Source organism: Nocardia sputi (assembly GCF_023501985.1).
On the sequence record NZ_JAMFLC010000020.1, the window covers coordinates 111,102 to 167,642 of the forward strand.

General features: G+C 68.1%; 50 protein-coding genes, 4 tRNA genes and 1 pseudogene (1 of these 55 cut by a window edge). 26 read left to right on the forward strand and 29 right to left on the reverse strand.

Annotated features, from left to right (window positions below; all coding sequences use genetic code 11):
• On the reverse strand, positions 1-386 hold the 5' portion of the coding sequence (locus tag M8859_RS25520) for a helix-turn-helix domain-containing protein (RefSeq protein ID WP_159924215.1). Its footprint begins 1 nt before the window's first position; only the first 386 of its 387 coding nucleotides appear in the window; it begins with the start codon at positions 384-386; its stop codon straddles the left edge of the window (only 2 of its three bases are visible, at positions 1-2).
• Between the two features lie 138 nt (positions 387-524).
• Here M8859_RS25520 and ilvD point away from each other — a divergent pair, with 138 nt between their 5' ends.
• From ilvD to M8859_RS25535, 3 genes are all read left to right on the forward strand, one after another.
• Positions 525-2,231 carry a dihydroxy-acid dehydratase gene (gene ilvD, locus M8859_RS25525; protein WP_159924214.1) on the forward strand — a complete coding sequence of 569 codons (1,707 nt, stop codon included), beginning with the start codon at positions 525-527 and terminating at the stop codon, positions 2,229-2,231.
• 208 nt (positions 2,232-2,439) lie between these two features.
• Positions 2,440-3,054, forward strand: coding sequence for a TetR/AcrR family transcriptional regulator (locus M8859_RS25530; RefSeq protein ID WP_159924435.1), 615 nt, complete (start codon positions 2,440-2,442; stop codon positions 3,052-3,054).
• Positions 3,051-4,490 (forward strand): hypothetical protein, encoded by a 1,440-nt coding sequence (locus tag M8859_RS25535; RefSeq protein ID WP_159924213.1) that lies wholly within the window; start codon positions 3,051-3,053, stop codon positions 4,488-4,490. Before M8859_RS25530 ends, M8859_RS25535 begins: the two co-directional genes overlap by 4 nt.
• 140 nt (positions 4,491-4,630) lie before the next feature.
• Here the strand turns inward: M8859_RS25535 and M8859_RS25540 are convergent, their stop codons facing one another.
• The 4 genes from M8859_RS25540 to M8859_RS25555 all read right to left on the reverse strand — a co-directional run bounded on the left by M8859_RS25540 (position 4,631) and on the right by M8859_RS25555 (position 8,242).
• Positions 4,631-5,362, reverse strand: coding sequence for an alpha/beta fold hydrolase (locus M8859_RS25540; protein WP_195071535.1), 732 nt, complete (start codon positions 5,360-5,362; stop codon positions 4,631-4,633).
• A 37-nt stretch (positions 5,363-5,399) separates the two neighbouring features.
• Positions 5,400-6,365, reverse strand: coding sequence for an alpha/beta hydrolase (locus M8859_RS25545; RefSeq protein ID WP_195071534.1), 966 nt, complete (start codon positions 6,363-6,365; stop codon positions 5,400-5,402).
• A gap of 35 nt (positions 6,366-6,400) precedes the next feature.
• Positions 6,401-7,123 carry an alpha/beta fold hydrolase gene (locus M8859_RS25550; protein ID WP_159924211.1) on the reverse strand — a complete coding sequence of 241 codons (723 nt, stop codon included), beginning with the start codon at positions 7,121-7,123 and terminating at the stop codon, positions 6,401-6,403.
• A 102-nt stretch (positions 7,124-7,225) separates the two neighbouring features.
• Entirely contained in the window at positions 7,226-8,242 is a 1,017-nt protein-coding gene (locus tag M8859_RS25555; RefSeq protein ID WP_195071533.1) for a GlxA family transcriptional regulator, read from the reverse strand.
• A 78-nt stretch (positions 8,243-8,320) separates the two neighbouring features.
• Here M8859_RS25555 and M8859_RS25560 point away from each other — a divergent pair, with 78 nt between their 5' ends.
• The gene (locus M8859_RS25560; protein WP_201295218.1) at positions 8,321-8,932 is read left to right on the forward strand and encodes a TetR/AcrR family transcriptional regulator; all 612 of its coding nucleotides are present in this window, start codon (positions 8,321-8,323) and stop codon (positions 8,930-8,932) included.
• A gap of 185 nt (positions 8,933-9,117) precedes the next feature.
• On the opposite strand, the gene M8859_RS25565 is transcribed toward M8859_RS25560, so the two are convergent.
• Positions 9,118-9,540 (reverse strand): hypothetical protein, encoded by a 423-nt coding sequence (locus M8859_RS25565; protein WP_249644919.1) that lies wholly within the window; start codon positions 9,538-9,540, stop codon positions 9,118-9,120.
• Positions 9,541-9,664: 124 nt separating this feature from the next.
• Positions 9,665-10,255: a TetR/AcrR family transcriptional regulator gene (locus M8859_RS25570; protein ID WP_159924208.1), complete on the reverse strand. Its 591-nt coding sequence runs from the start codon at positions 10,253-10,255 to the stop codon at positions 9,665-9,667.
• An 83-nt stretch (positions 10,256-10,338) separates the two neighbouring features.
• On the opposite strand from M8859_RS25570, the gene M8859_RS25575 reads away from it, so the two are divergent.
• On the forward strand, positions 10,339-11,340 hold the full coding sequence (locus tag M8859_RS25575) for a saccharopine dehydrogenase family protein (RefSeq protein ID WP_249644920.1): 1,002 nt from the start codon (positions 10,339-10,341) through the stop codon (positions 11,338-11,340).
• A gap of 99 nt (positions 11,341-11,439) precedes the next feature.
• Here M8859_RS25575 and M8859_RS25580 read toward each other — a convergent pair whose 3' ends face one another.
• A complete protein-coding gene (locus tag M8859_RS25580; protein WP_159924206.1) occupies positions 11,440-11,865 on the reverse strand; it encodes a hypothetical protein in 426 nt (141 codons plus the stop codon).
• Between the two features lie 91 nt (positions 11,866-11,956).
• Here M8859_RS25580 and M8859_RS36955 point away from each other — a divergent pair, with 91 nt between their 5' ends.
• On the forward strand, positions 11,957-12,091 hold the full coding sequence (locus tag M8859_RS36955) for a hypothetical protein (protein WP_283780040.1): 135 nt from the start codon (positions 11,957-11,959) through the stop codon (positions 12,089-12,091).
• Between the two features lie 373 nt (positions 12,092-12,464).
• Here the strand turns inward: M8859_RS36955 and M8859_RS25585 are convergent, their stop codons facing one another.
• A complete protein-coding gene (locus tag M8859_RS25585; RefSeq protein WP_249644921.1) occupies positions 12,465-13,016 on the reverse strand; it encodes a DUF6098 family protein in 552 nt (183 codons plus the stop codon).
• 176 nt (positions 13,017-13,192) lie between these two features.
• Here M8859_RS25585 and M8859_RS25590 point away from each other — a divergent pair, with 176 nt between their 5' ends.
• Positions 13,193-13,480, forward strand: coding sequence for a hypothetical protein (locus M8859_RS25590; protein ID WP_159924204.1), 288 nt, complete (start codon positions 13,193-13,195; stop codon positions 13,478-13,480).
• Positions 13,481-13,501: 21 nt separating this feature from the next.
• Complete coding sequence (locus M8859_RS25595) at positions 13,502-15,226, forward strand: RecQ family ATP-dependent DNA helicase (RefSeq protein ID WP_195071531.1); 1,725 nt, start codon at positions 13,502-13,504, stop codon at positions 15,224-15,226.
• Positions 15,227-15,327: 101 nt separating this feature from the next.
• Here M8859_RS25595 and M8859_RS25600 read toward each other — a convergent pair whose 3' ends face one another.
• The gene (locus M8859_RS25600) at positions 15,328-15,519 is read right to left on the reverse strand and encodes a DUF2795 domain-containing protein (RefSeq protein ID WP_195071530.1); all 192 of its coding nucleotides are present in this window, start codon (positions 15,517-15,519) and stop codon (positions 15,328-15,330) included.
• Positions 15,520-15,877: 358 nt separating this feature from the next.
• Positions 15,878-16,329 (reverse strand): annotated as a pseudogene (locus M8859_RS25605) (cytochrome bc1 complex cytochrome b subunit); the annotation flags it as partial.
• A 172-nt stretch (positions 16,330-16,501) separates the two neighbouring features.
• Here M8859_RS25605 and M8859_RS25610 point away from each other — a divergent pair.
• From M8859_RS25610 to M8859_RS25620, 3 genes are read left to right on the forward strand one after another with little or no spacing between them, the layout of a single operon-like run.
• Entirely contained in the window at positions 16,502-17,137 is a 636-nt protein-coding gene (locus tag M8859_RS25610) for a TetR/AcrR family transcriptional regulator (RefSeq protein WP_159924198.1), read from the forward strand.
• A gap of 11 nt (positions 17,138-17,148) precedes the next feature.
• On the forward strand, positions 17,149-17,796 hold the full coding sequence (locus tag M8859_RS25615) for an enoyl-CoA hydratase-related protein (protein WP_159924196.1): 648 nt from the start codon (positions 17,149-17,151) through the stop codon (positions 17,794-17,796).
• A 27-nt stretch (positions 17,797-17,823) separates the two neighbouring features.
• Positions 17,824-18,312 (forward strand): hotdog fold domain-containing protein, encoded by a 489-nt coding sequence (locus M8859_RS25620; protein ID WP_195071529.1) that lies wholly within the window; start codon positions 17,824-17,826, stop codon positions 18,310-18,312.
• A 509-nt stretch (positions 18,313-18,821) separates the two neighbouring features.
• Here the strand turns inward: M8859_RS25620 and M8859_RS25625 are convergent.
• Positions 18,822-18,903 (reverse strand) — tRNA-Leu (locus tag M8859_RS25625).
• Positions 18,904-19,289: 386 nt separating this feature from the next.
• Here M8859_RS25625 and M8859_RS25630 point away from each other — a divergent pair.
• Together M8859_RS25630 and acpS are read left to right on the forward strand one after the other, a co-directional pair.
• Complete coding sequence (locus tag M8859_RS25630) at positions 19,290-28,607, forward strand: type I polyketide synthase (protein WP_249644922.1); 9,318 nt, start codon at positions 19,290-19,292, stop codon at positions 28,605-28,607.
• 76 nt (positions 28,608-28,683) lie between these two features.
• Positions 28,684-29,121, forward strand: a complete 438-nt coding sequence (acpS, locus tag M8859_RS25635) for a holo-ACP synthase AcpS (protein WP_043721202.1) — start codon at positions 28,684-28,686, stop codon at positions 29,119-29,121.
• Positions 29,122-29,158: 37 nt separating this feature from the next.
• On the opposite strand, the gene M8859_RS25640 is transcribed toward acpS, so the two are convergent.
• Positions 29,159-29,779: a TetR/AcrR family transcriptional regulator gene (locus M8859_RS25640; protein WP_223522150.1), complete on the reverse strand. Its 621-nt coding sequence runs from the start codon at positions 29,777-29,779 to the stop codon at positions 29,159-29,161.
• A gap of 297 nt (positions 29,780-30,076) precedes the next feature.
• On the opposite strand from M8859_RS25640, the gene M8859_RS25645 reads away from it, so the two are divergent.
• Positions 30,077-31,333: a hypothetical protein gene (locus M8859_RS25645; protein WP_159924190.1), complete on the forward strand. Its 1,257-nt coding sequence runs from the start codon at positions 30,077-30,079 to the stop codon at positions 31,331-31,333.
• Between the two features lie 68 nt (positions 31,334-31,401).
• Here the strand turns inward: M8859_RS25645 and bcp are convergent, their stop codons facing one another.
• Positions 31,402-31,875 carry a thioredoxin-dependent thiol peroxidase gene (gene bcp, locus M8859_RS25650; RefSeq protein WP_159924188.1) on the reverse strand — a complete coding sequence of 158 codons (474 nt, stop codon included), beginning with the start codon at positions 31,873-31,875 and terminating at the stop codon, positions 31,402-31,404.
• A 166-nt stretch (positions 31,876-32,041) separates the two neighbouring features.
• Here bcp and M8859_RS25655 point away from each other — a divergent pair, with 166 nt between their 5' ends.
• A complete protein-coding gene (locus tag M8859_RS25655; RefSeq protein ID WP_159924186.1) occupies positions 32,042-32,263 on the forward strand; it encodes a DUF3618 domain-containing protein in 222 nt (73 codons plus the stop codon).
• Between the two features lie 63 nt (positions 32,264-32,326).
• Here the strand turns inward: M8859_RS25655 and M8859_RS25660 are convergent, their stop codons facing one another.
• A complete protein-coding gene (locus tag M8859_RS25660; protein ID WP_040865425.1) occupies positions 32,327-32,623 on the reverse strand; it encodes an excalibur calcium-binding domain-containing protein in 297 nt (98 codons plus the stop codon).
• A gap of 136 nt (positions 32,624-32,759) precedes the next feature.
• Positions 32,760-33,737 (reverse strand): pirin family protein, encoded by a 978-nt coding sequence (locus M8859_RS25665; RefSeq protein ID WP_159924184.1) that lies wholly within the window; start codon positions 33,735-33,737, stop codon positions 32,760-32,762.
• A 58-nt stretch (positions 33,738-33,795) separates the two neighbouring features.
• Here M8859_RS25665 and M8859_RS25670 point away from each other — a divergent pair, with 58 nt between their 5' ends.
• Complete coding sequence (locus M8859_RS25670) at positions 33,796-34,260, forward strand: MarR family winged helix-turn-helix transcriptional regulator (RefSeq protein WP_159924182.1); 465 nt, start codon at positions 33,796-33,798, stop codon at positions 34,258-34,260.
• A gap of 25 nt (positions 34,261-34,285) precedes the next feature.
• Here the strand turns inward: M8859_RS25670 and M8859_RS25675 are convergent, their stop codons facing one another.
• From M8859_RS25675 to M8859_RS25690, 4 genes are all read right to left on the reverse strand, one after another.
• Positions 34,286-34,819 carry a DnaJ family domain-containing protein gene (locus M8859_RS25675; protein ID WP_249644923.1) on the reverse strand — a complete coding sequence of 178 codons (534 nt, stop codon included), beginning with the start codon at positions 34,817-34,819 and terminating at the stop codon, positions 34,286-34,288.
• A gap of 93 nt (positions 34,820-34,912) precedes the next feature.
• Positions 34,913-35,227, reverse strand: a complete 315-nt coding sequence (locus M8859_RS25680; RefSeq protein WP_159924170.1) for a hypothetical protein — start codon at positions 35,225-35,227, stop codon at positions 34,913-34,915.
• Positions 35,228-35,324: 97 nt separating this feature from the next.
• A complete protein-coding gene (locus tag M8859_RS25685) occupies positions 35,325-35,951 on the reverse strand; it encodes a transglycosylase SLT domain-containing protein (RefSeq protein ID WP_159924168.1) in 627 nt (208 codons plus the stop codon).
• Between the two features lie 716 nt (positions 35,952-36,667).
• Positions 36,668-36,740 (reverse strand) — tRNA-Lys (locus M8859_RS25690).
• 313 nt (positions 36,741-37,053) lie between these two features.
• Here M8859_RS25690 and M8859_RS25695 point away from each other — a divergent pair.
• On the forward strand, positions 37,054-38,286 hold the full coding sequence (locus M8859_RS25695; RefSeq protein WP_159924166.1) for a L,D-transpeptidase: 1,233 nt from the start codon (positions 37,054-37,056) through the stop codon (positions 38,284-38,286).
• A 114-nt stretch (positions 38,287-38,400) separates the two neighbouring features.
• Here the strand turns inward: M8859_RS25695 and M8859_RS25700 are convergent.
• Positions 38,401-38,476: transfer RNA gene (locus M8859_RS25700), tRNA-His, on the reverse strand.
• Between the two features lie 55 nt (positions 38,477-38,531).
• Entirely contained in the window at positions 38,532-39,170 is a 639-nt protein-coding gene (gene orn / locus M8859_RS25705; RefSeq protein ID WP_283780061.1) for an oligoribonuclease, read from the reverse strand.
• Between the two features lie 203 nt (positions 39,171-39,373).
• Here orn and M8859_RS25710 point away from each other — a divergent pair, with 203 nt between their 5' ends.
• The gene (locus M8859_RS25710) at positions 39,374-41,071 is read left to right on the forward strand and encodes a helicase HerA-like domain-containing protein (RefSeq protein ID WP_249644924.1); all 1,698 of its coding nucleotides are present in this window, start codon (positions 39,374-39,376) and stop codon (positions 41,069-41,071) included.
• Positions 41,072-41,184: 113 nt separating this feature from the next.
• Here M8859_RS25710 and cmrA read toward each other — a convergent pair whose 3' ends face one another.
• From cmrA to M8859_RS25725, 3 genes are read right to left on the reverse strand one after another with little or no spacing between them, the layout of a single operon-like run.
• Positions 41,185-41,988, reverse strand: coding sequence for a mycolate reductase (cmrA, locus tag M8859_RS25715; RefSeq protein WP_159924160.1), 804 nt, complete (start codon positions 41,986-41,988; stop codon positions 41,185-41,187).
• A 58-nt stretch (positions 41,989-42,046) separates the two neighbouring features.
• Positions 42,047-44,077, reverse strand: a complete 2,031-nt coding sequence (locus M8859_RS25720; RefSeq protein WP_249644925.1) for an NADPH-dependent 2,4-dienoyl-CoA reductase — start codon at positions 44,075-44,077, stop codon at positions 42,047-42,049.
• 21 nt (positions 44,078-44,098) lie between these two features.
• Positions 44,099-44,656, reverse strand: coding sequence for a PadR family transcriptional regulator (locus tag M8859_RS25725; RefSeq protein ID WP_159924156.1), 558 nt, complete (start codon positions 44,654-44,656; stop codon positions 44,099-44,101).
• A gap of 169 nt (positions 44,657-44,825) precedes the next feature.
• Here M8859_RS25725 and M8859_RS25730 point away from each other — a divergent pair, with 169 nt between their 5' ends.
• Positions 44,826-46,190 carry an MFS transporter gene (locus M8859_RS25730; RefSeq protein WP_159924154.1) on the forward strand — a complete coding sequence of 455 codons (1,365 nt, stop codon included), beginning with the start codon at positions 44,826-44,828 and terminating at the stop codon, positions 46,188-46,190.
• 28 nt (positions 46,191-46,218) lie between these two features.
• Here M8859_RS25730 and M8859_RS25735 read toward each other — a convergent pair whose 3' ends face one another.
• Entirely contained in the window at positions 46,219-46,839 is a 621-nt protein-coding gene (locus M8859_RS25735; protein WP_223518018.1) for a TetR family transcriptional regulator, read from the reverse strand.
• 170 nt (positions 46,840-47,009) lie between these two features.
• Between M8859_RS25735 and M8859_RS25740 the strand changes: the two genes are divergently transcribed.
• Genes M8859_RS25740 through M8859_RS25750 form a run of 3 tightly spaced genes read left to right on the forward strand, consistent with a single transcriptional unit; the run spans position 47,010 to position 49,614 of the window.
• Positions 47,010-48,131 (forward strand): ferredoxin reductase, encoded by a 1,122-nt coding sequence (locus M8859_RS25740; RefSeq protein WP_195071521.1) that lies wholly within the window; start codon positions 47,010-47,012, stop codon positions 48,129-48,131.
• Between the two features lie 19 nt (positions 48,132-48,150).
• Positions 48,151-49,299 carry a fatty acid desaturase family protein gene (locus M8859_RS25745; RefSeq protein ID WP_159924148.1) on the forward strand — a complete coding sequence of 383 codons (1,149 nt, stop codon included), beginning with the start codon at positions 48,151-48,153 and terminating at the stop codon, positions 49,297-49,299.
• Positions 49,300-49,614 carry a hypothetical protein gene (locus M8859_RS25750; protein WP_159924146.1) on the forward strand — a complete coding sequence of 105 codons (315 nt, stop codon included), beginning with the start codon at positions 49,300-49,302 and terminating at the stop codon, positions 49,612-49,614.
• On the opposite strand, the gene M8859_RS25755 is transcribed toward M8859_RS25750, so the two are convergent.
• Positions 49,615-50,163, reverse strand: a complete 549-nt coding sequence (locus M8859_RS25755; protein WP_236565441.1) for a DUF4254 domain-containing protein — start codon at positions 50,161-50,163, stop codon at positions 49,615-49,617.
• A gap of 371 nt (positions 50,164-50,534) precedes the next feature.
• Between M8859_RS25755 and M8859_RS25760 the strand changes: the two genes are divergently transcribed.
• Both M8859_RS25760 and M8859_RS25765 read left to right on the forward strand, forming a co-directional pair.
• The gene (locus M8859_RS25760; protein ID WP_159924144.1) at positions 50,535-50,855 is read left to right on the forward strand and encodes a hypothetical protein; all 321 of its coding nucleotides are present in this window, start codon (positions 50,535-50,537) and stop codon (positions 50,853-50,855) included.
• A gap of 461 nt (positions 50,856-51,316) precedes the next feature.
• Positions 51,317-51,994: a DUF4389 domain-containing protein gene (locus M8859_RS25765; RefSeq protein ID WP_195071520.1), complete on the forward strand. Its 678-nt coding sequence runs from the start codon at positions 51,317-51,319 to the stop codon at positions 51,992-51,994.
• A gap of 85 nt (positions 51,995-52,079) precedes the next feature.
• Here the strand turns inward: M8859_RS25765 and M8859_RS25770 are convergent, their stop codons facing one another.
• Positions 52,080-52,898, reverse strand: coding sequence for a class II glutamine amidotransferase (locus M8859_RS25770; protein ID WP_195071519.1), 819 nt, complete (start codon positions 52,896-52,898; stop codon positions 52,080-52,082).
• 269 nt (positions 52,899-53,167) lie between these two features.
• Positions 53,168-53,241, reverse strand: a tRNA-Arg gene (locus tag M8859_RS25775).
• 202 nt (positions 53,242-53,443) lie between these two features.
• Between M8859_RS25775 and M8859_RS25780 the strand changes: the two genes are divergently transcribed.
• Together M8859_RS25780 and M8859_RS25785 are read left to right on the forward strand one after the other, a co-directional pair.
• Complete coding sequence (locus tag M8859_RS25780; RefSeq protein ID WP_195071518.1) at positions 53,444-55,477, forward strand: bifunctional copper resistance protein CopD/cytochrome c oxidase assembly protein; 2,034 nt, start codon at positions 53,444-53,446, stop codon at positions 55,475-55,477.
• A gap of 59 nt (positions 55,478-55,536) precedes the next feature.
• Positions 55,537-56,442, forward strand: a complete 906-nt coding sequence (locus M8859_RS25785) for a serine/threonine dehydratase (protein ID WP_249644926.1) — start codon at positions 55,537-55,539, stop codon at positions 56,440-56,442.
• Positions 56,443-56,541 lie beyond the last annotated feature (99 nt).

Below are 56,541 nucleotides of genomic sequence, written 5' to 3' on the forward strand. Positions count from 1 at the left end.
CAGGCCGCCGACGCCATGAGCGTGGGCCCGGTGCCGGAGCGCGGCGCCGACCGCCGCAGGAAGGCGACCCTGCGGCGGGCGCGGAGTTCGTCCGCCACCTGGCCGGTGAGCTCACCCAGCGTGGTCCCGAGTGATCCGGCCAGGGCGGCGATCATCTCGCTCGACGGCTCCTTGCGTCCCCGCTCCACCTCCGACAGGTACTGCGGGGAAATGCCCGCCCGCTTAGCGGTTTCCACCAGCGTCTCGCTCCGGTCCTGCCGCAGCGTGCGCAACTGTTCGCCGAGCACCTCGCGCCAGAGGGGTTCCGGGGGCGTCTGCGGTTCCGGCTGCCGAGGCCGGTCGTCGCGTCCACCGGGGATCGAGTGAAGTCTCGGGTGCTCGGTCATGGTCCGAGCGTACGGTTGCGGGTGACGGGTTCGCCCGGCATTACGCTCTGGGCGTACAGGGCCGTTCCAGTGGACGGAATTCGCGGATCCGGCGTGGTCGCCGCCGTAATCGGAGCGGACCGAGGATGATGGGGAACCGTGCCAGAGAATCCGAAGGTTCCCGATCTCAAGCCGCGCAGCCGCGACGTCACCGACGGCCTGGAGCGAACCGCCGCCCGCGGGATGCTGCGCGCAGTCGGTATGGGCGACGAGGACTGGGAGAAGCCGCAGATCGGAGTGGCCTCCTCGTGGAACGAGATCACTCCGTGCAATCTGTCCCTGGACCGGCTCGCCAGGGGTTGCAAGGACGGCGTCTTCTCCGGCGGCGGCTTTCCCATGCAGTTCGGCACCATCTCGGTGTCCGACGGCATCTCCATGGGGCACGAGGGGATGCACTTCTCCTTGGTCTCGCGTGAGGTGATCGCCGACAGCGTCGAGACGGTGATGCAGGCCGAGCGGCTCGACGGCTCGGTGCTGCTGGCCGGCTGCGACAAATCGCTGCCCGGGATGCTGATGGCCGCGGCCCGGCTGAACCTGGCGAGTGTGTTCCTGTACGCGGGGTCGATCCTGCCCGGCCTTGCCAAGCTCTCCGACGGCAGCGAGCGCGAGGTGACGATCATCGACGCGTTCGAGGCGGTCGGCGCGTGTGCCCGCGGGCTGATGAGCCGCGAGGACGTCGACGCCATCGAGCGGGCGATCTGTCCCGGCGAGGGCGCCTGCGGCGGCATGTACACCGCCAACACCATGGCGAGCGCGGCGGAGGCGCTGGGTATGTCGCTGCCCGGCAGCGCCGCGCCGCCCGCGACAGATCGTCGCCGTGACGGTTACGCCCGTCGTAGCGGCGAGGCCGTGGTCGAGTTGATCCGGCAGGGGATCACTCCCGCCGACATCCTCACCAAACCCGCGTTCGAGAACGCCATCGCGGTCGTCATGGCCTTCGGCGGGTCGACCAATGCCGTGCTGCACCTGCTGGCCATCGCGCACGAGGCGAACGTCGACCTGACGCTGGACGATTTCGCTCGGATCGGGCGCCGTGTCCCGCACCTCGCCGACGTCAAACCCTTCGGTAACCATGTGATGACCGACGTGGATCGCATCGGCGGCGTGCCGGTCATGATGAAGGCATTGCTCGACGCCGGGTTGCTGCACGGCGACTGCTTGACCGTGACGGGAAGGACGGTGGCCGAGAACCTGGCCGACATCGCCCCGCCGGATCCCGACGGCAAGGTGATCCGCGCGATGGCGTCGCCGATCCATCCGAGCGGTGGCATCACCATCCTCACCGGTTCTCTCGCGCCCGATGGCGCCGTGGTCAAGTCGGCGGGCTTCGACTCCGACGTGTTCACCGGCACCGCAAGGGTTTTCGATCGGGAACGACCGGCGATGGATGCCCTCGAAGACGGCACGATCGTGGCGGGCGACGTCGTCGTCATCCGGTACGAGGGGCCGAAAGGCGGCCCCGGGATGCGCGAGATGCTGGCCATCACCGCCGCCATCAAGGGCGCGGGCCTGGGCAAGGACGTGCTGCTGCTCACCGACGGACGGTTCTCCGGCGGCACCACTGGCCTGTGCGTCGGACACGTCGCACCGGAAGCCGTGGACGGCGGCCCGATCGCGTTCGTGCGCGACGGCGACCCGATCCGCCTCGACGTCGCCGCGGGCACTCTCGACTTGCTGGTCGACGCCGACGAACTCGCCCGCCGCCGCGAAGGCTGGGACCCCCTGCCGCTGCGCTACACCCGCGGCGTCCTGGCCAAATACACGAAGCTGGTGGGCTCGGCATCGATCGGTGCCGTCTGCGACTGAGCGTTCGTCCTCCTGCGTGATCTCCCGGCGATCTCATGGTCGTCTGGCTCGCTGCCACATGCTTCGAGCCGTTGCGTCGAAGTCTTCGGCGCACCGTTGAATTCGATTCCACGGCCTGGAGGCGAAGCGGTGCCAAAATTAAGCTACTAATTTGTAGCTACAGTTGCATAGCTACTTTTTCGTAGCTATATTGGCGATCGTGAATGCGATGAAGCCAGCGGAGAAGGGTCGCCGCACCAAGCACGAGTTACGTGCCGATTGTCATGCGGCCGTCATCGCGGAGGCTGCCGAGACCGGCCTGGGGCGGCTGGCGATGGAGGGGGTCGCGCGGCGCGCCGGCGTCGCCAAGACCTCGCTCTACCGGCACTGGTCGACGGTCGAGGAATTGCTGATCGAGGCGCTGGCACAGGCGTACCCGGTCGAAATGCCGTCCCCGGCGGGCGGGAACCTGCGCGGGGACCTGCTCCGGGCGCTGGAGCAGCTGACCGATTGGCTGTCCGGTCCGACCGGGTCGGCCACGGCCGCGATCCTCGGTGAACGGCAGCGACGGCCCGATCTGGTCGAGTCGTTGTACCGCAATGTCTTCGACCTGCGCGGCGGCCGGTTCACCCGAACGGTCCTCGACCACTACGCGGCGCTCGGCGAAATCGACGGCGCCCTGATCACGCCGATAGTCAGCGATATCGGCGAGGCGCTGGTGATCAAGCATCAGATCGACACCGGGCAGTGGCCCGACGAGCGCGTCCGAACGGCCATCGTGGACGAAGCCCTGCTGCCCGCGCTCGGTTTCCCACCTCCCACAGAGAAGAGAAAGACGAAATGACTGGCGCACCTGCCAACCCGATCCACGTCGACTGGGCCGCGACCACCGGCACTTCGCGCACCACGTTGACCACCCACCTGTGGACAGCACCGCCGCTGCGCCGGGGCTCACCGATCCACGACAAGGCCTTCGACGCACTGCGTGCGCTCGACGCCGAGCTCGTTCGATTCCTGCCCTGGTACTCCCATCCGCGCATCGCGGTCGCGGAGCTGGCCCCGCCCACCGCGACCGAGACGTCCTGGAATTTCGAGCTGCTCGATCCGCTGGTCGAGGACTTCATGGACGCCGCGGATGGGCGTCCGGTCGTCGCGAACTTCGCGACCATCCCGGCCTGGATGTTCCGCACCGAGGAGCCGGTGACCGTCGCGGAGGACCCCGACGAGATCCACTGGGACTACGAGCGAGGCACCGAATTCCGCGATCCGACATTCACCGAGGTCGCGGACTACTTCTACCGCGTCGCCAGCTGGTATATCGCCGGCGGGTTCACCGACGAACTGGGTCGCCGCCACGAGTCCGGACACCACTACCGTTTCGCCTATTGGGAAGTTCTGTGCGAACCCGACCTCGGGCACCGGATCGCGCCGGCGGACTACACGAGGCTGTACGACGCGATCGTCGAACGACTGCGTCCGCTCGACCCCGACATGAAATTCGTCGGCTTGTCGCTCAGTCACATGCACCGGGATCCGGAGTATTACTGGCAGTTCCTGGATCCGGCCGTACACCGTCCCGGCGTGCCGGTCGACGCGTTCTCCTATCACTTCTACGCGTCGTCGGACATCGTCAACCCGTTCGGCCCAGAGGGTAACGCGCCATACGAACACTGGCGCGACATCTTCTTCGCGCGAGCCGATGGGTTCCTGGAGCAGGCGCGGTTCATCGACGGGATCCGGCGCAGGCTCGCCCCGGCCGCCAAAACGTTCATCAACGAAATCGGCACGTACCCCGCTGATGTGATGAATCCGAACCCCGAGATCCCCGAGGAATATTGGGCGCTCAGCGCTGCGGTCCAGTCCTATCTCTGGGCCGAACTCGTGGCGCTGGGCGTCGACGTGGTCGGCATCGCGGAGTTCATGGACTACCCCGGGATGATTCCCGGCACATCGCTGATCGACTGGGAGACCGGCGCCCCGAACCTGCGCTACGAGGCGCTGGCATTGCTGCTGCGGCACTTCGGCCCTGGTGATCAGCTGGCCGCGACCAGCACCGCCTTTCCCGACCCACGGGTACACGCCCAAGCTTTCGTCACCGCCTCCGGCGAACGAAAACTCGTGGTGATCAACAAGACCGAGGCTGTGCTGACGATTCCCCTCGATTCCTCTTTCCTCCCGGTCGGCGTCGAGCAGGTCGGGTCCACGGGCCTGCGAGCCACACCGCTCACCGATCCCGTCCTGCTCCTCGACGGCTTCGCCACCGCCGTCGTCAGCTGCTGAGGGCACAGCGCGGACCGTCAGCAGTCGCGCGGCCCGAGCGCGGGTTCCGTCGGGAGTAGGAGGCCGTGCACCTTGGGTCCCGCGCTGCGAAAAACGCTGCTGCGCGGGACCTTCGGCTGTGCGACCTACCTGGACTCCGGCTACCTGCCCGCCGCGCGAGCGATCAGGTCACTGACCGCATCGGGCGCGGAGACCGAGACGGCGTGTGAAGCGGAGACCTCCACGACGTGCGCGCCGGCGCGTTCGGCCATGAATCGCTGCGCTTCCACCGGAATGTTCTTGTCCTCGCTGGTGACCAGCGCGAACGACGGGATGTTCCGCCAAGCCGTTGCGGTCGCGGGCTGTTGCAGGGCAGCAAGCGCGACCGGCCGCTGAGTCGCGGCCATCAGCTCCGCGGTGGCGGCGGGCACGTCGGCGGCGAACTGCCGGTGGAATTCCTCTTGCCGGATGTAGAGCTCGGTGCCCGCGCCCCCGTCGGGAAGCGGGTAGGAGGAGGGCCTGGTGGTCGGCCCGAGCGTCGATCCGGGGAACTTGTCGGTCAATTGCAGTGCGCTCTCACCTTCGTCGGGAATGAACGCGGCGATGTAGACCAGCGCTTCGACATCGGTTCTCCCCGCGGCGGCGACCGTGATGACGCTCCCGCCGTAGGAGTGACCAGCCAGGATGCACGGCCCCTCGACGGAGTCGAGAACCGAGGCCACATACGCGGCGTCACTGTCGAGGCCGCGCAGCGGATTGGCGGCCGCGATCACGGAATGCCCTTGTGCGCGCAGCCGTTCGATGACTCCGTTCCAGCTGGAGGAATCGGCGAACGCGCCATGGACCAGCACGATGGCCGGTGCGGGGGAAGAACTGGTGGACTCGGTGCTCACAGGTGCGGTTCCTTCGAATTCGGTCGTCGGGTACAGGTCAGGCGGTGTGCAGGGCGGACCGCAGCGTCGCGACGGCTTGCGCTACCGCGGCTTTGGCGGCTTGGGTGTCGTGCAGCGCGTTGACCATCACGAAGTCGTGGACGATCCCGCCGTAGCGCACCTGGGTGACCGGCACACCCGCGGCGCGCAACTTGCCCGCGAAGGCTTCGCCCTCGTCGCGCAGCACGTCGGCTTCGGCGGTGATGACCAGCGCGGGCGGCAGTCCGGCCAGCTGGTCGGTGCTCGCGCGCAGAGGAGAAACGGTGATCTGCGCGCGCTCCTGCGCACTGGTGGTGTACTGATCCCAGAACCACTTCATGCCCTCGCGCGTGAGGAAGTAGCCCTCGGCGAACTGCTCGTAGGAGCCGGTGTCGAAGTTGGCGTCGGTCACCGGATAGAACAGCACCTGCTGGAGGAACGAGACGTCGCCGCGCTCCTTGGCCATCAAGGTCAGCGCGATGGCCATGTTGCCGCCGACCGAGTCACCCGCGATCGCGATCCGGGACGAGTCGAGGCCCTTCTCGCCGCCCTCGGTGGTGACCCACTGGGCGACGCGATAGGACTGCTCGTTGGCCACCGGGTAGCGCACGTCCGGTGACCGGTCGTACTCGGGGAACACCACGGTCGCGTGCGCGCCGACTGCGAGATCGCGCACCAGGCGGTCGTGGGTGTGCGCGTCGCCGAACACCCAGCCCGCACCGTGGGTGTAGATGATCACCGGCAGCGTCTCGGTGACGCCTTGCGGCTTGACGATCCGGGCTCGCACCGAGCCGGTCGGCCCACCCTCGACGGTGACCCACTCCTCATCGATCTCGGGCTTGAAGATCGGCGAGTCCTGCACGGAGTCCACCGCTTTGCGGCCCTCCTCGGGCGGGAGCTGGTAGAGGAACGGCGGCTGCGAGGTCGCGTCGACGAACTCCTGCGCCGCCTGTTCGAGCGAGATGCCCAGCGGGTTTCCTGACATGATGGTGCCTTTCTCGTAGAGGGGACTGCCTTGACTCAGGACAATTGAGCGATCGCGTCGGTGATGACGGCCACGACTTCGTCGGGGTGGGTCTGCATCACCAGGTGTGGTCCATCGATCTCGACGATCGAGCGCAGTCCGGCTCGCTTGTAGCCGAACCGTTCGACGTCGGGATTGATGGTGCGATCGGCGCTGGAGACGATGCCCCACGCCGGTTTCGTCTTCCACGCGGCCGCCGAGGCGGGCTCGTTGAAGGCGATCGCCGACAACGGCCGTTGCGAGACCGCGAGGACCTTGGCCTTCGCCGGATCGAGACCCGCGGCGAAGACATTCGGGAAGGCGTCGATGTCGACCGAGACGTCCGTGCCGGGCTCGGCGCCCTCCACCGGATACGGCGCGTAGACGAGGTTGGCCGCCAGGTCGGAATCCGGGAATCCGCCCTGCAACTGCCCGAGGCTCTCGCCTTCTTCCAGGGCGTAGCCGGACACGTAGACCAAGCCGGCGACATTGTCCGCGACGCCGGCGACGGTGATGACAGCGCCGCCGTAGGAGTGCCCGGCCAGCAGCACCGGGCCGTCGATCTGCTCGACGAACGACTCGATGTAAGCCGCGTCCGCGGACAGGCTGCGATTGAACACTGGGGGCACGACGACGCGATGGCCTCGTTCGAGCAGCCGTTCGGTGACGGGGGACCAGCTCGAGCCATCGGCGAACGCGCCGTGGACCAGGACGATGGTCGGACTTGCCGGGGCGGACATGGCATTCCTTTCTCCAGCGCGCGGTGACGGCGCTGTGCATGCGCCAGTCTCGGTCGGATACCCAGTGCCGCGCCCCTCCCCACGGGCCACAAAAGCCTCCGATCAGGACACGGCCTGTTCCATCACCACGTCCAGCCCGGCGGCCGAGCCGGTGGAACGGAAGCGCTGCTGGTACTTGCTCGGGGAGATGCCCAGCCGGGTCACGAACGCGCGGCGCAACGCCTCGCTGCCGCCATACCCCGCGGCCATGGCGGCCTCCGTCACGCTGTATCCGGCGTGCAGCATGTCCCGGGCCATACCGAACCGGATGAACGAGACGTATTCCGCGGGCGAGCGCTCGAGTTCCGCGCGGAAGAGCCGGGTCAGATGCCGCACGCTGACCCGCGCGTGGGCGGCCAGGGTCTGGACCGTGTGCGGATACGCGGGATCCGCGCAGATCAAATCCACCACTCCGCGGACGAGAGGACTGCGCGGCACCGGTCCGCTCAGCGACGCGGAGAATTGTGATTGACCGCCCGCGCGCTGCATGTAGACCACCAGCGACTGCGCTACACGCCGCGCGACGTCGGCGCCGTGGTCCTCTTCGACCAGCGCCAGCGCGAGATCGACGCCCGCGGCGACCCCCGCTGAGCTGTACAGGTTGCCGTCCCGCACGAAGATCGCGTCCGGGTCCACCTCGATCGACGGGTATCGCCGCGCGAGGTCGGCCGCGAATTTCCAGTGGGTGGTCGCGCGCCTGCCGTCGAACAGGCCCAGGTCGGCCACCACGAACGCGCCGCTGCAGACCGACGCCAGCCGCCGGGTGTTGCAGGCAAGATGCCGCGCGGCTGCCAGAACCTCGGGCGTCACGAATTTGCCCGGTGGAAGCTCGCTCCCCGGAATCACCACCGTGTCGAAGCGGCCCGCGTCCGCGACCGCGCAGCTCACTTCGATCCGCGCGGCGATCGAGGTCTGGGCATCCTTACCGTCGGCCGAGACCAAGACCACCTCGTACCCCGCCACCGATTGGTTCGCCTCGACGAACACCTCCGCGGGCCCGGCGAAGTCGAGCATCTTCACGCCGTCGAAGACCAGAATGCCCACTCGTTTGCGAGGACGGGCGGTGAAGTTGGAAGACATGTCAACAGTATTGTGGAGTAGCGGCTCCAGAACAAGTGGATGTGTGTGACCTCGCACAGTGATTGGTACGGTGAGGACATGGGACGGCCGCGACAGTTCGATGAATCGAACATGCTCGACGCCGCGACCGAGCTGTTCTGGTCGAAGGGTTTCGACCGCACGTCGGTAGAAGATGTCTCGCTCGCGACCGGTGTCGGCAACGGGAGCATCTACGCCGCTTACGGCAGCAAGCGCGGACTTTTTCTCGCTGCGTTCGAACGCTATTGCGAGCGGCGTGCGCACTTGGTCCGCGAGGCCATGGGTTCGGCGGGCGGCTCGGCGCGATCCGCGGTGCGTGCGCTCTACCGCGCGATCATCGAAGACTGTGCCGCGCATCCGGATCGGCGCGGCTGCCTGATGATCAACAGCATCGCCCATCTCGGTACCCGGATCCCCGAAGTCGCCGCTATCGGCAGCCGGACCACCGCCGCGATGGAGCACGGCGTCGCCGAGCGGTTGCGACCCGCCATGCGCGGCGCCGGAGACGACGACGAAGCCACGCTCTCGGCCGTCAGCGCCAACGTCGTGGTGGTCGCTCAAGGGCTGATCCAACTCAGCCGCTTGGGAACTCCGACGCAGCGGTTGCACGAGATCGCCGATGTGTCGACTGCGGCCCTGCCGCAGGCATGGGCCGACCAGCTCGTCCACTGACCCGGTCCAGGGGAGTTCGCGCCGTGCCGACGATCTGCTTCGCGCTCGACCCCTCGCACCGGGGACCGGCTCGACGTACGGTGTTCACCGACAGGCCTCGGCTCGCCGTCCGGCTCGACGGCGCGTGATACGAATCAGGGAAGCGTGGTGGTCGCGCGGCCGACCCGGCTGGTTGGCGACCGACCTCAGAGGTAGGGGAAGCAATCGATGTCGCGGTGGGTGAAGCAGGGCTGCTCGACCGGTCGCAGCCAGCGGGCGGGGACCCGTAGCGGTTCGACCTCGGGCAGGCGCACTGGCCGGTCTTCACCGTCGAACAACGTCCCGCGCACCCGGAATACGCCGAACGGCAGGCCGAGATCGTGAGCTTGTTCGGTCGTCAACACCACCGCGATGCGGGAGTTCGCGGTGATCCGCAGTCCTTCGACGATGATCGGATCACAGGTGTGGTCGATCTCCGTGACGGTGAGCCGGAACCTGCCGCCTCGTAGCCACGACCACGCCCACGAGAGCGAGCCCAGCTGGTCGCAGTCGGGGTAGCGGCTGCGCGGCAGACGCTGCGGGACCAGCACCATGTAGGTGCACCCGACCTCGATTTCGCGGGTCCGCATACCTTTCAGCGTGACCGTCGCACCGGCTCCCTCGCAAGGAAACCGGCAAATACAGCGCATCACGTGGGGGCGCAGCCGCAGGTCCGGGCGCCCGGGTCGCCCGCGCGGAGGTTGGCCGCCGGGGCTAGCAGTCGGTTCCGGCGTCGAGGCTTCCCACGATCAGGTCGGTGAGCGCCGCGATGGCTTCGGCGACCGTGGTGCGTTCTCGGTTCAGCTCGGTCGCTATCGCCTCGGCCGCACCCAGCACACCGACGCAGCGCAACCGAAGCGCGTCGGCCGGGAGGCCGGAGTGCGGCAGGAGCGCGTCGGCCATCAGGTCCGCGTAGCTGTCGTACATCTCGTGCTGGATCGCCTCCATGTCCGGATTTCCTTTCAACGCGGCGGAAATGGCGTTGAACTCCGGCATGTCGGCGGCGCAGGCGAAGTATGCCGTACTCGTGACACGGGCGAGCTCCGCAGCGGTGGGCGCGGCCTCCCGCAGCGCCTGGGCAGTAGCGGCTCGCTGTCGTTCGTCGAGTCGCCGGTACAGCGCGAGCAGCAGGCCGGGACGGGTGCGGAAGTGGTCGTACACGATCGGCCTGCTCACCCCGGCGGCCTCTGCGAGGGTGGGCAGGGTCAAGCCGTCGGCGCCCTCGGCGCGCACGATCGCCAGGGCGGTGTCGAGCAATTGCTCCCGCCTCGCCTGCTTGGAGAGGCGGGTGGATGTCGTCGTCATGGTCCTCCCTTGCGTCTTCGCCTCAGTGTAGCTACAAATAGTAGGTTACAAAATGTAGCTTCACCCTTCGGAGAGGAATCACAGTGGAACATTCGAAATCCGTCCTGATCATGGGCGGTTCGGGCCAGGCGGGCTCGGGAGCGGCGGCGGTACTGCGCCGGTGGTATCCCACGCTGCCGCTGACGATCGCGGGCCGCGATCTCGGTCGGGCGCAGCGAGTCGCCGACGAACTCGGCGCGGCGACGGCCGTGACCATCGATCTGGAGCGCAGCGATCTCGGGCTCCCGGCCGACCACGGTTATTCGGCGGTGATCGCGACGGTGTGGGACGCTCGCCTGCACGGGCTGCGCTACGCGCTGGACCATGGGGTGCCGTACCTCAGCATCTCCAGCGGCATGGTGGACATCGCACCGGAGGTGGCCGCGGGCGTCCAGCGGCCGAGTGCCGCTCCGATCCTGGTGGCCGGCCACTGCTGTGCCGGTCTGGTCGTTCTCGCGACCTTGGACGCGGCACGGGAGTTCGACCGGATCGACACCATACGGATCGGCGTCGTACTGGACGACACGGACACCGGCGGCCCAGCGGCTGCTGCCGATCTGGAGCGCATGTTTGCCGCCACCCCGGCGGGATTCGTGCGTCGCGACGGGGTCTTCACCTGGCTGAGCGAGCCCGACGCGCAGGTGGACGTGCCGAGTGTCGACGGCGTCGTGCTGCCGGGCCAGAGCGTCCCCATCCTGGACGTGCCCAGCCTCGCCGTCGCGACGGGAGCGCCGAACGTCCGCTTCGCGTTCGCGTTCGGTGAAACCGCGAGCAGGCGCCGCGGCGAACCAGCTTCCATCGAGGTCCGGATAGAACTCGAGGGAGTGGGGCGGGCGGGCGCGTCGCTGAGTACGAGCCGTTATCTCGTCCACCCGGTGGGGCAGCGCCCCTGGACCGCCCTCGGCGTCGCGCTCGGCGTCGAACGACTGCTCGGACTGCGCGGCGAACCCGTGACGCCGGGCCTCTACACTCCCGAAGCATTGCTCGACCCGGCCTACGTGGTCGAGCGGATGGCGGAGATCGGCACCACCTCCGTCAGCGTGTGAGGCATTGAAGCGCTGTGACTGGCTTCGCTTGCCGGTACACCTACCCGTCGGCCTGAAGGCTGCGACGTGGGCACATCAGGCCGGTGGGAATCGGAAACGTCAGGAGGCGGTGACGGTCAGGGTGTAGCCGGTCGCAGTGCCGTCGGCGGAGGACACGAGGAGTTGGTAGTCATTGCCGTCGGCGACGAGATCGGCGTGCGGAACCTCGGTGGCGACCATCGGCCCGATCAGCGGGGCCACCGAGACGCGGGCGTTGCCGTTCGGAGAGGACACGTCGAAGCTCAGGCGCTGCCCCGGCACCGTGGCGATGGAGTAGCTGTCGGACTTACCTTTGAGGACATTGCCATTGGCCTCGGTGCTGTTCTTGCCCGGCTGGATCTGCAGGCGCTGCACAGGGCCGGGCAACGAGGGAATGTCGGGCAGGGCTTGTGTGGTCGCGATGCCGACGGTCGCGGTGAAGGTGACGGCGGCTAGCACCGCGGGCAGGGTACGCGACAACGAACGAAACACTCGAGAAGCGGTCATGCGCCACATCTTTCCTCACGGGGTACGCGAGATGATATGCGGCCGAGTAAAACTGACGTATCTCCCCCGAAATGTGTCGATGGCGGCCGGGATGATCATCGTCTCCGCCGCCTACGGCGTCGTCGTCGGCGTATTCGGTACCGACATGCCGCAGTTCGCCACCGCGGGCAGCCGCCCGGCCGGCTGCCCGCGCGTCTTGTGCAGTCCATGGTGGTATTCGGCGTGATCGTGTGATCATGACCTACCTCGGGCTCGCGGTGCTCGGTTTCGTGCGCGACTCGTTCGCCCGCATCACGCCCGTTTCCCAACTCGCCCCGGGTCTTCTTCGGCGGCTTGATCGGCGCCTTCCTGATCGGACGCCCGTTAGTGGCACCGGCAGCTGCACCGCTGGATGTCCCTCCTCTTCACGGCGACGGTCGTCGTCTGTTTCGTCGCCGCAGCGCTGGGAATGATGGAGTCCGCGCTCTGGGTGTTCTACCTGCCGCTGCCCCCGCTCTTCGTGCTCATGGGCACCGGTTTGTACATGTTCGTGCTGCCGTATCGCACGAAGCCCGGCAGCGGTCGCCCGACCTCGTCGGACGCGCCTGATCAGGTGATCGCTACGAATGGGTTTCCTGCGTGGAGTCGCGACCGACGTGGAACCGTTCGTGGTAGAGCCGGGCGGCTTCGGCGATCACATCGGGACTCAATCGAGCCAGGGGCTTGATACCGGTTAGCAGAGGTTCGTGATCGGGTCCGGCCCCGGCGACCTGGCCGGTCAACAGCCACGCATAACGGTCTTGTTCCGCGCCCAGGTCGGCGTACTGCCGAATCCTGCGCGCGATCCACTCCACGGGCGTGCGCGTCCACCAATCCTCGGGCTCGATGGTGCTGACCGAGAGACCGGGCATGTCGTGGTCGGCCTCGTAGTCGCGGCTTCCACCTGCCTCACGGTCCCGGTCCGGGCCGTGGGAGTAACGCAGATATACCGTCGAGTCCGTGCGCTCGATGAGCCGAGCGATTTCGGTCAGCCGCCGCAGGGTGGGCAGTTTGGTCCCACCGACTTGCCGGCCCTGCCGCACCGAAGACCGGGGGAGGTCGTCGGCCGTGGAAACCGAGCGCGGACGAGGGGAGCGGTTCCGTTCGGTGTTGTCAGCGTCTTCGCCGCCCATGCGGTCTGGGTGCCCACTCACGCCGCAAAACACACAACCGGTCGGTCCGAGTTCTGTGCCCGCCGTGCTGTCGGGACGGCTCGTCGCCGGTGCCGAGCCGTCCCGATACCGCTCGTGGACGCCGCGCCAGGGGGATACCGCAGTTTCCGCCATGGGATTCCGGGAAAGCGACCACTATGCCCAGACCCGCGCAATTGGCGGTGGCCGCCTCGAGCCGGTGGACCGGCGAGGACGGCATTCGCTACCCCGGTGGCGACACCCACGCCTGGGTGCGTGGCACCAACCAGACCCTGTGCGGCGTGCCGTTGTCCCGTGCTCACTTGGCCCGCTTCCCCCATGTGCCCTGGGGTGAAGCGCAGTGGTTGGCCGACACCGGTGATCACCGGCTCGCGTTGTGCCGCCGATGCGCCGCCGCCATGCGCTCCGAGCGACCCCGCTGGCAGCGGATCAACCCACGCCCATGACCTCGAAACGGTGTTCTGCTTATGACGGACTCTGATCGGCGCGGTCGTGAGCTGCGGCGCCTGGCGGCGGAGATCTTCGGGTTGCCACGGCTGCGGGACGAACAGTTGACGGCGATGGAGCTCGTGCTCGACGGGCACGACGTGCTGGCCGTACTGCCGACCGGAGCGGGTAAATCGGCGATCTACCAGGTACCAGCCTTGCTGGTGGACGGTCCGACGGTGGTGGTTTCCCCCTTGATCGCGTTGCAGCACGACCAGATGGAGGGCATCGAGGACAGCAGAGCTCCCCGCGCGGTGGCACTGAACTCCGCACAGAGCCGCGGCGAGCGCCGGGACGCCTGGGACGCCCTGCGCCGAGGCGACGCCGAGTACGTGTTCTTGTCTCCGGAGCAGTTGGCCAAAGAGGAGCTGGTAGAGGCGTTGGCCGCGCTCGAAGTCGCTCTGTTCGTGGTGGACGAAGCCCACTGTGTTTCGGCGTGGGGCCACGACTTCCGGCCCGACTATCTGCGTCTGGGTCCGATGTGCGAACGTCTCGGGCACCCGCGGGTGATCGCGTTGACGGCCACCGCGGCGCCGCCGGTGCGCCGCGACATCGTGACCCGGCTCGGCATGCTGGATCACCGCGAGGTGATCGCCAGCTTCGATCGACCGAACCTGCACCTGGCGGCGCGCCGGTTCACCAGCGAATCCGACAAGCACGACGCCGTCATCGCGCATATCCGCGAATTGGCCGGCGACCCGCGGAACGGATGTGGTCTCCTCTACACCGCCAGCCGCAAGGACACCGATCGCTACGCCCGTGAACTCGACGCGGCCGGTGTGCGGGCAGCGGGCTACCACGCCGGGATGAAGACCGCCGACCGCGAACGGGTGCACCAGGATTTCCTGAACGGCGAGGTGGACGTGGTGGTGGCGACCTCCGCATTCGGGATGGGCATCGACAAGCCCGATGTCCGGTTCGTCGCGCACGCCTCGGTGCCCGACTCGCTGGACTCCTACTACCAGCAGATCGGCCGGGCCGGACGTGACGGCGACCCCGCCGAGACCATCCTGTTCTATCGGCCCGAGGATCTGAACCTGCAGCGGTTCCTCACCACCAGCAAACCGCCCACCGATACCGTCGACGCGGTCGCCCGCGCACTCGCGCGGCACGATCACCCGATTCCGCCGAAGCAACTCGCCGACGAGGTCGACGCGGCGCCCGCCCGCCGCACGCGCGCGGTCAACCTGCTCGAACAGGCCGGCGCTCTCACCACAACCGGGTCCGGCCGCCTCGCCTTCGATGCGGACCTGACCCCCGACGACGCGGCCGATCTGGCCCGCGATGCCGCCACCGCGCACGAAACGCTGATTACCTCTCGCCTGCGGATGCTGCGCGGCTACGCCGAAACCACCGACTGCAGGCGCCGCTACCTGCTCGGGTACTTCGGCGAGCAACTGCTCGAACCGTGCGGCAATTGCGACACCTGCGATGCGGGCACCGCCTCCGGCCGCGCCCGCGGCACCGATGAATTCCCGCTCGACAGCAGGGTTCGCCACGAACAATGGGGTTGCGGCGTCGTCCTGTCCGCCGAACAGGACCGCATCACTGTCCTTTTCGACGACTTCGGTTACAGAACCCTCTCCCTGCCCGAGGTGCGCAAACGCGGACTGCTCGTTCGCGCCCCCGACCCTTCCGGCGGGGTCTGCCCTGACGACGCCGACACCGAGGTGCACGGCGCGGACAGTAAGTCGCGGTCGCGGTAGTACAGACACTGCCGGAGGGGCTGTACGCGGCATTCGGGCTACATCAGCCGTCCGCTACATATCAACCGTTGATGAAAGCGGACTCCAGCCGCAGGTTGCGCCTAGGCGGACGAGACGGCTTTACTGACCGCGTTCGGACCGTCATAGGTCCGGTCGGGCATCGACTCGAGAGCATCGAGAACGTTCTCGTCCGCACCATTGTCCTTCGCGGCGGAAACGATCCCGTCACGATCACACGGATAATCGACGCCGGACAAATACTTCTGCACCTGAATGGGATTGACCCGGCTCATCTTCTTCTCCTCTCCGAGGATCCGAGATAGCGGACATCAGACGCACTACCACTGCCGGAGCTGCCCAAACCAGGGATGACCACCGGCTCCCGTCCGTCGTGAATTCACCGCGGACACCTTCAAGGCTCAGGCCGGCTCGTGTGGGCGCAGATCACGTCGTAGGCGCGGACGGCGTCCTCGGGGGAGACGAGAACGAGCAGGCGATGGCGTCGACCGCGCCGGTCGGTCCATCCCACAGTTGAACGAATCCCGTGGGCGCGCAGAGTGTCTCTTACGACCTGCCCTGCGAACTCGCTGGCGACGGTGGCCGCAGGGACCAGCAGTCCGTAGTCTTCGGCGTGCCTGACACGGCGCAGTCTCATCGGTCGTGTCGTTCGCCGTCGCGGCGCAGCTGGTATTCCCGGAGAACGGCCAGTTGCCTGCGTTCCTCGGTGTGCTCGGTCGTCAGGAGACGCTCCGCTTCGGGCGCCGGATCGGGCGGAGGAACGAACCCGGTCCGGGTTTGCCCGCCGACCCCAGCTTGTTCATCTTCTTCGGTACCGGGGCGCCTTGATGCTCGAGCGGAACCGGGTGGCCGTGGTCATCGACCGGGCCCAACGGCTGGTGCATCTCGATGTACTCGCCGTGCGGCAGGCGTTTGATCACGCCGGTCTCGATGCCGTGGGCGAGTAACGCGCGATCGCCGCGCTGCAAGCCAAGGCACATCCGGTAGGTCAGGAAGTAGGCCGTCGGCGGGCACAACAGCACCGCGATGCCGAAGAACCAGGTCGTCGCGTTGAGCGAGATGTTGAATCGCAGTGCGATGATGTCCATATATGAGAGCAAATGCTCCATAATTAAACCAGAGCACGGGCTCCACTTATTGGGTGAGTCGCGTCACCGAGCTCCCACTGAACCGCCGAGGGGTCATTGAGCTGCGAAAATCCCACATCGACCACCCGGCCGGTGAGTTACAGAGCAAGAGCTCTGTTATGCTTCGATCATGCCCCGCCCTCGTGTGCACGCTCTGGATCCACTCATGGATGCTGCCGAACAGCTGGCAGTCGACTCCGGACCCGCTGCGGTCACTGTCCGGGCGCTCTCGGAGGCCGCCTCGGTGTCCAATGGCGCGATCTATCACGCTTTCGGCTCCCGCGCCGGGCTGATGGGCCGGGTCTGGCTGCGCGCCGCGCAGCGTTTCCTGACTCTGCAGCGCGAGGCCGTGGATCGGGCACTGGCCGCGGGTAGCTCCCGCGAGGAGGTGATCGAGGCAGTCGTCGCCGCTGCCGACACTCCTGCCGAATTCCTGGTCCAGCAGCCGGTCTCGGGGCGTTTCCTGCTGACCGTGCCCCGCGAGGAGCTCCTCGGTTCCAGCGAGCTTCCCGACGACATCGCCGAGGAGTTACGCCAGCTCGATCAGACCCTTATCGAGCTGTTCGTGGGTTTGTCGCGCGGTGTGTTCGACCGCGCCGATCGCGAGGCCGTCGGCGTCATCCGTGAATGCGTGGTGGAACTGCCCACCGCGCTGCTGCTGCGCGGCCGCCGAGACCCCGATCCCGCGGTGCGTCAACGCCTTGCAGCCGCGGTCCGCGCGGTACTGGCCGTCCCTCTGGTCCCCCGCACCCCCACAACGAAGTGAAAGGCCACACCATGACCGCGAACCTGCGCTACCAGGACAAGATCGCCGTACTGAACCTCGGCGACGACGAGAACCGGTTCTCCCCGGACTGGCTCGACACCGTCCACGCCCACCTCGACACCGTCGAACGCGACGCCCAGGGCCTGATCACCACCGCAGACGGGAAGTTCTACTCCAACGGCCTGGACCTGGACTGGCTGATGGCCAACGGCGACCGCGCCGAATGGTACGTCGGCCGCGTCCAGGAACTGTTCGTCCGAATCCTCACTTTTCCGCTGCCCACCATCGCCGCGGTGAACGGCCACACCTTCGGCGCGGGGGCCATGCTGGCCATCGCCCACGACTACCGCGTCATGCGGCAGGACCGCGGCTACTACTGCTTCCCCGAGGTCGACATCAACATTCCCTTCACCCCCGGCATGGCCGCCCTCATCCAGGCCAAGCTCAGCCCTCACGCCGCCGTGACCGCCATGACAACCGGCCACCGGTTCACCGGCCCGGATGCCCTGGCCGCCGGACTCGTCGACGCCACCGCTGCCGAATCCGCGGTCCTCACCACCGCCATCGACCGGCTCACCCCCATCCTCGGCAAGAACCCCGCCACCCTCGCCGCCATCAAAACCACCATGTACAGCGCCGTCACCGCGGCACTGCGCTGACACCGCTCGAACCGAGGAAGACCGTCGATGACAACCACCACGGACCAGCCAGGCAGCACCAACCTCGCGCTCTGGAACACACTGCAACGCTTGCCATTCGGCAACTGGTTCTTCACCCAGGCGCTGTGCTTCAAAGCCCCCTATTTCCGCAGTGTGCACCCTCTGCTCCAAGAGCTGCGACCAGGAATGTGCCGAGTCAGCGCGCCCAACCGCCGCAGCGTCCACAACCACCTCGGCACCTACCACGCCATCGCCTCCTGCAACATGGCCGAGCTCGCCGGCGGCATGATGACCGACGCCACCATCCCGGCCACCCACCGGTGGATCCCGGTCGGCATGACCGTGGAATACAAATCCAAGGCAACCACCGCAGTGACCGCCGTCGCCCGACTCGACCCCATCCCCGAGTTCGGCGATGAACCCACCGAACTCCTCGTCCCGGTCGATGTCCTCGACGCCGACGGCAAAGCCTTCGTCACCGCCCGGATCATCATGCATGTCTCCAAGAAACGCTGACGCCCACACCGCCGTCTCGAAGCCGCCTGGCACCGCGCCGCGCAATCCAGGTGACCAGGTGCGGACGCTGGTCGTGGGGAAGCTCGCCGGTCACGACATAATCGGCCCCAAGGTCGAGAGATGCTGATTGTTCCGGATGTTCGGAAAGACGTATGCCCGGACGCCAGCCCAGCGCGGTGAAGGTGATCTTGTCGAGGATCCGGCCTCCCGACACAGCAGAGCCCGTAGACGAGGTCGCCATGGGCGGGACGGACCACGCGGTTCGTGACCAGCGGTCCGTGAACGTGTTCCTGCAACGGCGACTGCGGCGGGATGACCGGCGCGATCACCGCTGACCACCCCCGGCGGCGGTGCCAGCGAACTTTCCGAGAGGGTCACCACTGTCGCGAAGTGGCAGATCTGGCCAAGAATCGAGGCAGGTCAGAGCATGTTTCCACTGGTCAGCCTCCGTGTGTGAGAGTGCACTCCAACACGCGGCACGAAAAAGTGTCACATCTGACGGGAATCTGTGCGCGAGAGGGGACTTGAACCCCTACGTCCGTGGACACCAGAACCTAAATCTGGCGCGTCTGCCAATTTCGCCACTCGCGCTTGATGGTACGACCGTCCAAACTCTACCGGGCGTTTCGTCCTTTACGCAGCATTGGGAGGGTGTGGCGTACTCGTCAGTAACCTTACCTGGGATTATAACGATTCAGTAACCCTCAATATGAGGGGCACTCATGTTTCCTACGCGTTGGTAACCCGATGGACCAGGGGGTTCAAACATGAGGCGCAGTCATGTTCCCCGCGATTCTAGTACGTGTGTACCGGAATACCCCAAAGTAACGGCCACACGCGGGGGCAAACGTGAGGATTTCCTCATGATTTTGTGCCATCCTCGCCGGTATCAGGCCGATCACCCGCGATCACTCGTGAACCGGTAGGGACCGGCGTGTCGCCGAGGCATGTCGCATGGAGAAGGAAGTCGAAGCGTCTTGACGATCAACGAGAGCACCAAGGCCGAGGCCGGACAGAGCACGAAGGCGGTTGCCGCCGCCGGGAAGGCCGCGTCGGGCTCGGCGCGGTCGCCGCTGTTGGATCGTCTGCTCGGCGGCGAGCCGTACGCACTCGCCTTCGGTGGGCAGGGTGCGCAGTGGCTGAACGAGCTGGAGGAGATCGGGCGCGACAGCGCGCTGGAGCCGGAGCTGACCGCGCTGGTCAATGAGGCGGCCACGCTGCTCGAGCCGGTCGCGGCACAGTTGCTTGTGGTGCGCCCCGTCGGTTTCGACCCGATCGGCTGGATGCTCGAGAACGAGCTCGCCGACACTGAGGAGGGCGAGATCTCCGCGGCTCCGTCCGAGCGGGTGCTGCGCTCGGCCGCGGTGTCCATGCCCGGTGTGCTGCTGACCCAGGTGGCGGCCGTGCGCGCGCTGCGGCTGCAAGGTCTGGATCCGGCCGAACACGCGCCGGTGGCGATCGTCGGGCATTCGCAGGGTCTGCTCGCGGCGGCCGCGGTCGAAGCCGGCGGCGCGCGTGACGCGGAACTGCTCGCGGTGGCCCAGATGATCGGCGCGGCAGGTGGTTTGGTGGCGCGTCGGCGCGGACTGATGCCGGTCGGCGATCGTTCGCCGATGGTCGCGGTATCCAATGTGGATCCCGAGCAGTTGCGCGCTGTGGTGGCCGAGGTGTGCGAGGGAGCCGATCCGGCCGCGGCCGTGGTGGTCTCGATCCGCAACGGTCGTCGGCGCGCGGTGCTCTCCGGCCCGCCCGCGCAGCTGCAGCGGGTGCGTCAGCGGTGCGCGCAGATCCATGACGAGCAGGCGCGCGAGCGCGACACCAAGGTGCGCGGTGGCTCGGTGTTCGCTCCGGTCTTCGAAGACGTGGCCGTCGACGTGGCCTTCCACCACCCCGCGCTGGCCGACACCGTCGACCTGGTGAGCAGCTGGGCCACCCAGTGCGGCTTGGACGCCGAGCTGGCGGGCCGGCTGGCGCGCGAGATCCTGGTCGATCCGATCGACTGGGTGGGCATCGTCGAGGGCGTGATCTCCGCGGGTGCGCAATGGATTCTGGACCTGGGCCCGGGCGATCTGCTGTCGCGGGTCACCGGGGGCACGTTGAAGGGCACCGGTCTCGGCATGATCGCGGCCGCCACCCGTGCCGGACAGCGCAGCCTGCTCACCCCGGGTGCGGCGCCGGAGCCGGCGACGCCGTGGTCGGCGTTCGCGCCGCGGCCGGTGCGGCTGCCCAACGGGCGCATCGTGGTCGAGACCACGTTCACCAAGCTGACCGGGCGCTCGCCCATTCTGCTCGCGGGCATGACCCCGACCACGGTCGACGCGAAGATCGTCGCGGCCGCGGCGAACGCGGGCCACTGGGCCGAGCTGGCCGGCGGTGGACAGGTGACCGAGCAGATCTTCGCCGACCGGGTGGCCGAGCTGAAGAAGCTGCTGCACCCGGGGCGTTCGGTGCAGTTCAACTCCTTGTTCCTCGACCCCTACCTGTGGAAGTTGCAGCTGGGCGGTAAGCGGCTGGTGCAGCGGGCCCGCTCGGCGGGCGCCCCGTTCGACGGTGTCATCGTGACCGCGGGCATCCCGGAGCTGGAGGAAGCCGTCGCGCTGATCCAGGAGCTCACCGAGGTCGGCATCCCGCACGTCGCGTTCAAGCCCGGCACGGTGGCCCAGATCCGGGCCGTGCTGCGGATCGCCGACGCGGTACCGGACTACCCGGTGATCATGCACATCGAGGGCGGCAAGGCCGGTGGCCACCACTCTTGGGAGGACCTGGACGATCTGCTGCTGGCCACCTACGCCGAGCTGCGCAACCGCGCCAACGTGGTGGTGTGCGTCGGCGGTGGCATCGGAACCCCCGAGCGCGCGACGGAGTACCTCACCGGCCGGTGGGCGGTGCGGCACGGTTATCCGGTGATGCCGCTGGACGGCGTGCTGGTCGGTACGGCGGCCATGGCCACGCTGGAGGCGACCACCGCGCCGGAGGTCAAGCAACTGCTGGTGGACACGCCCGGCACCCCCGACTGGGTCGGGGCGGGCACCGCGTCCGGCGGCATGGCCTCGGGCCGCAGCCAACTGGGCGCCGACATCCACGAGATCGACAACGCCGCCTCGCGCACCGGCCGCCTGCTGGACGAGGTCGCCGGCGACGCCGACGCGGTCGCCGCACGCCGGGACGAGATCATCGCGGCGCTGAACGCCACCGCCAAGCCCTACTTCGGCGACCTGGTCACCATGACCTACCAAGACTGGCTGGAGCGCTACGTCGAGCTCGCGGTGGGACTGGACCGCCGCAAGGACTTCGACTGCGGCAGCGATCTGGGCGAAGCGATCGCCGAGGCCACCCGCTCGGTGTGGCTGGACATCACCTGGCGCGACCGGTTCGCGGAGATGATGCGCCGCACCGAATCCCGGCTGCATCCGGCCGACCGCGGCGAGATTCCCACGCTGTTCGCCGGCGACGAGGACTTCGAGGACCCGGTCGCCGCGCTGTGCACATTGAAGGACGCCTACCCGGCGGCGGCGCAGACCCTGCTGCACCCGGCCGACGTCCCGTTCTTCGTGTCGCTGTGCAAGACCCCCGGCAAGCCGGTGAACTTCGTGCCGGTCGTGGACGCCGACGTGCGCCGCTGGTGGCGCTCGGATTCGCTGTGGCAGGCGCACGATCCGCGCTACTCGGCCGATCAGGTGTGCGTCATCCCCGGCACCGTCTCGGTCGCGGGCATCACCCGGGTCGATGAGCCGGTCGGCGAACTGCTCGACCGCTTCGAACAGGACACGGCGTACTCCCTGGTGCGTGACGGCGTGACGCCCGCCGCGGTGGACGCGCGGCGCACAGCGGGTGTCACCAGCGGCCCGATCGACGCCGTGCTCGCCGCACCGGACGTCCAGTGGGCCGGGCGCACCACGATCAGCCCGGTGCATCGGCTCGGCGATCTGTCCGAATGGGTCGTCGACGGCCAGGGCGCGGTGCATCCCTCCAGCGGCGCGACACTGGTCGAGACCACCGGCCCCGAGCCGGAGCACGCTTACTTGGAGCTGACGGTTCCGCTGGCGGCGGGCAAGGCGGTGCGCATCCGGATCACCGTGCCGACCTCCGTCTACAACGGTGGTGCCCCGGTCGTCACCGAGGCCGACGCCGACTCGGCCATGAGCGCGCTGCTCGCGGTCGCCGCGGGGCAGGATCTCCCGGAGGTCAAGGGCAAGGTCGCGCACGTGAACCTGGCCTGGACACCGGATCTGATCGCCGACCACGCTGGAGTCACCGGCTCCGGTCTGCCCGCTACGCTGAGCACGCTCGGCCGTACCGTGCCCGACGTGCTGGTCGGCGCCTGCTGGCCCGCTGTGTTCGCGGTGCTCGGCGCGACCCGCACCGCCAAGGGCGAGAGCGTCATCGAAGGCATGCTCGACCTGGTCCACCTGGACCACCAGGTGCACCTGGCCGGCGACTTGCCCGCCGATACCAGCGTGCTCGCGGTGCGCGCGGAAGCCGGGGAGACCCTCGACACCGACCTCGGCCGCGTCGTCGAGGTGCACGTGCGGATCACGGCCATGCTGGACAAGCCGGAGACCGGGATGTCGATGCCGGTGCTGGCCACGCTCACCGAGCGATTCGCGATCCGCGGACGCAACGGCGCGGGCGAGCTCACCGATCCGCCGCGCGCGGCGGGCACGGTGTCCGACGCGGCCACCGACACTCCGCGCAGGCGTCGCCGCGACGTCACGATCGTGGCCCCGCGCACCATGCACGCCTTCGCCGCCGTCTCCGGCGACCACAACCCGATCCACACCAGCGAATCCGCCGCGAAACTCGCCGGGCTCGGCAGCCCGATCGTGCACGGCATGTGGCTGTCGGCGGCCGCTCAGCACGTCGTGTCGGCGGTCGATCCGGACAGTTCCGCGCCCGCGCGGTCGCTGACCGCGTGGACCACCCGATTCCTCGGCATGGTCCGCCCCGGCGCCGCGATCGACGTGCGCGTCGAGCGCGTCGCGGTCGACGCGGGCAGCGAGATCGTCGAGGTCTCCTGCCGGACCGAAGGCGAGCTGGTGATGACCGCGACCGGTCGCACCGTCGCACCCAAGACCGTCTACGCCTTCCCCGGACAGGGCATCCAGCGCAAGGGGATGGGGCTGGACGCCCGCTCCCGGTCGAAGGCGGCCAAGGAGATCTGGGAGCGCGCGGACAAGCACACCCGTGCGGCGCTCGGCTTCTCGATCCTCGCGGTGGTGCGGGACAACCCGACCTACCTGAAGGCGCGGGGCGTCGAGCACCGGCACCCGGATGGCGTGCTGCACCTGACCCAGTTCACCCAGGTCGCCATGGCGACCCTCGGTGTCGCCCAGGTCGCGGAACTGCGCGAGGCCGGTGCGTTCGTCGAGGGCGCGATGCTCGCGGGCCACTCGGTCGGCGAGTACAACGCGCTCGCGGCCGTCGCCGGGGTGCTTCCGCTGGAGGCGGTGCTCGAGGTGGTGTTCCAGCGCGGTTCGGCGATGCACGAGCTGGTGCCGCGGGACGCGCAGGGGCGCAGCGACTACCGCATGGCCGCGATCCGGCCCTCGCAGATCGGGCTGCCCGACGCGGAGGTCGTCGATTTCGTCAAGGAAGTCGGTGACCGGGTCGGGGAATTCCTCGAGGTGGTCAACCTGAACCTGCGCGGGTCGCAGTACGCGATCGCGGGCACGGTGGCCGGACTGGAGGCGCTGGAGGAGGAGATCGACCGCCGCCGCGCCGAATTCGGTGGCAAGCGGGCGTTCATCCTGGTCCCCGGCATCGACGTGCCGTTCCACTCGACGGTGCTGCGCAAGGGTGTGCCGGAATTCCGGCAGAAGCTCGAACAGCTGCTGCCGGTGGACCTGCGCCCGGAGGTGCTGGTCGGCCGCTACATCCCGAACCTGGTGCCCAAGCCGTTCTCGCTGGAGCGGGCATTCGTCCAGGAAATCGCGGATCTGGTGCCGTCCGAGCCGTTGGCCGCGGTGCTGGCCGACTTCGACAGCTGGGCGGCTCGGCCGACCGAGCTGTGCCGCGTGGTGCTGGTCGAGTTGCTCGCCTGGCAGTTCGCCAGCCCCGTGCGCTGGATCGAGACGCAGGACCTGCTGTTCACCGACGTCGCCGACGGCGGCCTCGGGATCGAGCGGTTCGTCGAGATCGGTCTCGGCGCGACGCCGACGGTCGCCAACCTGGCGAGCCAGACGCTGAAGCTGCCCGCTTTCGGTGGCGCCAAGGTCGAGGTGCTCAACATCGAGCGCGAGGCGGCGATCGTCTACGCGACCGACACCGATCCCGCGCCGATCGACGAGCCTGTCGAGGAGCCTGCGGCCGCCGCGCCTGCGGCAGCGGCCGTCGCCGCCGCCCCGGTCGCCGCGCCCGCCCCGGCTTCGGGCGGCCCGCGACCGGATGACATCGCGTTCACCGCCGCCGACGCCACCCGCGTGCTGATCGCGCTGTGGACCAAGCTGCGGCTGGACCAGATCGGTCCGGTGGACACCATCGAAGGCCTCTGCGACGGTGTGTCCTCCCGCCGCAACCAGTTGCTCGTCGACCTCGGCTCCGAGCTGTCGCTCGGCGCGATCGACGGCGCGGCCGACGCCGACATGGGCGCGCTGTCCGCGACGGTGGAGCGGCTGGCCCGCACCTACCGTCCCTTCGGCACGGTGCTCACCGACGCCATCGGCGATCACCTGCGCAAGGTGTTCGGCCCGTCCGGCAAGCGTCCGGCCGCCATCACCGACCGGGTGAAGAAGGTCTGGGAACTCGGTGACGGCTGGGCCAGTCACGTGACCGCGGAAGTGTCGCTGGGTACCAGGGAAGGAACCAGCGTGCGCGGCGGCGACCTGGGCGGACTGGTCTCCGGTGCGCTGAGTGACGCCGCGTCGGTCGACGCGGCCATCGACGCCGCCGTGCAGGCGGTCGCGGCCCGCCGCGGTGTCGCGGTGTCGCTGCCCTCCGCGGGTGGCGGTGGCGGTGCGACCGTCGACGCCGCCGCACTGGGTGAGTTCACCGAACAGATCACCGGACGCGACGGCGTGCTGGCAACGGCGGCGCGCGTCGTGCTCGAACAGCTCGGGCTGTCGGAGCGGGTCTCCGCGCCGGAGACGACCGAGGACTCCCTGGTCGATCTGGTGTCGGCCGAACTCGGTTCGGACTGGCCGCGTCTGGTCGCGCCCGCGTTCGACGCCCGCAAGGCGGTGCTGCTCGACGACCGGTGGGCCACGGCGCGCGAGGATCTGGCCCGGCTCTGGCTTTCCGACGACGCCGGCAGCGGCAACGGGCCGGTCACCGGGTTCATCGGGGCAGGCGAAGCCGTTGCCGCGCAGGCGAACTGGTGGCGGCAGCGGGCGATGCACGAGGCGCGCTCGGTGCTCGCCGGGCTGTACGAGCGCATCGCCGAGGCGGCCCGCAGCACCGAGGAGCCCGGCCTGTGGTCCTCGGACATCGCGGTGATCACCGGAGCGAGCAAGGGGTCCATCGCCGCGGCGGTGACCGGCAGGCTGCTCAGCGGCGGAGCCACGGTGGTTGTCACCACCTCGGCGCTGAACGACGAGCGCCTGCGCTTCTACCGGAAGCTCTACCGTGACAACGCCCGCCACGGCGCTGCCCTGTGGGTCGTGCCCGCCAACATGGCGTCCTACCAGGACATCGACGCGCTGATCGACTGGATCGGCACCGAGCAGGTCGAGAACGCCGGCGGCACCAAGGTCAAAATCAAGGACGCGATGACGCCGACGCTGCTGCTGCCGTTCGCGGCGCCGCGAGTAGCCGGTGACCTCGCCGACGCGGGCGCGCGCGCCGAAATGGAAATGCGGGTGCTGCTCTGGTCGGTCGAACGGCTGATCGGCGGGCTGTCCAAGCTGGGCGCCGACCACGACGTGGACGCGCAACTGCACGTGGTGCTGCCGGGTTCGCCCAACCGCGGCTTGTTCGGCGGCGACGGCGCCTACGGCGAGGCGAAGGCGGCGCTGGACGCCGTGGTCGCCAAGTGGCGGGCCGAGAAGTCGTGGTCGACCCGCGTCACCTTGGTACACGCGCTGATCGGCTGGGTGCGCGGCACTGGTCTCATGGGCCACAACGACCCGATGGTCGAGGCGGTCGAGAAGGCGGGCGTGCAGACCTGGTCCACCACCGAAATGGCCGACGAGCTGCTCAAATGGTGCACCTCGCGGGCCCGTCAGGTGACCGTGAGCGGACCGCAGCAGATCGACCTGACCGGTGGATTGGCCAGGGCCAAGCTGGATCTGCCCGCGCTGGCCAAGCAGGCCGCGGAGCAGGCGGAGGCGCGGACCGACGCCGACACGGGTCGCACGATCGCGGCGCTGCCCGCGCCGCCGACCGTTACCTCCGCGGTGCCCGTGCCCGAGTGGGGCGAGGTGAGCGCGGATCCGGCCGACATGGTGGTCATCGTCGGCGCGGGCGAGCTCGGCCCGTACGGCTCGGCGCGCACCCGCTTCGAGATGGAGGTCTCCGACGAACTGTCGGCGGCGGGCGTGCTGGAACTGGCCTGGACCACCGGCATGGTCAGCTGGGAGAACGACCCGAAGCCGGGCTGGTACGACACCGCCTCCGGCGACTACGTGCCGGAGCACGAGCTGGCCGAGCGCTACCACGACGCCGTGGTCGCCCGGTGCGGTGTGCGCCGCTACGAAGACGACGGCGCCATGACCGACAACACGGCCCCCCTGATGACCTCGGTCTTCCTCGACCAGGACCTGTCGTTCACAGTGGGCGGCGAGGCCGAGGCCCGCGCCTTCCACGCCGCCGATCCGGAGCACACGGTGATCACGCCGGTCGCCGATTCCGGTGACTGGACCGTGACGCGCAAAGCAGGCACCGAGATCCGCGTGCCCCGCCGGGCCAAGCTGTCGCGCACCGTCGGCGGCCAGATCCCGACCGGCTGGGATCCCACCATCTGGGGCATCTCGCCCGATATGGCCGCCTCGGTGGACCGCGTGGCGCTGTGGAACATCGTGTGCACGGTGGACGCGTTCGTCAGCTCCGGGTTCAGCCCCGCGGAGCTGTTGAGCTGGGTGCACCCCTCGCTGGTCGCCAACACGCAGGGCACCGGCATGGGCGGCATGTCCTCGATGCGCTCGCTCTACGTCGACAACCTGCTCGGCGAGCCGCGCCCGAACGACATCCTGCAGGAGGCCCTGCCGAACGTGGCGCTGGCGCACGTGGTGCAGTCCTACGTGGGCAGCTACGGCGCGATGGTGCACCCGGTGGCGGCTTGCGCCACCGCCGCGGTGTCGGTCGAAGAGGGTGTCGACAAGATCCGGCTCGGCAAGGCCGATCTGGTCGTGGCAGGCGGATACGACGATCTCGGGATCGAGGGCATCGTCGGCTTCGGTGACATGTCGGCCACCGCGGATTCGGCGGCCATGAGCGCCAAGGGCATCAGCGACCGTTACTTCTCCCGCGCCAACGATCGCCGCCGCGGCGGGTTCATCGAATCGCAGGGTGGCGGAACGGTTCTCCTGGCGCGGGGCAGTGTCGCGCTGGAGATGGGCCTGCCGGTGCTGGGCGTGGTGGCCTACGCGCAGTCCTTCGCCGACGGCGTGCACACCTCCATCCCGGCTCCGGGTCTGGGTGCGCTCGGCGCCGGTCGCGGTGGGACGGAGTCCCGGTTGGCGACCGAACTGCGCAAGCTCGGCGTGACCCCGGACGAGATCGCGGTGGTGTCCAAGCACGACACCTCGACGGCGGCCAACGACCCGAACGAGTCCGAGCTGCACGAGCGCCTCGCGACGGCCATCGGACGCTCGGACGGTGCTCCGCTGTTCGTCGTCTCGCAGAAGACCCTCACCGGGCACGCCAAGGGCGGTGCCGCCGCCTTCCAGCTCATCGGCCTGTGCCAGGTGCTGGAGCAGGGCGTCATCCCGCCCAACCGCAGCCTCGACTGCGTCGACGAGAAGATGCGGCCGTACCCGCACCTGGTCTGGGTGCGCGAACCGCTGCGGCTGGGCGATCGCCTTCCGCTGAAGGCCGGTCTGGTCACCTCGCTCGGCTTCGGCCATGTGAACGGCCTGCTGGCGATCGTGCACCCGGAGGCGTTCATCCAGGCCATCGAGCCGGGGCGGCGCGAGGAGTACCAGCGCAGGGCGCAGGAGCGTCACCTTGCCGGACGGCAGCGGTTCGTGGAGGCGATGTGCGGCGGCGCGCCGCTGTACGAGCGTCCCGCGGATCGCAGGCTCGGCGGAGAAGGCGCACCGGCCACGCGGGTTCGGCAGCTGGAGGCCGACATGCTGCTCTCGCCGGAGGCACGCCTCGGGCAGGACGGCGCGTACCGGGTGGACGGAATCGGATGCGCGTAACCGGAAGCGCGGCGGGGCAACTCGCCGCGCCGGGTTCACGCCCGCGCTCGTCGAGCACGCCGTAGGCTGCCCGCCTATGACGATCCTCGGTATCGGCTTGGACTTGGTGACCATCTCCGAGTTCGCCGAACAGCTCGAACGCGCCGGTACGACCATGCTCCGGGAAAGCTTCACCGCGGGAGAGCGGCGCTACTGCCAGAGCAAAGGCACCGACCCGGCGCGCAGCTACGCGGCGCGGTGGGCGGCGAAGGAGGCGGTGCTCAAAGCTTGGGCATCGTCGCGGTTCGCCCGCCGTCCGCAGATCGGGGACAACCCCTATCCGCTGATCGAGGTGGTCAACGACGCGTGGGGCAGGCCGAGCATCAAGCTGCACGGCCTGGCCGCCGAATTCCTGCCCCGGGTAAGGGTTCACCTGTCGTTGACGCACGACGGCGACACCGCCGCCGCGATGGTGGTGCTCGAGGACCCGGGGGAGCTGGCCGACCTCATCGAAGGCCGCGACAGCGCGGGTTGAGCCGCGCGGTGGTCCCGGTTCCCGCCGGGGCCACCCGCTATCGTTCGCTGCCGGTACGTGATTCCTTCTCCGCGACGAGCAGGTAGGCGACCATCAGCCGCTTGAGTTCGGCGACGGCTTCGGCGCTGCTCTGCTCGTCCTGCACCGAGAAATTGAGCATGGAATAGACCACGTGCACCAGCACTTCGGCCATCATGGTGCGCCGCGCGCGCGGGGTGCGCGGTGTGAGCGGCCGCAGCATCTGGGACACGACCTCGGCGAACTGCTTCTCGTGGATCGCGCCCGTGGCCCGGGTGGAGGGGGTGGACTGCATGGCCAGCCACACTTCCCGCCGGGACGGGTCGGTCATCCAGAGGTTGGCCAAGTGGTCGACGAACTGGTTCATGTGCCGCAGCCAGTCCAGCGACGGGATCTCACCGTGGAAGTCGGCCAGCTCCTGGGAAACGGCAACCAGGTCTTGACGGTTCAGCTCGCAGACGATGACGTACTTGTTGGCGAAGAACTGATACAGCGTGCCGATCGGCACCTCGGCCCTGGCCGCCACCTCCTCACAGGTGAACGACTCGAAACCGACCTCGACGAGCAGTTCCCTCGACGCCTGCAGTAAGGCGTCGAACTTGCGTTTGCTGCGTTCCTGCGTCGGCCGGCGTCGCGGCATGAGCTCCTGTGGGTCGTCCTGCAGCTCCAACGCAGGGTCCAGACGGTGCTTCGACCTGGCCTCCGCGCGTACTTCCACGCCTCCAGGCTAACGGTAGGGACAAGCGGGCGATACGCGCATCCGCTGTTCGTGTCCAGGCGTCTCGCTTATCGCTACCCATCCGTGGCCGATGTGGTGCCGAACCTATACCGAGCGCGCGTGCATCGCGACGTGTGTTCCGAGCAGGGGAATCCATGGGGCTCATGGCTTTCGGCAAGTCCGTGAGCTCGGTCAATGCGCAGAGGGAAGGCGTGATCAGTGGTGGCTGAATCTGTGGTGACTCTCGGCGTTTCCACCGAACGAGGAGCCGTGCACGCGGTGGCCCTCGCCGAGGGCGAGAAACTGGCCGACCGGGTACTGCTGCGCCGGGTGGTGCGAACCGACGGCGACGGCAAGGCGGACGTGGCCGCGGCGGTCGAGACCGCGCTCAACGCCCTGGCCGCGGGGCTGGAGGCGGATCGAGAGGTCGGCGGCGTGGCGGTGGTCTATCGGGATGCCGCGGAGCGGCGGGCCATCGTGACGCGGTTGGCGGCCGGTCCGTGGCACAGCGCCTCGATGGTCTCGGCGAAGTCGGCTCATCTGAGCGTGGCGAGCATGATGACGTGGCTCGATGCCTACGACAACTTGCTGATCTGCGAGGTGGTGCCCGGATACCAGGCGTTCACCCTGGTCGACCGCGGCCGCCGGCGGGTGCTGGCCGCGGTGGGGCAGGCGGGCCGGGCTACGCCGCGGTCGCTCGGCATGGGCGTCGCGGCGGCGTGGGAACAGTTGGATGCGGCCGCGGCGCGGCCGGACGCGGTGGCGCTGATCGGCTCGGCGGGCGCCGCGTCGGCGGTGCTGACGGCCGTCGAGGAATTCGGCGCACCGGTGATCCCTTGTACGGTGGCCGCTTTCGCGTCCGCGGCGGGTGCGGCATTGAGCGCGCGACTCGAGCAGGACAGCTATGGCGAGTCGTTGAGCGAGCCACAGCGTGCGCGCGGCGGGGTCGCGGTGTTCGCCGCCGCCGGTGTGCTGGCCAGCGGAATGGTCGTCGGCGGGAGTTACATGCTCAACGACTCCTCCCGCTCGATGCCCACCGTCGTCATGGCGGACTCCCGGGTCGAGGACGCCGGTGCGGCGCAGGCGGGAGATCCGGCCCGGCCAGGCACCACGCACGGGCATGGCTCGTTCGGCGGGCCGCTCGGCTCCGGCGCCGATGGCATCGCGACCGAAGAGGGTCTGGAACAGCGCTGGGGTGCTGCCACGCGCAATCATCCGCTTCCGCTGGTGGCCGCCGACGCCACGGAGGAAGCCGAGACCGATGCCACGGAGGAGGCTGAGACCGATGCCACGGCGCCGCTGGTGCCGGGTACTGGAGTCCCGTCCGATCGCGTGGTGGGCGCGCCCGACGGCGCGCTGCTCTTCCCTGGTGAGGCTCCACCACCTGCCGTGTTCACTCCGGAAGCCGCGGACTGGTGGGACGAGCATCTGCGTTTGATGGCGCAATGGGCCGCGCAGCAGGTACTGCAGGCCTGAGCCTGTCCAGCGGCATCTCGACTTCGGCCCGGCGCCCCTGCGGCGCCGGGCTTTTCGCTGCCGGTCGGCTACACCGACAGGTCGCGGCGCAACTTGGCGACGTGGCCGGTGGCGCGGACGTTGTACTGCGCGACGGCGATCTCGCCCGCTTCGTCCACCAGAAAGGTCGAGCGGATGACGCCGACGACCGTCTTGCCGTACATCGTCTTCTCGCCGTACGCGCCCCACGCGGTGAGCACGGTGCGGTCGGGATCCGACAGCAGCGGGAAGGTCAATCGCTCGGCGTCGCGGAACTTGGCCAGCTTGGCGGGCTTGTCCGGCGAGATGCCCACGACGTCGATGCCCGCGCCGTCCAGATCGGCCAGGTTGTCGCGGAAGTCGCAGGCTTGCTTGGTGCAGCCGGGCGTGCTCGCGGCGGGGTAGAAGTACACGATCACCTTGCGACCGCGGTAGTCGGACAACGAGACGTTCTTGCCGTCGGCGTCGGAAAGCGTGAAGTCGGGGGCGGTGTCGCCGCGGGAGAGTCGTTGGTTGGTGGTCACCTCCAGCACGGTATCCGAACGCCCGGACAAGAGATCTTCGCGCGGCCGGATGGCGCGAGGTGAGGGCGGATACACTCGTCCGCGAGCCCTGGGTGCTCCGCGAACGGCCGAGCATGCGGCCCCGGTTCGTGGCCCGGTGCGGCAATCGACAACAGGAGGGTGGAACGTGGCAAGGGATACCGAGCGGATCGAGCAGGAGATCGAGGCCGCCCGCACTCGGCTGGCGAGCACGCTCGACGAACTCGCGGTACGCGCGGATCCGCACCGCATCGCGGACGACACCAAGCACATCGTGGTCGCGAAGCTCAACGAGCCGAAGGTGAAATACAGCCTGATCGGCGCCGCAGCCCTGTTCGTCGGGCTGGCGCTGCTCAAGATCTTCCGCTGAGCTGTGGAAACGACGACACCCGGTGTGGCGCTGCCCACCGGGTGTCGTCGTTTCGCGGTCGGTTCAGACCGTCGGGCAGGCGAAGCCGTCGCCGTCGGGATCCAGGTGCGGGCCGTAGCCCGGTTCGCCGCGGAACAGCGGCGCACGGCCGGCGTTGCGGGCGTCGTCGCAGTTGGCGAAGGCGCCACCGGCCGAACCGGTCTGCGACAGACCGGCCGAGCCGGTCGCGGCCGAGCCGGTGTCGACGGCCGACGAGCCGGTTCCGGCGGATCCGGATGGGGGGGCGGCTAGGGCGGCGGGAGCCGCGAGAAAGGTCAGTCCCGCGACGGCCGCGCTGACGGAGAGCCGGCGAACGTTCATGTATTCCTCTATGTGGTTGCTGCGGTGGATGCGGCGTCCGACCGGACGCCGCATCCACTGTTGTGACGGGCCGCGCTCTTGTCAACCTCGGGGGGATGGAACTAGGGCATTAGGGGATCTGCCCCCCCGACGCCTTTCATGCGGTCGTCCCGATGGCGCGGATGTGCTCTGCCGGGATGTTTCCCATGCGTCCGGCCTGGTAGTCCTCCATCGCGTCGATGATCTCCGCGCGGGTGTTCATCACGAACGGCCCGTACTGCACTACCGGTTCCCGGATCGGCTGTCCGCCGAGCAGCAACACCTCGAGCGCGCCGGTCCGATTGTCTTGGCGCGCATCGGCTGTCACGGTGATCGAGTCGCCGCCGCCGAAGACCGCCAGCTGACCTTCGCCCAGCGGCCTGCGCTCCCGTCCCACCGTGCCGCTACCGGACAGCACGTACGCCATGGCCGTAAAGTCTTGCGGCCATGGGGTTTCGAGTAGGCCGCCGGGAGTGAGCGAGGCGTGTGCGTAGGCGATCGGGGTGTAGGTCGAACCGGGCCCGGTGAATCCGCCGACGTCTCCGGCGATGAGCCGGACCAGCGCGCCGCCGTCGTGTGAACTCACCAGGGTCAGTTCGCGGGCGCGCAGGTCCTGGTAGCGCGGTGCCGCGAACTTGAGCGCGCGCGGCAGGTTCACCCAGAGCTGGATGCCGTGGAACCAGCCGCCGGAGGCGACCATTTCCTCCGGCGGGACCTCGTCGTGCAGGATGCCGGAGCCCGCGGTCATCCATTGGGTGTCGCCCTCGCCGATGACGCCGCCTCCGCCCTGTGAGTCGTGGTGCACCATGGTGCCGTCGAGCATGTAGGTGACCGTCTCGAAGCCGCGATGCGGATGCCAGGGCGCGCCCTTCGCCTCGTATGGTTCGTAGGCGACGGGGCCCATCTGGTCGAGCAGGATGAAGGGATCGGCGGTGCGCAGATCCATGCTGGGGAAGGGCCTGCGCACCTCGAACCCCGCGCCTTCGCGCTGTTTGTGCGCGGTGACCACGGTGCGGACCTGCCGCGCACGCGAGGTCGCGTCGGAACGGGGCAGGCGTGGCAAAACCATGATGTCGGGAACGGTGACGGCGGGCATCGGGACCTCCTCGAGATTTGGTGTCCATGTCAACCAACCGTGACTACACTTCATTCCCATGGTCCGGTGGTTGAGTGACGACGAGCAGGCGACCTGGCAGGCCTATGTGCGGCTGCGCCAGCGTTTGGATGGGGCGATTTCCGCCGGGCTGGCCGAGGACGGCCTGTCCCTGGCGGACTACGAATTGATGGTGGCGTTGTCGGCGGCGCCCAACGGGTGTTTGCGCGCCAAGGAACTGGCCGCCGATGTGTGCTGGGAGAAGAGCCGGTTGTCCAAGCATCTGGCCAGGATGGACGCTCGCGGACTGGTCGAGCGGCGGCCCGCCGAGGAGGATGCCCGCGGCATCATCGTCCAACTCACACCGGAAGGGCGCGTCGCGCTGGAGCGGGCCGCGCCCAACCACGTCGATCTGGTCCGCCGCGTCTTCATCGAGCCGCTGACGCCGGGTGAGGCGCGAGCGCTGCGCGCGCTGGCGGACAAGGTGGTCGCCGAGGTCGAGCAGGTGACCGAACTGGGGGCCTGATCGGCCGGTGCGTACCGGACGCGAGCTATTCGGGTTCGCCGCCGCGCCGCCATCGGCGCCGCCATCGGCGGCGCAGACGCGGCCCGGCCTCGTCGGACAGCGCTGGAGAGGACGCTGTGGTCGCGCTGCCGGGTTGCTCGCGCTTCGGCTCCGCGGCCGAGCGCGTGATCCGCCACTGGGCGACGATCTCGTCGGCGTTCACCGGCGCGATCGGAACGAACGGTCCTTCCGGCATGCGCAGCCAATCCACGATGCGTTTGTTGAGTTCGCTCACCGCCGCACGCACTTGGCGTTCGGTGGTCAGCTCACGCACGTCCTCGGACAGGTGCTCGATATCGCGCCGCAGTAACAGCGACGGCGGTAACAGCGCGTCTCCGCTGACCCCTTCGCGACGCAGATAACCGCGCAGCCACCAGTCCTCGTCAGAAGCTGTGCCCGCTCCGGGAATCGGCTTGCCGGTGCCGGGCAGGTTGTCGAACTCGCCGCGCTCGGCCGCCTCGTGGATCTGCTTGTCGACCCACGATTCGAAAGTCTGCTTCGGCGGCTTGCGCTCGGTCATGGCGACGGCCGGATCGGCGGATACATGACACCACTCTACGGAAGTCTGTAGTAGACGTGGAACGCGTTCTGCGGGAAGGGTTTTCGCCGACGCTCAGGACCACGGTGTGATCGGCGGCTTCACCCAGAGCAGCTTCTCGTCGGTGTGCTCACGCCGGGCCGAAGGATGCTCCTGATGGCGGGCGGCCCACTCGTCCTTCTCCGCCAGCAGCTTCGCCACCGTAGCCCAGGTCTCGTCCGTGCTCGGCGGATTGGTTTCGGCGGCTCTGGCCAGTTTGCGCCGGACGGGTGCGGGCATCGCGAGCACCTCGGCTCCGGTGATGCCGCGCTGCCAGAGGTAGCTCGCCAGCCGCCGCGCTTTCTCGGCGCGGCTCTTGGCCGCCGCGTCGCTGTGTGCGTAGTCGGTCATGGCACGTCCACGGGGTCGTAGGTGCGTCGACCCTAGCCGACCGGCCCGGAAGGCGCCGCAGCCTCCCCGGCGGCGGAGAGGCTGCGTGCGTGCGGACTCAGTACGCGCTGTTGACGTTGTCCATCGAGCCGTAGCGGTGCGCGGCGTAGTTGCAGGCGGCGACGATGTTGGCGACCGGATCCCAGACGTCGAAGGGCGTGCCGGGGACGTGGTAGGCGGCGAAGGTGGGGTCGATCACCTGCAGCAGGCCCTTGGACGGGATGCCCGCGGCGGCGTTGGAGTCCCACAGGTTGATGGCCTGGGGGTTACCGGTCGACTCGCGCATGATGTTGCGGTGGATGCCCTCGTAGGTGCCCGGGATGTTGTTGGCCCGCATGATGTCGAGCGCCTGGCGGATCCAGCCGTCGAGGTTGTTCGCGTAGACCGGCGGGGCGGGGACGGGCAGCGGAGCCGGAACCGGCTCCGGGAGGGGAGCGGGCGCGGGAGCAGGGGCGGGGGCGGGCAGCGGCGCGGGGATCGCCTCTGCGACCGGCGCGGCGACCGGAGCGGGCGCGGCGGCGGCCTGCTGCTCGGCCACCATGGCGATGCGAGACGGGACGCTGTTGTCGGCGACGGACGACGCGGAGCAGGCGGCTACGGCAACGACACCCGCGGCCGCGGCGGCGACGGTGACGGTCTCGCGTAGCGAGGGACGGCGAAGGGCGGAAGGGCGTCTGTCAGGCATTGCGAATCGGTTCCTTGGTCGGGGACTTACTCGATCCGGCCGCGTTCGGGCAGCACGGATCCTGCGGCGTACGCTCAGAGGCGTGCGCCGAAACGGCCATGTGCTGTTGTGTGGTTTTGTTGTGGGGGACCGTTCGTGTCCCCGGAACGCGACACGCTTCGTGCGTGCGGCGCCGGACCGCCCTCGGTGGGGCTCGGCCGCGGTGTCGCGCGGGACTTCGCATCCTCGATGCGAAGAAATGGGGCGGAAGTATGGGATTGCGGGTCCGTTGCCGGATTCCGCTCCGCCGATCACGGGGGTTGGCTGCCGCCTTCCGTGTGATCGTTACCGAATCGGTGTCTACAACTCCTCGGGCTGACCAAACTTCAGGTCGCTTTGTGACCTGATTGCAGAATGGTCACGCTTGGTGAACGGAAGGTAAACAGATTTCGAACGACAGGCGCCGTCGATCTTGGAAAGCTCAGGACCGCGTTGTCGAATCGTTATCCAACCTGGGAGTTTGCTGCTAAACCTCTTGTGCTATAGATCACAGAAGTTTTCGGCTGTATTGCCTGGATTCAGCGGCGGAGCGCGCGTATTGGTGTCTGAATTGAGACAGCTGGTGCTTCTGAGAAAAGGCGCAGGTCACGGCGATGTCACGGGACTGCGGGCGATCCGGAGACAAAAAACCGTGCCCTTGCCAGCCGATGACTGGCAAGGGCACGGTTCTTGTGAAGTGCGCCATCAGGGACTCGAACCCCGAACCCGCTGATTAAGAGTCAGCTGCTCTGCCAATTGAGCTAATGGCGCCTGCTCCGTGTTCCGGTGCGGCACAAACCTTAACAGGCCTGCCCCGCAGAAGTGAAATCGTGTCCTGACCGGCCCTGATGTGCCGGCTTCTCGCCAGGTGGACCAGCCGTAACGCCCAGGCGCGCGGAGTTGATCTATCGGTTGTAACGCTGCAGTGACGGACGTGGTGTTCACATTGGCCTGGACGTGACGCACTGGCAGAATGTCCGATTGTGGTTGAGACCGCCCGCTGCACGGCGGGGTGAGGGCGTGGCGGTCCATCCGAAGCCATCGGTGTGTCCTGGAGCACCGAGACTTTGAAACGGGGTTGGAGATGATTGGTGGTCAGGGTCGGCGCAAGCCGGCCGCACGGTGGTCGATGCGCAAGATCGCGGGGCCGGTGATCGTCGTCGCCGTCGCAGCACTGGCGTTGACGGGATGTTCGGCATCCGACGCCACCGATGCGGCGCAGGTGGCCATCGACCGCAACCCCATCACCGAATTGATCAAGCCCAAGCTGCTGTCGCCGGTGAAGGACGGGGAGGTCGGCGTCTCGCCGGGCGTCCCGATGGCGTTCAAGGTGGAGGACGGCAAGTTCACCGATGTGACGTTGACCAGCCCCCAGGGCAAGTCGGTGAACGGCAGGCTCGCCGCCGACGGGCGATCGTGGGAGACCACCGAGGTACTCGGCTACGGCAAGACCTACCGTCTGAAGGCCGACGCGATCGGGCTCGGCGGCGCGAACTCGGCGACGCTGAGCTTCACCACGAGCTCGCCCGGAAACCAGACCAAGCCCTACCTGATCCCGGGTGAGGGGGAGGTGGTCGGTATCGGCCAGCCGGTGGCCATCCAGTTCGACGAGAACATTCCCGACCGCAAGGCCGCGCAGTCCGCGATCAAAATCACCACCGAGCCGCCGGTCGAGGGCGCGTTCTACTGGGTGAACAACCGCGAGGTGCGGTGGCGGCCGGAGCATTTCTGGGCTCCGGGGACGAAAGTCACCATCGACGTGAACGTCTATGGGCGTGATCTCGGTAACGGTCTGTACGGCCAGGACAACATCCACTCGTTCTTCACCATCGGCGACGCGGTGATCTTCACCGCCGACGACGACACCAAGCAGGTGACCGTCGAGCAGAACGGTCAGGTGATCCGGACCATGCCGACCTCGATGGGCAAGGACAGCACGCCCACCGACAACGGCATCTACATCGTCGCCGACCGGCACGAGAAGATCATCATGGATTCCTCCACCTACGGCGTAGCGGTCAACTCGGCAGACGGGTACCGGACGCCGGTGGACTTCGCCACGCGGCTGTCCTACAGCGGCATCTTCTTCCACTCGGCGCCGTGGTCGGTCGGTGCGCAGGGCTACAGCAACACCAGTCATGGCTGCCTGAACCTCAGTCCGGCGAACGCGCAGTGGGTCTATCAGAACGCCAAGCGCGGTGACATCACGATCGTGAAGAACACGGTGGGCGGCACCTTGTCCGGCGTAGACGGGCTGGGTGACTGGAACATTCCGTGGTCGGTCTGGAAGGCGGGCAACGCGGACGACAATCGCTGAGCCGAAGACAGACGCCGAACGGGCCACCGGAGCGAATCCGGTGGCCCGTTCGGCGTTTCCGGGGAAAGAAAAAAGGCCCGGGTGGCTCCGATCTCTCGGAGCCACCCGGGCCACTGGGGTGAGCGACGGGACTCGAACCCGCGACAGCCAGGATCACAACCTGGTGCTCTACCAACTGAACTACGCTCACCATCGCCGGTGAACAACCGGCGGGCTAGATATTAGCGTGTCTACCCGCCGACTCCCTAATCGGTTTCTGGCGAGCCGTTGACCTGGGCTGATTCGGTCCGCTCGACGGTGATCTCGGATACCTCGGCGGCGATGGCGGCGATCTCGATGGTGGAGGGGCCGGGCGGGGCGACGAACGCGGTACGCCGGTAGTACTCCAGCTCCCGGATGGACTCCTGGATGTCGGCCAGCGCGCGGTGGCTCAAGCCTTTCTCCGGCTGGCCGAAGTAGATGCGCGGGTACCAGCGGCGGCACAGCTCCTTGATCGAACTGACGTCGACCATCCGGTAGTGCAGGTGTGCGTCCAGCAGGGGCATGTCCCTGGCGATGAAACCGCGATCGGTGGCGATCGAGTTACCGGCCAGCGGCACGGTGCGCGGCGTGGGGATGTACTGGCGGATGTAGTCGAGCACGCGCTGCTCGGCCTCTTCGAGGGTGACGGTGGAGCGACGGACCTCCTCGGTCAGCCCGGAGCGCGCGTGCATCTCGGCGACGACCGCGGGCATCGCGGCCAGCGCGTCGTCGTCGGCGTGGATGACGATGTCCACGCCCTCGCCGAGGATGTTGAGATCGCTGTCGGTCACGAGCGCGGCCACCTCGATCAGCTTGTCGCTGTCCAAGCGCAAGCCGGTCATCTCGCAATCCATCCACACCATGTATTTGTCGGACACTCGTGCAACATTAGCCGGGTGCTGGTCCCGTGCCCGCGGTACGGCACGGCAATCGCGCAGCTGCCGATGCGCCCTCCAACCTGACCGGCAGGGATACAGTTGGTCTCAGATCGGCACATGGTGTTTCGGTGTGACAGGCAAACACTGCGTAAAGCAGTCGGAGCCGAATCCGGACGACAGGACGTGCGATGACCACCCCTCAGGAGAAGGCCGCCGCGGCGCGCAGGGCCGCCGACGAAGCGGCGCGCATCGCAGCGGAGGCAGCCGCCGCCGCGGAGGCCGCCGAACGTGAACTCGCCGAGCGAACGGCGGTCGGCGCGGCGGACGACGCGCGACACGACGAACCGGTCGGTGAGCGCGAAGACGTGCCCGCCGCGCGGCAGATCGCCGCGGGCTACGCATTCGAAGGCGCCGCGCTGGAGCTGGGCGCCGTCGTGGTCGACGGGACGGTGGATCCCACCGCGCGCGTCCGTATCCCGATACGGATGACGAACCGGCACGGTCTGGTCGCCGGAGCGACCGGCACGGGGAAGACCAAGACCCTCCAATGCATCGCGGAGCAGTTGTCGAGCGCCGGGGTGCCTGTGGTGCTGGCCGACATCAAAGGTGACCTGTCCGGCTTGTGCGAGCCGGGGCAGCCCAGTGACAAGCTCGCCGCGCGCATCGCGGAGACCGGCGCCACGGAATGGGCGCCGACCGGCTTTCCGACCGAATTCGTCTCGCTGGGCACCACCGGGACCGGGCTCCCGATCCGCGCGACGATCAGCTCCTTCGGCCCGGTGCTGCTGAGCAAGGTGCTCGAGCTGAACGAGACACAGGAATCCACCCTCGGCCTGATCTTCCACTGGGCCGACCGAAACGGCCTCGCGCTGCTGGATCTGAAGGACCTGCGCGCCGTGATCACCCATCTGACCAGCCCGGAGGGCAAGCAGGACCTGAAGGGTATCGGCGGGGTCTCCGCGGCCACCGCGGGAGTGATCCTGCGAGCCCTGGTGAACCTGGAGGCCGACGGCGGCGACACGTTCTTCGGCGAGCCCGAACTCGACCCGGCAGACCTGGTGCGGGTCGTGGACGGCAAGGGGGTGATCACGCTGTTCGAGCTCGGCGCGCAGGCGGCGCGGCCGGTGATGTTCTCCACCTTCCTGATGTGGGTGCTCGCCGACCTGTTCCAGACGCTGCCGGAGGTCGGCGACGTGGACAAGCCCCAATTGGTCTTCATCTTCGACGAGGCGCACCTGCTTTTCTCCGACGCCTCCAAGGCTTTCTCGGAGCAGGTGGAGCAGACCGTGAAGCTGATCCGGTCCAAAGGCGTGGGCGTGTTCTTCTGCACCCAGCTGCCCACCGACATCCCGAACCAGGTGCTCTCCCAGCTCGGGGCCCGCATTCAGCACGCGCTGCGCGCGTTCACCCCTGACGACCAGAAAGCGCTGTCGAAGACCGTCCGCACCTACCCCAGGACCGGTGTCTACGACTTGGAGCAGGCGCTGACCTCTCTCGGCACCGGCGAGGCGATCGTGACCGTCCTCTCCGAAGAGGGCGCGCCGACGCCGGTGGCATGGACCAGGATTCGGCCGCCTCGTTCACTGATGGACACCATCGGCGCGGACGCGATCAAATCGCGGGCCTTGTCCAGCCCGCTGGCCTCGAAGTACGGCCGGACCATCGACCGGGAGTCGGCTTATGAACTGCTCGCCGCGAAAGTCGCCGCCGCGGCGCCGGAACCGGAGCCCGCTTCCGTGCCCGGCCGTGCCGCGACCCGCACGGAGGAGGAGTCCGCAGCCGAGCGGATCATGAAGAATCCGGCCGTGCGCAGCTTCCTGCGTTCGGCCGCCGGCGCGGCCGGTCGTCAGATCACCCGCAGTCTGTTCGGCACCAGGCGCCGCTGAACGGTCGAGGTCGGATGCGGGTCAGCGGCGATGTCGCGGGCGGCCCCGCGTACCGGTTTCTTGGAAGTGCCCATACCGGACGGCGATGAACGGAGGCCGACCGACTTGTCGGCTCAGCTGCCGAGCTTCTTGTAGAACGCGCCCGCGATGGGTGCGGTGACCGCGCGCGGGCCGTACTGGCCTGCCACGCTCATCCCCTTGCTGATCAGGCCGGGAACCACGCGCATCTTGTTGCGGGCGAGCGCGTCGATGGACACCTTGGCGGTGGCATCCGAGGAGACCCACATGAAGTCGGGCACCATCCGGTCGACGATGGAGGCTTCCGCCGGGTCCGGTGTCTCGGTGCGCACCGGTCCGGGCGCCAGCAGCGTGACGTGCACGCCGGAGCCCTTCAGCTCGCCGCGCAGCGACTCGGAGAAGGTGTTGGCGAACGCCTTGCTCGCGGCGTAGGTGGCGTTGTTCGGGATCGGCATGTTGCCCGCGGCCGAACCGCTGATCAGGATGCCGCCGCCCCCGCGGGCGAGCATGCCGGGCAGCACGGCCAGGGTCAGGTCGTGCACCGCGACGGCATTGAGCTCCATCTGCGCGCGCTCGTAGGCCGGATCGAGTTCGGCGACCGCGCCGAAGGTCGCGATGCCCGCGTTGTTGCACAGGATGGCGATGTCGCGGGCGGCCAGTTCCTCCACCAGCGCGCCACGTTGGTCGCGGTCGGCCAGGTCGACGGGGCGTACCTCGGCGGTGATGCCGTGGGCCAGGGTCAGCCGCTGCGCGAGCTCGGTGAGCAGTTCTTCGCGGCGGGCGACCAGGATCAGCGAGTAGCCGCGCGCGGCGAGTTCGGCGGCGAGCGCGGTGCCGATGCCGGAGGAGGCGCCGGTGACGACCGCGCGGTTCTCGGAGGTGGGGGAGGGCAGGCTCACCCGGTGCAGCCTAGGCGATGCGGTGGGCGGCCACGCCGACGGTGGCCGCCCGGCCCGGTCAGAGTCGCGCGGCCAGCCGGGTGCCCTGGTCGATGGCTCGTTTGGCGTCCAGTTCCGCGGCGATTTCGGCGCCGCCGATGAGATGCAGGCTGACACCGGCGGCGCGCAGCGGTGCCTCCAGATCGCGCACGGATTCCTGGCCCGCGCAGACGACGACGTTGTCGACCGGGATCACCTGCGGCCGTTGCCGTTTCTCCCCGAAGCTGATGTGCAGGCCGTGGTCGTCGATGCGTTCGTAGTTCACGCCGCCGATCTGCTCGACGCCCTTGGCTTTCAGTGCGGCGCGGTGGACCCATCCCGTGGTCTTGCCCAGATCCTTGCCGAACGGGGTCGTCTTACGTTGCAGCAGGACGACTTCGCGTGCCGCGGGAGCGGGCTTGGGCGCAGTGAGCTGTCCCCGGACCTGCTCGTCGTCGGAGGTGACGCCCCACTCCTCCTTCCACTCGTCGAGCTTGAGCGTGGGATGGCCCTCGACGGTGAGGAATTCGCTCACGTCGTACCCGATGCCGCCCGCGCCGATCACGGCGACGCGTTTGCCGACCGGCTTCTCCGCACGGACCAGTTCGGCGTACGACAACACCATGGGGTGGTCGATACCCGGGATGTCGGGGATGCGCGGCTGCACACCGGTGGCGAGCACCACCTCGTCATAACCTCCCGCGATGAGTTCGTCGGCGCCGACCCGCTTGTTCAGATGCACGGTGACGCCGGTGAGCTCGAGCATCCGGTTGTAGTAGCGGATCGATTCGTTGAACTCCTCCTTGCCGGGGATGCGGCGGGCGATGTCGAACTGGCCGCCGATCTTGTCGTCGGCCTCGAACAGCTCGACGCGGTGGCCGCGTTCGGCGAGGTTCACCGCGGCCGAGAGCCCGGCCGGTCCCGCGCCTACCACGGCGACGCGCTTGGTGCGGCGGGTCGGCAGCAGTTTCAGCTCGGTCTCATGGCCTGCGCGCGGGTTGAGCAGGCAGGACACGGTCTTGCGTACGAAAGCGTGGTCCAGGCAGGCCTGGTTGCACGCGATGCAGGTGTTGATCTCGTCGACGCGACTTTGCGCGGCCTTGTTCACCCATTCCGGGTCGGCGAGGAAGGGCCGGGCCAGCGAGACGAGCTGCGCGTCACCCCGGGTGAGGATCTCCTCGGCCACCTCGGGCATGTTGATCCGGTTGGACGCGCACACCGGAATGTTCACCTGCGCGGTGATCTTCGCGGTGAACTCGACGAAGGCAGCGCGGGGCACCGAGGTCACGATGGTGGGCACCCGCGCTTCGTGCCAGCCGATATCGGTGTTCAGGATGTTCACCCCGGCGGCTTCGAGTTCCTTTGCCAGCGCGACGATCTCGTCGAAGGTCTGGCCTTTCTCCACCAGCTCGGCCATGGATAGCCGGAACACGATGATGAAGTCCGGTCCGACCGCCGCGCGGGTGCGGCGCACGATCTCCACCGCGATCCGGCGCCGGTTCTCCGGCGAACCGCCCCACGCGTCGGTGCGCTTGTTGGTGCGCGGTGCGAGGAATTGGTTGATGAAATAGCCTTCACCGCCCATGATCTCGCAGCCGTCGTACCCGGCGAACTGGGCCAGCTTCGCGCAGCGAGCATAGTCATCGATGGTGCGCTCGATGCCCTTGACCGACAGTGCGCGCGGCCGGAACGGGTTGATCGGCGCTTTGATCGACGACGCCGACACACTGCCCGGCATGTAGGAGTAGCGGCCCGCGTGCAGGATCTGGATGGCGATCTTGCCGCCGTGTTCGTGCACGGCTCTGGTGATGGCCCGATGCCGGTACGCCTCGGTCTTGTTGGTCAGCTTGGCGCCGAAGGGCAGCAGCCAGCCCGCGCGGTTGGGGGCGTAGCCGCCGGTGATGATCAGGCCCGCGCCGCCGCGTGCGCGTTCGGCGAAGTAGGCGGCCAGCTTGTTGGTATCCCAGGCCCGGTCCTCGAGCCCGGTATGCATCGAACCCATCACCACGCGGTTGCGCAACGCGGTGAAGCCGAGGTCGAGCGGCTCGAACAAATGGGGGAAGGAACTCATCGGTGAGGTCGCCTTTCTCCGTCAATCCGCGCGCGGGGCTGACGCGCGCGGGTGCAGTGCTTGCAGAACTTCGTCGCACCATTCGACGAACCCCGACTCCACGCGGATGCCCGCGCGCAGGACGAGGTACTGGTGCAGGGCCGTCCCGGTGAGCTGTTCCGGGGCGGGGAAGTCGCGTTTCTCGATGTGGCGGTACAGCTCGAGCCGCTGGGCGTGCTGGTCACGATGGCGAGCCACCTCGGCGCGCAACGCGGTGACGTCGCCGTAGGCGGCGGCGCGGATCTTCACCGCGAGTTCGTTGCGCGGGGTGCCGGAGTCGCTCGGTGCGGCGATCCAGCGCGCGAGTTCGGCGCGCCCCGCCTCGCTGACCGAGTACACCTTCTTGTCCGGCCTGCCCTCCTGCGTCACCGACTCGCCGTCGACCCAGCCGGACTCCTCCATGCGCTTGAGGACGCGATAGATCTGCTGATGGGTCGCGCTCCAGAAGTAGCCGATGGACTTGTCGAAGCGGCGCGCGAGCTCGTATCCCGAGCCGGCGCGCTCGGTCAGCGATACCAGCAGCGCATGCTCGAGTGCCATGCGGCGAGGATAGTCGTGACACTCGGTACTATGCAACTAGGTGCATAGGGAACGTGTGTTCCAGGATCGCGGCGAGCCGGTCACGAGGGGGCGGGTCGCTGATCATCTCCGCTCGGGTCGATGCGGTTTCGGCCGGACTCACGCGGTCGCGCGCATTAAGCTGCGCGGCATGACCGAGGTGAACGCTCAGGCGACGGTCGGACAGGCTGCCGGGCGCGGGCAAGTGGTGGCGTGGGGGCTGTGGGATTGGGGGTCTTCGGCATTCAACGCCGTGATCCTCACATTCGTGTTCTCGGTGTATCTCACCGACACGGTGGGCGACGACCTGCCCGGCGGTGTTTCCGCCAGTGCGTGGCTCGGGTGGTCGCTGGGAATCGCGGGCCTGATCGTGGCGTTGACGGCGCCGATCAGCGGACAGCGCTTCGACGCCTCGGCGAAACGCAAACGCTCCCTCGCCGCGCTGACCGCGCTCACCATCGCCGCGATGACCTTGATGTTCTTCGTACACGACGACTATCGCGACCTGTGGCTCGGACTGGTGCTGCTGGCGTTCGCGTCGACCTGCTTCGAGCTGTCGAACGTGCCGTACAACGCGATGCTGCGGCAGGTGTCCACGCCACAGACCGTCGGCCGCGTCTCCGGATTCGGCTGGGCGATGGGTTATTTCGGTGGCATCTTCTTGCTGTTGATCTGCTATTTCGGCTTCATCGCCGGTGACGGCGACAATCGCGGTTTGCTCGGTGTGCCCACCGACGACGGGCTCAACATCCGGCTGGTCGCCGTGCTCGCCGCCGTCTGGTTCGCCGCGTTCGCGCTGCCGGTCCTGTTCGCGGTGCCCGAAATGCCGCGGACAGACGCCGATCCCGGCGCGGCGGGCGCCGGATTCCTCGGCTCCTACCGGGTGCTGTGGCGTGATCTGCGTGAGCTGTGGCGCACCGACCGGCGCACGGTGGGTTTCCTGGTCGCCAGCGCGGTGTTCCGTGACGGTCTGGCCGGGGTGTTCACCTTCGGCGCGGTGCTCGCCGTACGGGTCTACGGCATCGCCGACTCGGACGTGCTGCTGTTCGGCATCGCCGCCAACGTCGTCGCGGCGCTGGGCGCCATCGTCGCGGGACGCTTCGACGACCGGGTCGGGCCGAAGGTCGTCATCGTGGTGTCGCTGGCCGCCATGCTGGTGTGGGGGCTGGCGCTGCTGGTGGTGTCCGGCCCGTTGATGTTCTGGATTTTCGGATTGCTGCTCACCGTTTTTGTCGGTCCCGCGCAGGCGTCGGCGCGCTCGTTCCTGGCCAGGCTCGCGCCGCCGGGCCGCGAGGGCCAGCTCTTCGGCTTGTACACGACAACGGGGCGCGCGGTGTCCTTCCTCGCGCCGACGCTGTTCGGCTTGTTCGTCTGGCTGTTCGGCTCCGACCGCGCGGGTATCGCGGGACTGCTGATCGTGCTCGCGGCGGGCCTGGCGGTGCTGCTGCCGGTGCGGTCGCCGGATCCGGTCGCGCCGGACCGTGGCGCCGCCGAAGAGCCCCGGTCAGCCGCGTGAGATCCGCGGCGAGCGGCCGAGCGCCGGATCAGCGCCGGTTCGGCGGCCGCCAGCTGCCCATGCCGAGTGCGATCAACCGCATCTGCTGCACGGTGCGGTCGATGATCGCCTGCTCCTGGCGCGGCGCCGCCGCCACGTAGGCGGCGATTCCGTCGGTGACCGTCGTGACCATCAGGTCGGCGGCGATTTCCAGGTCCCGCGGGGTCCAGGAGTCCAGGGCCCTGATCCGGGAGAGATCGGCGACGAGTTCCCGCACGATCAGGTGGATCTCCCGCGCGATGGCCGTGCGCAGCGCCGCCGACCCGCCGTGGCGCTCCCTGGTCAGGAAACCGAACAGATCGCGCTTGGGGCCGACCTGCGCGAACACGAATCGCACCGTGTCCGACAGGCTCGCCTCGGCGTTGCGGCGGACTTCGCGCAACGCCAGCCGCAGTGCGGTGACGCCGTCATCGACCAGCGTGGCGCCGAGGTCCTCCAGCGACGCGAAATGCCGGTAGAAGGCTGTCGGCACGATCCCTGCCGAGCGGGCGATCTCCCGCAGGCTGAGCGCGGCGAATCCGCGCTCCGCGGCCAACGCGAGGGTGCCGTCCAGCAGTGCCTGCCTGGTCCGCTCCTTGCGCTCGCCTCGGGTCGCCGCCTGCTCGCTCATTCCGGTGAGCATACATCCGTTCACCATTCGACCTATCCATAGATGTAGTTCGAGTCACACGTTTCGCCGGTTGACACCTAACCCCGGGTATCCGTCACACTAGTTTAGTGTACAGACGTGCACTGAAAATTGATTGCACGTCGTCAGCCCGACAAGAGGCACGGAGAACAATGGTGGATCTCATCAACCTGGTGCAGACCCTGACCTCGCCACACCCGCTGGACCGGTATCTGGAGCTGGTCCGTCCCACTCTCACCGTGCGGGACATGCGGGCCGAAATCACCCATGTGCGCCGCTCGGCGCCGGGTTCGGTGACGCTCACGCTGCGCCCGACCCGGCAGTGGAAAGGCCACGTCGCAGGACAGTACGTCCAGATCGGCGTGGTGATCGATGGCGTGCGGCACACGCGGTGCTATTCGCCGGTCAATCCGGAAGGCGGTCGGGATCGCCACATCCAACTGACCGTGAAGGCGCATCCGGGCGGCTTGGTGTCGCAGTTCCTCTACCACCACGCCGCCCCCGGCATGGTGGTCGACCTGACGCCCGCCGAGGGCGTGTTCCGCCTGCCCGAGCCGCGTCCGAAGCGCATGCTGCTGATCAGCGGCGGCAGCGGCATCACGCCGGTGCTGTCCATGCTGCGCACGCTCGCCGAGGAGAACCATCCGGGCGAGGTCGTGTTCCTGCACTACGCGAAGTCGCCCGGGGTGCTGCCGCACCGAGCCGAACTGGACGCGATCACGCAGCGGCACCCGAACTTCCGCATCGAGCTGCGGTATCCGCATCGGGCGCAGGACGTGGCGCCACGGGTCGACCCCGGCGCGCCGTGGGTGGACCTGGCCCGTCCGAAGGCCGGCGGATATTTCGACTACGACGAACTGGAGCGCGTCGCGCCTTGGTTCGCCGACGCGCAGACCTATGTCTGCGGCCCGCAGTCGCTGATGGACGCGGTGCGGACGATCTATCAGGCCGAGCAGCTGGAAGACCGGCTGCACACCGAGGAGTTCACGCTGTCGGTCGCACCGGCCGACACCGTGGACGCTCATGGCACGGTGAGCTTCTCGGCCAGCGGGTTGAGCGCGCAGAACAACGGCGCCAGCCTGCTCGAGCAGGCCGAATCCGCCGGACTGAGTCCCGAGTACGGCTGCCGCATGGGGATCTGTTTCTCCTGCACGGCGGTACGCCGCTCCGGCTGCACGCGCAATCTGCGCACCGGCGAAACCGACAGTGACCCCGACCAGCCGATCCAGCTGTGCATCAGCGCGCCGGTCGGCGACGTCGAGGTCGACATCTGATTACGAAGGGGAGCCAATCATGACCATACTGACCGAAACCGAGAACGGACCGCTGGTCCTGAGCCCGGACCAGATCGAGGAACTCGGCCGGGAACTCGATGAACTGCGCGCCGCGATCGTTGCCGATCTGGGCGAGCGCGACCGGGAATACCTGTACTCGATCATCAAGGCGCAGCGCGGGTTCGAGATCGCCGGGCGCGGCCTGATGTATCTCGGCTTCCTTCCGCCGGTCTGGCTGGCCGCGGTGGCGGCGCTGAGTGTGTCGAAAATCCTGGACAACATGGAGATCGGCCACAACGTCATGCACGGCCAGTACGACTGGATGCGCGAGCCCGGGCTGAACTCCCGGGTGTTCGAGTGGGACACGGTCTGCCCGGCCGACCAGTGGAAGCACTCGCACAACTACTTGCATCACACCTACACCAACATCCACAACAAGGACCGCGACATCGGCTACTCGATCCTTCGTATGGACGAGGCCCAGGAGTGGAACGTGCTGCGGCTCGGGCAGCCGGTGTACGCCTTCGTGCTCATGATGCTGTTCGAGTGGGGCGTGATGGGCCACGACCTCGAGGTCGAGAACATCCTGGCGGGCAAGAAGAAGTGGCCCGAGGTCAAGAAGCTGCTCTTGGGCCAGTGGCGCAAGGCGGGCAGGCAGGTGCTCAAGGACTACCTCGTGTTCCCCGCTCTGACCGGTCCGCTGTTCTTCCACACGCTGGCGGGCAACGCCACCGCCAACCTGGTGCGCAACGTGTGGGCCTTCGCCATCATCTTCTGCGGTCACTTCCCGACCGGCGTACAGACGTTCACCGAGGAGGAGACCGCGGACGAGACCCGCGGCGAGTGGTACATCCGGCAGATGCTCGGCTCGGCGAACATCACCGGAAGCAAGCTGTTCCACATCATGTCCGGCAATTTGTCGCACCAGATCGAACACCACCTGTTTCCGGACCTGCCCGCGAGCCGTTATCCGGAGATGGCGCCGACCGTGCGCGCATTGTGTGAAAAGTACGGTTTGCCGTACAACGCCGGCCCGCTCGGTAAGCAGATCGGCTCGGTGTGGAAGAAGATCTTCAAACTGGCACTGCCGCCTCGCTGGGTCGAGAGCGAGCCGTCTCCCGGTGTTATCGTGATGCGACAGCCGAAGGCGAGCGAAGCGGGCGTGTGAATGATCGGGAAATTCGAAAGCAACAAGGATCTCATTCAGGAATTGACGTCCTCCGGCGCCCGGCATGTCGGCAATATCGCCAACATCATCACGGGCACCGTCGCCGAGGTCACCCGGGAGATCGGTGAGTGGATCACCGACGCGATCGAGATGAACGAGGCGGCGGCCGCGGCTCGTCGGGACGCGGAGCAGCGGGATCCCGATCGCGACCTCGGTGACCAGACCGAGGCCACGGTCACGAAGCCGCCGGTCGGCGAGCCGGAGGGGTTCCTCGACGCCGAGGTCGTCGAGCCGGGGGTCGAAGAGCCGCGCTGATCACCACACCGGCAGCCTGCGCCGGTGTTCGATGACGTCGGTGATCAGATCCTGATAGCCGTCGATCAGTTCGGCCAGCCGGGTCCATCGCAGGTGGGCTTCCCCGCCCACCTGCGCGGCACCCGGCGCAGGCGTGACCTCGTCGCCCAAATAGTGCCGAGCCGCAACCCATTTCGCCGCGATCCGATCGATGACCGCGCCGAGTGTCTCGGTGTGCAGGGATGCGCCCTGGCGGTGCGGCACGTTCGCGGCGACCCACGCGTCGATACGTCCGATCCATTCGGCGCGGCAGCCGTCGATGTCGTCCACCTGTTGGCTGCACGCCGCGACGAGGGTGTTGGACGCCCCCGGGACGTGTGCTCGTTCGAGCGCCCGCTGCCGTCGCTCGTGGCAGTCGACGAGTTCGCGCGCCGCGTGCAGCACGCTGTGCCGGTGCTGGTTCTCACCGGGTTCGCGAATCGCGCGAAGCACCGCCGCGGACGACGGCAGCTCTTCGGTGCCGAAACTGCGCTGAGCGTATTCGGTGTGCATGGCATACCTCTGCGACACGATGAATCCTGGGTACGCCAGGGCCGAGGGGGATTTCGGGAGGGGCGCCCCTCGGCTCCGGCGCAGTCCCGCACCCGGCTGCCATCCCACGTTCCACCGGCACGGCAGAGAAACCGGGAAATCCGCGACGATGCGAGAGAAGACGGTCCGAGAAAATCGGGACACTTTCAGGAAAGCGCGGTAGCCGAACCCGCGCAATACTCTGGTGTACGAATCCGGCAGCTGCCGGGAAATCGTTATGTTCCGTTACGGATCGGTCACCCGGACCCGCCCCCGTGGTGGTACGTCTTCGAATTCACCGAGCGCATGCGCGGCAACCGATTCGATGCGACCGCTGCGCGTCGCAGCCCGATCCGCTAGCCTCGGTGTTCGTGCCCGCCTACGTGTCATCGCCCGAGTTGACATTCGGCTTCATGTTCGCGCTGGAAGACCCCGAGCGAATCGCGGAGGTCGTGCGCAATCTGATCGTCCGCAAGACCGTCTCGGTCTTCCGTCTCGCCCGGCTGTCCGACGACGACGGCCCGCCGGAGCGCTACGTGGTCAACTGGGCGGTCATCCCGCAGATCTCGATCACCACCGCAGCGCCGGATCAAGAGGAATTGCGAGCCACCCGCACCATGCTGGTCAACGCCTTCCTCAGTGAAGAAGGCGAGGTCAGCCTGTATTCGGCGCAGTCGAGCGGGCCCGCCTGACCGGGCCGTCCGTCGTAGCTGGAGCGCGGCGAGGAGTGCCACCGATCCGGTACGCGCATCCTCGCTCTGCCATCGTCCGCCCCGGTGAACGGTTGTGCTGAACATCGTGCACCGCAGTATAATTCGATATACGGATTGTTTGTGACAGCGCGTGTGAAGGCTGTCGGTACGCCGACCGTCATTGCGTCGCCTGGCGGAGTCGCACCACGCGGATCCCGGAGTGAACAGCGCATCCGCGCGGAAGAACATCGAAACATCATGGGCGAAGCCAACATCCGGACACAGCAGTGATCTGAGCGAGCCATCGGCCGGTACGCACCCCCATGACCACGCCGCCGCGCACCCCGATTCGTTGGCATGTCGGTATCGGATGGTGCCGTTCGAGAACGGTTGAATGCGAGAGAATCAGCTCACCTGTACTGGTTGTGACTTCAATCACAGCAACCGGAGGAGCGTTGATCATGGAACCAGAGAAGCCCGTCGTACCGACCGCGCCGATTCGCGTTCGAGGCGATCTGGACCCCGCGTTGTCGCGGTGGATGTGGCTGGTCAAGTGGCTACTGGCCATTCCGCACTACATCGTGTTGTTCTTCCTGCACATCGCGTACGCGGTGCTCACGATCGTCGCCTTCTTCGCGATCCTTGTCACCGGCAAGTACCCGCGGCGCCTGTTCGACTTCAATGTCGGCGTCATGCGCTGGGGATGGCGGGTGGTCTTCTACGCGCTCTCGGTGCTCGGCACCGACAAGTATCCGCCGTTCAGTCTGCGGCCGAACGCCGAATACCCGGCGGACCTGGAGATCGACTACCCGGAGTCGCTGCACCGCGGTCTGGTGCTGGTGAAGTGGTGGCTGCTGGCCATTCCGCACTATTTGATCGTCGCCGCGGCAGTGAGCGGGGGTATCGCGCTCGGGATGAGTGATGGCGACGACTGGAGCGGTGGCTCGATCTCGTTGCTGAGCGTCCTGCTGCTCGTCGCGCTGATCGCGCTGCTGTTCACGGCGCGGTACCCCCAGGGCGTCTACGACTTCGTCATGGGCGTCAACCGCTGGGTCATTCGCGTCCAGGCGTACGCCGGCCTGATGCGGGACGAGTACCCGCCCTTCCGTCTCGACCAGGGAGCTCGCGAGTCCGAGTGAAGCCGATGCCGCTGTGCCACCCGATCCGCCCGCTGACTCGGCGGGCGGATTCGTTGCGACACCGCCGCCGGCCCGCACAGGCGGGTCATGGAGCCACCGGCTGGAATGCCCTGACCTCCTCGTGACCGGCACGAACGACACCGGCTGCCGATTCCGGCACTTCGTTCCACGCCCCCGGCAGGTCGCGCAGCGGCTCGGAGACCACGAAGCGGGCTTCCATGCTGAGCTCCCAGAGGACTTCGACCTCCGGATGCAGCAGCCGCAGTGTTCCGATATCTGTGGAGTAGAACAAGGACCGCGACTGCCGCTCGCTGGAGTACCGGAAGAACCACATCGACGTACCGTCGGTGGTCGGGACGGTCATCTGCACCGGATCGGCGACGCCGTGCTCCCGGCCGACCTCCTCGACGAACCCGACCGCCCGGGCGACCGCGCCGAACGGGTCGTCGAAGAGGCCGAAGGTGAGAGCGAGGAAGAACAGGACCTCCGAGTCGGTGGAGCCCTCGATATCGGGATACAGGACCGGGTCGATCGCCGTGACGAGATCGCGCTTGATCTCGTGGAAGCCGCGCAGCGCTCCGTTGTGCATCCACAACCACCGCTCGTGCCGGAACGGGTGGCAGTTGCTGCGCTGGACCGCGGTCCCGGTCGACGCGCGCACGTGCGCGAAGAACAGCGGCGTGCGCACCTGCGCGGCGATCTCGCGCAGGTTCCGGTCGTTCCATGCCGGTTCGATGTTCTTGAACACCGCCGGTCGTGTGCCTTCGCCGTACCAGCCGATCCCGAAGCCGTCGCCGTTCGTGGTCGTCGCGCCGAGCCGCGAGTGCAAACTCTGGTCGATCAACGAGTGCTTCGGCCGGAACAAGAGGTCCTCGGCCCGGATCGGCTCACCCGAATAAGCCATCCACCTGCACATCCATCGATTGAAGCAGATCGAGCGGGGATGGCGGGCGGATCTGCTCAGACCGTTCGCCCGGCACCCGGGCAGCCCGTTCGGCACGGGCGCGGCGGCGGGTCCACCCATCCCGCAACCAGCTCGCAAGTCGAGCGGTAGGGCGGTGGGAACGCGGCTTCTTTCCTCGTACGCAGAGGGAGATTTCGAAGTGTTTGAGCTTCGCGCTCGGGGGGTAATAGCACTGGAGACCCGCATAGTTGCGGGTCTCCAGTGTGCTGCGCCCCCGGCAGGAATCGAACCTGCGACCTAGGGATTAGAAGGCCCTTGCTCTATCCAACTGAGCTACGGAGGCAGCGGGTTCCACGATGGCCGACATTGGCCGCGCTGTCCAGTGGGCCAATTATAGCGACCGTCCAGGTGGCCATATTCTTAGCGTTAGCAACGTTTCAGCCATCCCGAGACAGTAGGTGACGTGCCCGTGGTGATCCGCGGCCAACAATATCGGTACAAACCCGACCGGGCCACGCAATACTCGCCGAACTACGCTCAGTCGTATGTCCTCCGCCGCCACCTCGTCCGCCGCGCCTGAAGCCGCGGCCTCCCGGTCCGGGGCGACGTTCGCGACGGTCACCGCGCTGGCCGGCGCCATCGCGGCCGTGGTCGCGGCGCTGGTGGTGGGGTTGTCGGCAGCGCAGGCGCTGAGCCTGCTCGGCATTCCCGACCCGGGCGTGGCGACCACCTACGGCTTGCCCGCGATCCGGGCGCTCGCGGACCTGTCGGCGGCGCTGACGGTCGGTTCCCTGCTCTTCGCGGCCTTCCTCGTACCACCGCAGCCGAACGGATTGCTGGACGTCGGGGGCTACCGCGCGGTGCGGCGAGCGTCGAACTTCGCATTGGTCTGGGCATGCTGCGCCGCGCTCCTGGTGCCCCTGACGGTTTCGGATACCACGGGTCAGCCGGTGGGTGAGGTTCTGCGGCCGGAGGGTCTCTGGCGAGCGATCGACCAGATCGAGCTGGCCGGAGCCTGGCGCACGACCGTGGTCTTCGCCCTGATCGTGGCGGTGGGCTGCCGACTGGCCTTGCGCTGGGGCTGGACCCCGGTACTGCTGGGCGCCGCGATCGCCGCCATGATGCCGTTGGCGTTGACCGGGCATTCCTCCTCGGGCGGGTCGCACGACGTGGCGACCAACAGCCTGATCCTGCATTTGATCTCGTCCGCCGTTTGGGTGGGCGGCCTGTTCGCGGTGCTGGCGCACGCCTTGCGGGGCGGCGCGTACACCGACGTGGCGACGCGGCGCTTCTCCCTGACCGCCACGGTCGCGTTCGGCGTGATCGCGGTCAGCGGTGTGATCAACGCGTTCGTCCGCGTGCCCCCGGGCGAGTTGTTCACCAGCACCTACGGCAGGCTGGTGCTGGCCAAGGCGGCCGCGTTGGCGCTGCTCGGTGTGTTCGGCTACTTGCAGCGCCGCGCCGCGTTGCCCGCGCTCGCGGCCGATCCCCGCGATCGCGCCGCGCTGGTCCGGTACGCGGGCGTGGAGGTGTTGATCTTCGCCGCGACCATCGGCCTCGCGGTCGGACTCGGACGCACGCCGCCGCCACCCCCGGATTCCGTCCCGACCCCCGTGGAAGTGGAACTGGGCTACGACCTGGCTGGGCCGCCGAGCGTCGCTCGTTTGCTGTTCGACTGGCGCTTCGATCTGATCTTCGGAACGCTGTCGCTCGTGCTGGCGCTGCTGTACCTGCTCGGCGTGCGGCGGCTACGAGCGCGGGGCGACGCGTGGCCGGCCGGGCGGACGCTCGCCTGGCTGTCCGGTTGCGTGGTGCTGCTGGTCGCGACCTGCTCCGGAGTCGGCCGGTACTCGCCTGCCATGTTCAGCGTGCACATGGGGGCGCATATGGCGCTGTCGATGCTCGCGCCGATCCTGTTCGCGCTGGGTGGTGCGGTGACGCTGGCGCTGCGCGCGCTGCCGCCCGCGGGGCGCGGTGGAGCGCTGGGACCGCGGGAATGGCTCCTGGCCGCGGTACACAACCCGGTGTCGCGTTTCCTGACCCATCCGATCGTGGCCTCGGCGATCTTCGTCGCCGGGTTCTACGCGCTGTATCTGGGCGGCATCTTCGACGCCTACGCCGACTCGCACGCGGCGCACCTGCTGATGAACCTGCACTTCCTGCTCAGCGGCTACCTGTTCTACTGGGTGGTGATCGGCATCGATCCCAAGCCGAGGCAAGTGGAGCCGCTGACCAAACTCGCCATGGTGTTCGGCTCGCTGCCGTTCCACGCGTTCTTCGGCATCGCGCTGATGAGCATGACCACGGTGCTCGGTGGCTGGTTCTACCGCGGCCTCGGTCTGGGCTGGAACGGCGATCTGCTCGGCGACCAGCGCACCGGCGGCAGTCTCGCCTGGGCGAGCGGTGAGGTTCCCCTGGTGGTGGTGATGCTGGCTTTGCTGATCCAATGGTCGCGCAGCGACCAGCGGCTCGCGCAACGAACCGATCGAGCCGCCGTACGCGACAACGACGCCGCACTCGCCGCACACAACGCCATGTTCGCCGAACTGGCCAAGCGAGATGGAGAAGTGCGTAAGTGAGTGAACGCGCCACCGCGGTCTCCCCACACAGACCGGTCGGGCGTGTGGAGCGGTCGCACGTGCGATCCGCACGCAAGCGGCTGGCCGGGCAGATCCGCAAGACGCCGGTCTTCCATACCTCCGTCGCGAGCCCGTCCGGCCCGGTGCCGGTGACGATGAAGCTGGAGCACCTCCAGCACGGCGGGACGTTCAAGGTGCGCGGCAGTCTGAACGCGCTGCTGGAGTCGGGCGACGGCGTCGATCAGGTGGTGATCGCATCCGGCGGCAACGCGGGCATCGCGGCCGCGCTGGCCGCCGCACGGCTGGGCAAGTCCTGCACGGTCGTCGTCCCGGAGACCGCGCCGCACACCAAGGTCGCCGCGATGTGGTCACACGGCGCCGAAGTGCTCTGGTGCGGCACCACCTACGCCGAGGCCATGCGGCACGCGGCCGAACTGGCCGCCGAACGCGGCGCGTTGCTGTTGCACGGCTACGACCTGCCCGCGGTGGTCGCGGGCGTGGGGGTGGTCGGGCTGGAACTCGAAGAGCAGGTACGTGGGCGGCCGCCGGTGCTGGCGGCGGTGGGCGGCGGCGGACTGATCGCCGGGATCGCGGCCGCGGTCGGGCGCCGTCAGCAGGTCATCGGGGTGGAGCCCGAGGGCGCAGCGATCCTGCGGGCGGCTTCGGAGGCGGACGGTCCCGTCGACATCGCCGGGACCGGTATCACCGTCGATTCGCTGGGTCCCACGCGGATCGGTGACATAGCCTTCGACCTCGCCCGCCGACACGGGGTGCGGTCGTTGCTGGTCAGCGATGACGCAATCAGCGCGGCGCGTGAGTATCTGTGGCGCGAATTCCGCATTCTGGTCGAACTGGGCGGCGCCGTCGCCCTGGCCGCCCTGCACAGCGGCGCCTATGTCCCCGCGCCGGACGAGCGACCGGTGGTCGTCGTCTGCGGCGCCAACACCGACGTGGCGGTGTTCTGATCACACTGGCGTGAAAGCGACGATTTTCACACTCCGGGGAGTTGTGCACATTTCCGGACGGGTCTGCTCGGCGCCCCGGAATTGGACGCACCCTGGAGG

Coding starts and splice junctions, on each gene's coding strand:
- M8859_RS25560 (WP_201295218.1), top strand. CDS start 8,321: ATGGGACGGCCGCGACAGTTCGATGAATCGAACATGCTCGACGCCGCG.
- M8859_RS25615 (WP_159924196.1), top strand. CDS start 17,149: ATGACCGCGAACCTGCGCTACCAGGACAAGATCGCCGTACTGAACCTC.
- M8859_RS25580 (WP_159924206.1), bottom strand. CDS start 11,865: ATGACCGCTTCTCGAGTGTTTCGTTCGTTGTCGCGTACCCTGCCCGCG.
- M8859_RS36955 (WP_283780040.1), top strand. CDS start 11,957: ATGATCATCGTCTCCGCCGCCTACGGCGTCGTCGTCGGCGTATTCGGT.
- M8859_RS25740 (WP_195071521.1), top strand. CDS start 47,010: ATGGTGGATCTCATCAACCTGGTGCAGACCCTGACCTCGCCACACCCG.
- M8859_RS25595 (WP_195071531.1), top strand. CDS start 13,502: ATGACGGACTCTGATCGGCGCGGTCGTGAGCTGCGGCGCCTGGCGGCG.
- M8859_RS25695 (WP_159924166.1), top strand. CDS start 37,054: ATGATTGGTGGTCAGGGTCGGCGCAAGCCGGCCGCACGGTGGTCGATG.
- M8859_RS25570 (WP_159924208.1), bottom strand. CDS start 10,255: ATGACGACGACATCCACCCGCCTCTCCAAGCAGGCGAGGCGGGAGCAA.
- M8859_RS25685 (WP_159924168.1), bottom strand. CDS start 35,951: ATGCCTGACAGACGCCCTTCCGCCCTTCGCCGTCCCTCGCTACGCGAG.
- M8859_RS25530 (WP_159924435.1), top strand. CDS start 2,440: ATGAAGCCAGCGGAGAAGGGTCGCCGCACCAAGCACGAGTTACGTGCC.
- M8859_RS25585 (WP_249644921.1), bottom strand. CDS start 13,016: ATGGGCGGCGAAGACGCTGACAACACCGAACGGAACCGCTCCCCTCGT.
- M8859_RS25670 (WP_159924182.1), top strand. CDS start 33,796: ATGGTCCGGTGGTTGAGTGACGACGAGCAGGCGACCTGGCAGGCCTAT.
- M8859_RS25735 (WP_223518018.1), bottom strand. CDS start 46,839: ATGAGCGAGCAGGCGGCGACCCGAGGCGAGCGCAAGGAGCGGACCAGG.
- acpS (WP_043721202.1), top strand. CDS start 28,684: ATGACGATCCTCGGTATCGGCTTGGACTTGGTGACCATCTCCGAGTTC.
- M8859_RS25745 (WP_159924148.1), top strand. CDS start 48,151: ATGACCATACTGACCGAAACCGAGAACGGACCGCTGGTCCTGAGCCCG.
- M8859_RS25590 (WP_159924204.1), top strand. CDS start 13,193: ATGCCCAGACCCGCGCAATTGGCGGTGGCCGCCTCGAGCCGGTGGACC.
- M8859_RS25720 (WP_249644925.1), bottom strand. CDS start 44,077: ATGAGTTCCTTCCCCCATTTGTTCGAGCCGCTCGACCTCGGCTTCACC.
- M8859_RS25730 (WP_159924154.1), top strand. CDS start 44,826: ATGACCGAGGTGAACGCTCAGGCGACGGTCGGACAGGCTGCCGGGCGC.
- M8859_RS25780 (WP_195071518.1), top strand. CDS start 53,444: ATGTCCTCCGCCGCCACCTCGTCCGCCGCGCCTGAAGCCGCGGCCTCC.
- M8859_RS25710 (WP_249644924.1), top strand. CDS start 39,374: ATGACCACCCCTCAGGAGAAGGCCGCCGCGGCGCGCAGGGCCGCCGAC.
- M8859_RS25545 (WP_195071534.1), bottom strand. CDS start 6,365: ATGTCAGGAAACCCGCTGGGCATCTCGCTCGAACAGGCGGCGCAGGAG.
- M8859_RS25675 (WP_249644923.1), bottom strand. CDS start 34,819: ATGACCGAGCGCAAGCCGCCGAAGCAGACTTTCGAATCGTGGGTCGAC.
- M8859_RS25610 (WP_159924198.1), top strand. CDS start 16,502: ATGCCCCGCCCTCGTGTGCACGCTCTGGATCCACTCATGGATGCTGCC.
- M8859_RS25750 (WP_159924146.1), top strand. CDS start 49,300: ATGATCGGGAAATTCGAAAGCAACAAGGATCTCATTCAGGAATTGACG.
- M8859_RS25565 (WP_249644919.1), bottom strand. CDS start 9,540: ATGCGGACCCGCGAAATCGAGGTCGGGTGCACCTACATGGTGCTGGTC.
- M8859_RS25550 (WP_159924211.1), bottom strand. CDS start 7,123: ATGTCCGCCCCGGCAAGTCCGACCATCGTCCTGGTCCACGGCGCGTTC.
- M8859_RS25765 (WP_195071520.1), top strand. CDS start 51,317: ATGGAACCAGAGAAGCCCGTCGTACCGACCGCGCCGATTCGCGTTCGA.
- orn (WP_283780061.1), bottom strand. CDS start 39,170: ATGGTGTGGATGGATTGCGAGATGACCGGCTTGCGCTTGGACAGCGAC.
- M8859_RS25665 (WP_159924184.1), bottom strand. CDS start 33,737: ATGCCCGCCGTCACCGTTCCCGACATCATGGTTTTGCCACGCCTGCCC.
- M8859_RS25535 (WP_159924213.1), top strand. CDS start 3,051: ATGACTGGCGCACCTGCCAACCCGATCCACGTCGACTGGGCCGCGACC.
- M8859_RS25555 (WP_195071533.1), bottom strand. CDS start 8,242: ATGTCTTCCAACTTCACCGCCCGTCCTCGCAAACGAGTGGGCATTCTG.
- M8859_RS25660 (WP_040865425.1), bottom strand. CDS start 32,623: ATGAACGTTCGCCGGCTCTCCGTCAGCGCGGCCGTCGCGGGACTGACC.
- M8859_RS25680 (WP_159924170.1), bottom strand. CDS start 35,227: ATGACCGACTACGCACACAGCGACGCGGCGGCCAAGAGCCGCGCCGAG.
- M8859_RS25725 (WP_159924156.1), bottom strand. CDS start 44,656: ATGGCACTCGAGCATGCGCTGCTGGTATCGCTGACCGAGCGCGCCGGC.
- M8859_RS25640 (WP_223522150.1), bottom strand. CDS start 29,779: ATGCCGCGACGCCGGCCGACGCAGGAACGCAGCAAACGCAAGTTCGAC.
- M8859_RS25600 (WP_195071530.1), bottom strand. CDS start 15,519: ATGAGCCGGGTCAATCCCATTCAGGTGCAGAAGTATTTGTCCGGCGTC.
- M8859_RS25770 (WP_195071519.1), bottom strand. CDS start 52,898: ATGGCTTATTCGGGTGAGCCGATCCGGGCCGAGGACCTCTTGTTCCGG.
- M8859_RS25620 (WP_195071529.1), top strand. CDS start 17,824: ATGACAACCACCACGGACCAGCCAGGCAGCACCAACCTCGCGCTCTGG.